This window comes from Rhodoferax ferrireducens (assembly GCF_003347515.1).
In the GTDB taxonomy this organism is placed as follows: Bacteria; Pseudomonadota; Gammaproteobacteria; order Burkholderiales; family Burkholderiaceae_C; genus Rhodoferax.
Genome location: NZ_QEII01000273.1, coordinates 1 through 57671, shown reverse-complemented (window position 1 = coordinate 57671; position 57671 = coordinate 1). Strand labels below are relative to the sequence as shown.

Sequence of the window (57671 nt, the reverse complement as noted above, 5' to 3'; positions counted from 1 at the left end):
CAGTGCAGCCCGTTCGGCCGTCAACCGTGTGAAATCATGCCGTGCAGCCGACAGATTGGCCTGCGCCGCGTTGGCACCGGCCGCGGCCGATGTTTGTTCCTGCAATTTCGCTTCCACAGCGCCGGCGCTGACGAAGCTTTGCTGAGCCAGATCAACATAGCGGCGCGCATTGGTGGCGGCCAGCTCGTGACGCGCCGCCGCATCAGCGCTCTGCGCGTCGGTCGCCGCAACCGTGCTGCGCGCGCGTGCCATCGACGCGTCGAGCGCCAAGAGGCGGTTGTCCAGGTCTACCGGATCCATCTCGGCCAGCAGCTGGCCTGCCTTGACCGCGTCGCCTGCGTCCACCATTACGCGCAACACGCGGCCAGCGGCGGTGGGCCCGATCAGGTAACTGCGGCGCGCCTCCACCGTGCCAATGCCAAACAGGGCCGGTGTCAGCGAGCCCTCAATAGCCTGGACTACCGTCACACGCACAGGGGCCAGTGGCCCGGCGCGCCGGATGACGAACACGATGGCAAGCAGCAGCAGAAGACCCAACAGGCTGAGCAGGAGCACTTTGGAAGAAAGGACTTTCAGTTTCATGGAAGTGGGCGGATACCGCGCAGATAAAGATGAAAGATACGTGGGGCTTCCACCCGCATGGTGGAAATCTGGCCGCCCAACATGGACTGCATGACCAGGCCCTGCACAATCCCGACAAACAGGGTGGCGGCCGCTGGCGCATCGAGATCTGCAGGCACATCGCCACGCTGCACGGCGGCCTGAAGCAGGCGCAGCAGCAATTGGCGGTAGCCCTGTAGAAGGTCGCGCGTCTGCCGCTTGACAGGAGAGTCCAGGGGCTGCTGCAGTTCGTGGAAGATCAGGCGTGGCACACCGGGGAAGGTCACGACAAACTCGACATGCGCATCGAATACGCTACGCAGGGCGTCAAGGGGCGTGGCGGCCTGCTGCGCCGCTTCATCTAGTGATCGGAGCAGGTGTTCTGCGACCCATGCCATGACTGCCAGCCAGACCGCCTCTTTCGAGGGAAAGTGCTTGAACAGCGCTCCCTGACTCAGTCCCACAGCACTGGCCAGATCGGTCGTGGTGATGGCCGCAGGACTGCGCTCTTGAGCCAGCCGCACTGCCGCGGCCACGATCTCTGCACGACGTGCTTCTGTCGGTAAACGGGTGCCTGCAGGTTGCATGAATATCCGGTGAAATTGGTAAGTATTTAATTACTTCCCATGATAACCAAGAGGCCCTGCTGCGTCAAATCTCCGCTTCACCCACGGAACCGAAGAGGTACCCCATCTCACTTGAGATGTCGGAATGGTATTTGATTAAGTTAAGCCGGTGACGTCGCTGCGCAAGGCTGAATACGAGCTGAGGACATGAGGCCAATCAGATATCTAGCAACTGGGAAAAATCGGTATCGCCGGAACTGGACGTCTCGTTGGCAATCACCGCGCCCAACTCAAACGTGTGCTCGATGACGGTCGCATCCGATTCACCGGACAACGGACCACTGAGCAATGCGCGGTCCACCATGCGCATCAGCAACACGCGTGCACTTTCCGGCGATTCGCCATGAAGATCGAAGGTGGCATTGACAATGAGTCGAACCGTAACCAACTCCGGCGTGTGCTGCGGCATGCGCAGAACATTGCCGGTGTCCTGGAGCAAGGTGCCGTTCGTCGCAACAAACAATATCCGGGCAGGCACTTTGGGCGACAGAACATGAGATAGCCCGTCGGCGTTTACCACCAGCATGGAGCCATTGTCGAAATCCCGGGCCCAGGCCGTCTTGCCCTCTGGAAAACCCCGGATGGCAAAGCCGTATTCGCGAGGTGACACGAAGTAGCGCCCCGTGGCATCCATTGAGGGATTGTCGATTTCGATGTCATCGTGTACGAAAGCGTAACGATAGACCCCAGGCGAGACCTGCCGTTTTACAGCGTTGCGTAGCCCCACAAGCTTTTCGCGGGGAGTCAGTTCACTCCAGTTTGTCATGGCTATCTCCAGTTAGATTTCACGGAACCAACATACTAAATTCACACAGCTGGCGCGAGCCAAGGCCCTACCCGACCGGAGCAGCTAGAGAAGCCATTTTTGCAGGAACTGTGCCTGTCCCACGGCCGGATCAAGTTGATAATTGGCAAATCCGACACGGTGATAAAGCTTGATGGCGCCAGCGTTGCCCTGCAGCACCTCAAGAGTGAGCTTGCAGGCCCCACGCTCGCGCGCAATCTCGTCAACCATTACCAGCATTTTTTCGGCGACACGCTGCCCCCGAAAGGCAGGCAACACCGCCACATCGTGAACATTCACCAAAGGTCGACAGGCAAAAGTGGAGAAGCCTTCGATACAGTTCACCAGCCCGACCGGAATCTCTTTGACGACATTGCCCGCGCAACCAAACGCCAACACACTAAAAGCCTGCGGGCGAGCCGCAAGGGCGGGAATCAGATTGGCCAATGCATACTCACTCAGGGGCTGGCCACCGCCCATTGGATCCCTGGCATAAGCGTCCAGCAGGCTCAGCAAGGCGTCCGCATGGTCGGGATTGGCGTAATCGGCACGGCAGATCCGAAAGGCCAGAGCGTTATCCGGGGTCATACTCATTCCCTTTCAGGCAAGTGTGTCGGCAATGCGCTGGGCGCAGGCTTTGGCCTGGTCGGCATCACGCGCTTCAACCATCACACGCACCAGCGGTTCGGTGCCACTTGCACGAATCAGCACGCGGCCTGTATTACCCAACTCGGCCTCCACTGCTCGGGTGGTATCGGTCAAATGCGGACTGGCTTCCCAGTTCTGCCCTGGTTTGAGGCGTACATTGATCAGGATTTGGGGGAAAAGTGTCACATCCGCCAGTAATTCAGCCAGTGTCTGGCCGCTGCGCATGCAGGCTTGTAACACCTGCAAGGCGGAAATCAGGCCGTCTCCCGTGGTGTGCTTGTCCAAAGCCAGCAAGTGACCCGATCCTTCGCCGCCAAGCAGCCAGCCGCGTTGCTCCAGCTCTTCCAGCACGTAACGGTCACCCACTTTGGCGCGTACCAGTTGTACACCCTTGGCCTTCAAGGCAAGCTCCACAGCCATATTGGTCATGAGCGTTCCCACCACCCCTGGCACCACTTCGCTGGCACGCTTGCTGGAAACCTTTCCGCCACGCGACAGCCGCTCTTTGACCATCAGGTAAAGGATCTCGTCGCCATTGAACAAACGGCCCTGCGCATCCACCAGTTGCAGCCGATCGGCGTCACCATCCAGAGCAATGCCGCAGTCCGCACCATGGAACTTGACCGCCGCAACCAGCGCCTGGGGGTGTGTTGCACCTACCTCATGGTTGATGTTCAGACCATCAGGCGAACAACCGATGGATATGACCTCGGCGCCCAGCTCGTGAAACACCTTGGGGGCCACCTGGTAAGCCGCGCCGTGCGCGCCATCGACCACAATCTTCACGCCCTTGAGCGTGAGGTCGTTGGCAAAGGTACTTTTGCAGAACTCGATATAGCGGCCAGCCGCGTCGTCAAGGCGACGCGTCTTGCCCAAACTAGCAGAGTCAGCCCATACGGGAGCCTCGTCCAATGCGGACTCTACGTCACGCTCCCAGGAGTCAGATAGCTTGGTGCCCTGGGCACTAAAAAACTTGATGCCGTTGTCGGCGAAGGGGTTGTGACTGGCGCTGATGACCACACCCAGCGAAGCCCGCTGAGTCCGGGTCAGGTAAGCCACGCCAGGCGTCGGCAAGGGGCCCAGCAGCACCACATCCACACCGGCAGAGTTGAAACCGCTCTCCAGCGCACTCTCCAGCATATAGCCAGAGATTCGGGTGTCTTTGCCAATTAACACTGTCGGTCGCGCTTCAGATTTCTTGAGTACACGGCCCACAGCGTGTGCCAGACGCAGCACAAAATCAGGCGTGATGGGTGCTTGCCCCACAGTACCGCGAATGCCGTCTGTTCCGAAATACTTTCTACTCATTTTGTACCCTTGCCCTTTGATTTATTCAACTAATTGCTATTTGTTTTATGGCATTCAGCACCTTGACTGCCTGCACGGTTTCCCGCACATCATGCACACGAACCACCGAGGCACCGCGTTCGATCGCCAGCACGGCAGCGACCACGCTGGGAACCATACGTCCATGAAGGCCGTCCGTGGCCGTCGGGGTTGTTGCCATGCCGATGACCGCAGCCAATGAAGATTTTCGCGACCAACCTGCCAACAGTGGATAACCAGCATTCAGCAATTCACTTTGCCGTGCCAGCAGTGCAAAGTTCTGCGCTACGGTTTTGCCAAACCCGATTCCCGGGTCGATGACAATCCGACTCTTTTCGACACCTAGCCCCTGCAGATGTTCGGCTGAAAGCTCCAAAAACGATAGCACCTGCGGAACAATATCTCCTTCCATGGGAGTCATCTGCATGGTCATTGGCTCCCGATGCATGTGCATCAGGCAAACACCACAGCCGGCGTGTCGTGACACAACTTGCATGCCATCCAACGGAGCGGTCACAGGGTCAGTCCAGCGCAAGGCCCATATGTCGTTGATGATGTCGACCCCGAGGTCCAGTACGGCTTGCATGACTTTCGGCTTATACGTATCGACAGATACCGGCACACCCAGCTTGACAGCGTCACGTATGACCGGCAGCAGGCGAGCCAGCTCGTCTCTCAGTGATACGGGTGAGGCGCCTGGACGAGTGGACTCACCGCCAATGTCCAGAATATCTGCCCCGTCCTTGAGCAACCTTTCGCAATGCTGCAAAGCCATCGAAGTGGAGGCATGCTGCCCACCGTCCGAGAATGAGTCGGGCGTGACATTGACAATCCCCATCACTTTGGGTGTCGTCAAATCAACAAGGAATCGAGTGGTGTTCCATTTCATGGAGAAGCGAGTATTTTGGGTGGAACGGAAATTGTGCATTACCGCGAGACCGATACCGGCATTGACTAAAACAAAAACGGGGCTGTCTCCAGCCCCGTTTTGTCAAAGAACACCGATTTTAGGCTGCAGTAGGCGCCGCGTCGGGCTTAACTACCGGCGGTGCACCACCACTGCTGCTGTCGCCGCCTGAGGACGGGATGCGTGGTGTCCAGTCTTTCGGAGGACGGGGCTCTTTTCCAGCCATGATGTCATCAAGCTGGTCGCTGTCAATGGTCTCCCACTCCAGCAAAGCCTTCGCCATGGCATGCATCTTGTCTTGATTGTCTTCGATGAGCTTGCGCGCCAGACTGTATTGCTGGTCAATGATGCGGCGAACCTCGGCATCCACCTTCTGCATGGTTTGCTCGCTCATATTGGTCGTCTTGGTTACAGAGCGACCAAGGAATACCTCACCCTCGTTTTCAGCATAAACCATGGGGCCCAAGGCATCGGTCATGCCGTAACGGGTCACCATGTCACGCGCAATGTGAGTCGCACGTTCGAAGTCATTGCTGGCGCCAGTCGTCATCTGGTTCATGAACACCTCTTCAGCAATACGGCCTCCAAACAACATGCTGATCTGGTGGAGCATGTATTCGCTGTCATAGCTGTAACGGTCCTGAGCTGGCAGGCTCATGGTGACACCCAAAGCGCGACCACGCGGAATAATGGTCACTTTGTGAACCGGATCGCACTTGGACAATAACTTGCCAATCAAGGCGTGCCCAGACTCGTGGTACGCCGTGTTCTTGCGCTCGCTTTCCGGCATGACCATGCTCTTGCGCTCAGGTCCCATCAGAATTTTGTCCTTGGCTTTCTCAAAGTCCTGCATTTCCACCGTGCGTGCGTTACGGCGTGCAGCCATCAGCGCAGCTTCGTTGCACAGATTGGCAAGGTCGGCACCCGACATGCCGGGCGTGCCACGTGCGATAACACCCGCATTGACGTCCTGGCCCAAAGGCACCTTGCGCATATGCACATTGAGAATCTGTTCGCGGCCACGAATATCTGGCAAAGTGACATACACCTGCCGGTCAAAACGCCCCGGGCGCAACAGCGCGGCATCAAGAATATCGGGACGGTTGGTGGCAGCCACCACGATCACGCCGACGTTGGTCTCAAAGCCATCCATCTCCACCAGCATCTGGTTCAGCGTTTGCTCGCGCTCGTCATTGCCGCCGCCGAGACCGGCGCCACGTTGGCGACCGACTGCATCAATTTCATCAATGAAGATGATGCAGGGGGCATTTTTCTTGGCGTTGTCGAACATGTCGCGTACCCGGGCAGCACCCACACCCACAAACATTTCGACAAAGTCGGAGCCAGAAATCGAAAAGAAAGGCACTTTGGCCTCGCCAGCAATACCTTTGGCCAACAGTGTCTTACCGGTTCCAGGTGGGCCGACCAGCAGCAAACCACGGGGAATCCGACCGCCAAGCTTCTGAAATTTGGCTGGATCTTTCAGGAAATCCACCACCTCCTTGACTTCTTCCTTGGCCTCATCGCAACCCGCCACATCAGCAAAGGTAACCAGGTTGGTGCTTTCGTCAAGCATTCGTGCCTTGCTTTTGCCAAAGCTGAACGCCCCACCTTTGCCGCCACCCTGCATTTGTCGCATGAAGTAGACCCAAACACCGATCAGCAACAACATTGGGCCCCAGCTGACCAGCAACGTCATCAGCAGGGAACCTTCCTCACGGGCCTTCACATCAAACTTGACGTCATTGGCAATCAAGTCGCCCACCAGACCGCGGTCGAGGTAGGTAGCCGTTGTTCTTACTTTGCGGTCATCGTTGGTTACGGCAACAATCTCAGTACCGCCCTGACCTTCCTGGATGATGGCGCTCTTGATGCGCTTGCCCCGAACCTCTTCCAGGAAATCGGAGTACCCCAGCGAACTTGCACCCGCCGTACCCCGCGTGTCAAACTGTTTAAATACAGTAAAAAGCACGAGGGCAATCACAAGCCAGACGGCAATTTTCGAGAACCACTGATTATTCAAGCGAGGCTCCAATACGGACGCAAATTAGAAGACTGAACATAACTGGGAGCTATTTTAGGCGTTTCAAGACGCACCAGATGGGCTTTTCATATATTCAGCCACAGGTAAAGTATGGAATTCAGCTCGACTTCAAACCCAAGCCGACCAGAAAAGTTTCTGATGACTTGTCACGGGAGGCTTTGGGTTTGATCGGCTTGACCACCAAGAATGTCTCCTTGAATCGCTTCACAAGCTGGTCGTAGCCACCGCCATGAAAAACTTTGGCAACCAACGCACCTTGCGGCTTCATGTGGTTCTGGGCGAATTCAAGCGCCAGCTCGACCAGGTTTTCAATGCGTGCAGTATCGGCCGATGCAATTCCAGACAAATTGGGCGCCATGTCTGACACCACAATATCCGCCTGACGCCCCCTCATCTCATCGGTCAATCGCTGCAAAACTTCCGGCTCACGAAAATCCCCCAGCAAGAACAGCACGCCCTCCACTGGCTCCATGGGCAGGATATCCAATGCGATGATGGTACCGTTCAACGCCCCCACGGCTGCACCACCGCTGGTTGCCGTTTTGGGTGACATCTTGCGTCGCACGTATTGACTCCAGGCACCGGGGGTTGAGCCCAAATCAACCACCAGTTGCCCCGGCTTGATCAAATGAAGCGTTTCATCGATTTCCTTGAGCTTATAGGCGGCACGGGCGCGGTAGCCCTCCAGTTTCGCCAGTTTGACGTAAGGGTCATTGACGTGGTCGTTGATCCACGCCCGGTTGACCTTGCTGCCTTTAGTTTTGACTTTCATTTTTACCTTCGTGACCGATAATACCGGCATGCCCCAAATTCAATTGACCCCTGCCCAACGCAAAGAACAGCGCTCCGAAGCCCATCACCTCGACCCTGTCGTGATGGTCGGCGGTGATGGGCTCACCGCCGCCGTCAAAAAGGAAGCGGACGCTGCCTTGAACGCCCATGGACTGATCAAGATTCGCGTCTTTTCCGACGACCGCGCAGCGCGGGAAGCCATGTTTCAAACCCTGGCCGACGAACTCAACGCCGCACCCATTCAGCACATCGGCAAACTCCTGGTGCTCTGGCGACCCATGCCTGACAAGGAAAAAACGGTCGATGAAGACCGTATGCCTGGTCCACGCGACTTCAAAGTACTCAAGTACAGCAAACGAGGTGGCCAGCGTCCGGAAGTGAAAACTTTGCGCGTTCTTGGCAATCAGCGCCTCACCGCCGGTGGCTCGGTCAAACGGGCCAAACCAAAGCAGATCAGCATCAAGAAACAAAGCCAGACTTAGTCCGTCTGACGCGGTGGCATCAACTTGCCAAATGTCACCGCAGCGCACACCCACTGCAGCAAATACAGCATGCTGCCAACACTGTGCCACAAACGCAAATTGTCCCGGGCCACAATTCTGGGCGCCACCGCGAACTCGGACAACAGCGCCAAAATCATCCCAGCCACTATGAATAGCATAGCTGCTTGCGCTCTACGGATAAGGGCTAGAGGTTGATTTGACCGCTTATTTAACAGCAGCAGCAAAACCAGGCCACAAATACTCGACACCCAGGTTTGAGACGTGAACAGCTTGGCGGCCATGCCACCCGCCATTGCCGGTGTTGGCAGATGCACAAACAGCATCGGCACCACCAAAAACCCGATCGTGGTCAGGCTGGCCCACCACAGAGCCGCTACCCAGATCTGCAGCCGCGGCATCAAATTAGACGTAGCTGACCGCCACCACTTCATAGCGCCTGACGCCACCCGGCGCCTGGACTTCTGCGGTGTCGCCCTGCTCCTTGCCGATCAAGGCGCGGGCAATCGGGCTGCCAATGTTGACCAGCCCCAGTTTGATGTCGGCTTCGTCTTCCCCGACGATCTGATACGTCACCACGTCGCCCGAATCCTCATCTTCGAGCTTCACGGTGGCACCAAACACCACGCGGCCTTCGGCATCCAGATCGGCGGGATCAATGATCTGGCACGCAGACAACTTGCCTTCGACCTCTTGAATGCGCCCTTCGATAAAGCCCTGACGGTCTTTGGCGACTTCATATTCAGCGTTTTCACTCAGGTCGCCCTGGGCGCGCGCCTCGGCAATGGCGTTAATGACCCAAGGGCGATCAACGGTCTTGAGTTTGTGCAGCTCGGCCTTGAGCTTTTCAGCGCCGCGCTTGGTAATGGGAATGGTCGCCACGTACTGCTCCGTTGGTGTGTCTATAAAAAAAGATACCGCCGAGCGTTGCCGTTCGGCGGTATCTAGAGGGACTGATTATGCCGCGATAGTCAACCCACAATCAAGCAGCAGCCAACTGCGCATGCATTTCCTGCACAGAAATCACGTCCAGTTGATCCATATGTGCCATGCCCTGCACCGCGGCCTCGGCCCCGGCAATCGTGGTAAAGGTCGTGACCCGGGCCAGCAAAGCCGATGTGCGAATCTGACGTGAGTCGGCAATGGCATTGCGCCGCTCTTCCACTGTGTTAATGACCAGCGCAATTTCATTGTTCTTGATCATGTCCACAATGTGTGGCCGACCTTCGGTGACCTTATTGACCACGCCACACGTTACACCGGCGGCGCTCATGGCCGCCGCTGTGCCCTTGGTCGCCAGCACGGAGAAACCCATGGTAGTCAACGCACGGGCCACCTCGATCGCACGGGGTTTGTCGTTGTTCTTGACCGAAATAAAGACTTTGCCCGAGGGTTCACCCGCTGCCGTGAACGGCCTGGGCAGTTTGGTACCGGCGCCCATTTGCGATTTCACAAAGGCCTCGCCAAACGTTTTACCCACGCCCATCACTTCGCCGGTAGATTTCATCTCGGGGCCGAGAATCGTGTCCACACCGGGGAACTTGACGAAGGGGAAAACCGCTTCTTTCACACTGAAGTACGGCGGTGTCACCTCGTTCCTGATACCCTGCGATGCCAGCGACTGGCCCACCATGCAGCGCGCTGCCACTTTGGCCAGTTGAATGCCGGTAGCCTTGGACACAAATGGCACGGTGCGCGAAGCTCGCGGATTGACCTCCAGCACGAAGATCACGTCTTTGCCATCGATATTCTGGATGGCAAACTGCACATTCATCAGGCCCACCACATTCAAAGCTTTGGCCATGGCTGCCGTCTGGCGCTTGATCTCAGTCACCGTCTCGGCACTAAGGCTGTAGGGCGGCAGCGAGCAGGCCGAGTCGCCACTGTGCACGCCAGCCTGTTCGATGTGTTCCATCACACCACCGATAAAGGTCGCGCCTTCAGAGCCGTTAGAGCCAGCGTCCCGAATGCAATCCACATCGCACTCGATGGCGTCATTCAAAAAGCGGTCGAGCAGCACCGGCGAGTCATGGCTGACCTTGACGGCCTCGCGCATGTAACGCTCCAGGTCGCGCTGCTCATGCACGATTTCCATGGCACGGCCACCCAGCACATAGCTGGGACGCACCACCAGCGGGTAACCCAGGGCGGCCGCTTTTTCCAGCGCCTCGGGTTCGGTACGGGCCGTGGCATTGGGCGGCTGGCGCAGGCCCAGCTCGTGCAACAGCTTTTGGAAGCGCTCACGGTCTTCAGCGGCGTCAATCATATCGGGCGAGGTGCCGATGATGGGCACGCCGTTGGCTTCCAGATCCAACGCCAGCTTGAGTGGCGTCTGGCCACCGTACTGCACGATCACGCCGTACGGCTTTTCCTTGTCGACAATTTCGAGCACGTCTTCGAGCGTGAGTGGCTCGAAATACAGGCGGTCCGAGGTGTCATAGTCGGTCGAGACCGTCTCGGGGTTGCAGTTGACCATGATGGTCTCGTAACCATCTTCGCGCATGGCAAGGGCCGCGTGCACGCAGCAGTAGTCAAACTCGATGCCCTGACCGATCCGGTTCGGACCACCGCCGAGCACCATGATTTTTTTCTTGTCCGTGGGCGCGGCTTCACATTCCGAGCCTTCCGACTCATAGGTCGAATACATGTAGGCGGTGTTGCTGGCAAACTCGGCTGCACAGGTATCCACGCGCTTGTACACCGGGCGCACGCCCAGGGCGAGGCGCTTCTCACGAATGGCGGTGTCGGTGGTTTTCAACTGACGTGCCAAGCGGCGGTCAGAGAAACCTTTCTGCTTGAGCGCACGCAGAGTGGGCGCATCAATGGCCTCCAGCGTGGTCGTTTCCAGCTCCAGTTCGATCTTGACGATTTGCTCGATCTGCACCAGAAACCAGCGGTCAATCTTGGTCAGCGCAAAAACTTCTTCCACGCTCATGCCTTGCGCAAATGCGTCGCCCACGTACCAGATGCGCTCGGGACCGGGTTCGCCCAGTTCCTTCTCCAGCACTTCGCGGTCTTGGGTTTTTTCATTCATGCCGTCCACCCCGACTTCCAGTCCGCGCAGGGCTTTCTGGAATGACTCCTGGAAAGTGCGGCCGATGGCCATCACTTCGCCCACCGATTTCATTTGCGTCGTCAGGCGACTGTCGGCAGCCGGGAATTTCTCAAACGCAAAACGCGGAATCTTTGTGACCACGTAGTCAATGCTGGGTTCAAAACTTGCTGGCGTGGTGCCACCCGTGATGTCGTTGCGCAGTTCGTCCAGCGTATACCCAACGGCCAGCTTGGCTGCCACTTTGGCAATCGGGAAACCCGTAGCTTTGGAGGCCAGGGCCGAGGAGCGTGACACACGCGGGTTCATCTCGATCACCACCATGCGCCCGTCGTCGGGGTTGATGGAGAACTGCACGTTGGAGCCGCCGGTGTCCACCCCAATTTCGCGCAGCACGGCCAGCGAGGCGTTGCGCAGAATCTGGTATTCCTTGTCGGTCAGTGTTTGCGCCGGGGCCACGGTGATGGAGTCGCCGGTGTGCACGCCCATGGGGTCCAGGTTTTCGATCGAGCAGATGATGATGCAGTTATCCGCCTTGTCGCGCACCACTTCCATCTCATACTCTTTCCAGCCCAGCAGCGACTCTTCAATCAGCAGCTCATTCGTGGGCGAGGCTTCCAGGCCGCGCTTGCAAATCACCTCAAACTCTTCCGAGTTGTAGGCGATGCCGCCGCCGGTGCCACCGAGTGTGAAACTGGGGCGAATGACGGTGGGGAAACCCAGTGTTTTTTGCACCGTCCAGGCTTCTTCCATGGAGTGCGCAATGCCCGAGCGGGCCGAGCCCAGACCAATCTTGGTCATGGCGTCCTTGAACTTCAGGCGGTCTTCCGCCTTGTCGATGGCCTCGGGGCTGGCGCCAATCAGTTCGACATTGTATTTTTCCAGCACGCCGTGGTGCCACAGGTCGAGCGCGCAATTCAGCGCCGTCTGGCCGCCCATGGTAGGCAGTATCGCGTCGGGGCGCTCCTTGGCGATGATCTTCTCGACCGTCTGCCAGGTAATGGGTTCGATGTAGGTGACGTCAGCCGTGGCCGGGTCGGTCATGATCGTGGCGGGGTTGCTGTTGATCAGGATGACTTTATAGCCCTCTTCCCGCAGCGCCTTACAGGCCTGCACGCCAGAGTAGTCGAACTCGCAGGCCTGGCCGATGATGATCGGGCCCGCGCCAATGATGAGGATGGATTTAAGGTCTGTGCGCTTAGGCATTTTTGCGGGTCTCCATCAGCGCGGTGAAGCGGTCAAACAAATAGGCAATATCGTGCGGTCCGGGTGAGGCTTCGGGATGACCCTGGAAGCAAAACGCTGGCTTGTCGGTGCGGGCCAGACCCTGCAGCGTGCCATCAAACAGGCTGATGTGGGTGGCGCGCAGATTGGCGGGCAACGTCTTGTCATCGACCGCAAAACCGTGGTTCTGGCTGGTGATGCTGACGCGACCGGTATCCAGGTCTTTCACCGGGTGGTTGGCGCCGTGGTGGCCAAACTTCATCTTGAACGACTTGGCACCGGACGCCAGCGCCATGATCTGGTGGCCCAGACAGATGCCGAAAGTGGGTATGCCCGACTCGATCAACTCGGCCACGGCCGCGATAGCGTAGTCACACGGCTGGGGATCGCCCGGGCCGTTGCTCAGGAAAATCCCGTCGGGCTTGTGGCTGAGCGCCTCGGCCGCGCTGGTTTGCGCAGGCACCACGGTAATCTTGCAACCACGCTCGGCGAGCATACGCAAGATGTTGAACTTGACACCAAAATCGTAAGCGACAACGTGGAACATTGGACGAGTCTGCTCACCATAGCCGGGCTTGCCATCCAGTTGCGGATGCGCCAACTGCCATTCAGTCTGCGTCCACTCGTAGGCCGTCTCGGACGACACCACTTTGGCCAGGTCGGCACCAGCCATGCTGGGCGCGCCCTGCGCCAGCGTCAACGCACGATCAATGGCAGCCTGGGTGATGGCTTCGCCCGCAGCCAGAGCCAGAATACAGCCGTTTTGCGCACCCTGAGTGCGCAGGTGGCGCGTCAACTGGCGAGTGTCAAGGTTGGCGATGGCAACGGTTTTCTGCTGCGCCAGATACTGCGGCAAGGTCATGTTGGCGCGGAAATTGGACACCACCAGCGGCACGTCCCGGACGATCAGGCCGGCGGCATGCACCTTGGCGGCTTCAATATCTTGCGTGTTGACGCCATAGTTGCCGATGTGTGGATAAGTGAGTGTGACGAGTTGCTGGCAGTAGCTCGGGTCTGTGAGGATTTCCTGGTAGCCGGTCATGGCGGTGTTAAACACCACCTCGCCGACGGTGGAGCCAGCGGCCCCGATGGAATTTCCAACAAACACCGTGCCGTCTGCGAGCGCCAAAATGGCGGGGGGAAATGTTCCCTGTAAAGACAAAAGCACTGGGTTCTCCGGATGGGGTTTTCGGGTACGCCCAAACGCGCTCAAGAGACAACTCTTGGCTTGCTTTTCGAAGGGATTTGGCTTGAGACAGCTCTAGGCGTACGGGGTGCGGTGAAGCCTCTTATTATAGCCGAGCAAGTATTGCCCCCACGCTTGTCACTGCGTGTACTGCGCTGCCCCCCAAGGGGGCTGGCCTTGCTTGGGGCGGCCCGGCGCGGCGGCCGCTGCTCGCTGCCTCCGAGGGGTTTTAACGTAGTGGGTCGGCCCGGCGGCGCTCAGCCCGCGTGGAATGCCGTCGCGCTGGCGTGCAGACAGATGGCGGCGGCGGCGGCGACGTTCAGTGATTCTTCCCCACCGGGCTGGGCAATGCGTACATGCAGGCGGGCGAGCGCTTCCAGCTCCGCGCTGACGCCCTGCCCTTCGTGTCCGAGCGCCCATGCACACGACGTGGGGAGCTCATTATTTTGTAGCGCCAGGTGCAGGAAAGAACCGCGATGCGAGCTGGTGACCACGATGGGAATGGCCAACGCGGCCAACGCGGACAAGGCCACGCCTTCGATCAGCTGCAAACCCCAATGGGCGCCCATGCCTGCGCGCAAGACCTTGGGGCTCCACAGCGCGGCAGTGCCTTTGAGGCTGATGACCTGCTTGAAACCAAAGGCCGACGCACTGCGCAGAATGGAGCCGACATTGCCGGCGTCTTGCACGCGATCCAGAATGACCGAAGCCATCTGGGGTTGCAAAGCTGCGTTTGGCGGCAGATCGAACACGAAACCCATGCTGGCAGGCGACTCCAGGCCGCTGATGTCGTGAAAGAAGGCATCGGGAATTACTACGTTTTTTATAGCTGCTTGCGCCCATTCTGCGGGGGCTAGAGGCCAAAAAGATTCTGAAAAAATGCCCACAGCTGGCTTTGCACCCCTCACCAGTGCGGACCGGCACAAGTGGTCGCCTTCGACCCAAAAGCGGCCCTGTTTGCGGTAAGCCGTGTTGTCCTGCGACAAGCGACGCAGGTCTTTGAGTAAAGCATTGTCTTTTGACGTGATGTGCTGGACCTGCGGCGCGGTCATGGCGACGCCTCACGCAAGACTTCAGTGACCGGGCGAAACGTCTTGCGATGTTGCGGACACGCCCCATGCGCCTGCAAGGCCGCTAGGTGCTCGGCGGTGCCATAGCCTTTGTGCCTGGCAAAACCGTATTGCGGGAACTGCCTGTCGTACTCGGTACACCAGCGGTCGCGATACACCTTGGCCAGAATGGAGGCCGCTGAAATGGCGGGCACGGTGGCATCACCTTTGACGATGGCTTCAGCCAGCATGTCCAGGACCGGCAGGCGGTTACCATCCACCAGCACCTTTTTCGGCTTGAGTCGCAAGCCCTCGACCGCCCGACGCATGGCCAGCAGCGTGGCCTGCAGAATGTTGAGCTGCTCAATTTCTTCAACGCTGGCTTCGGCAATGGAGCAGCACAAGGCCTTGGCGCGGATCTCATCAAACAACTTTTCACGCCGCAGCGCGGTGAGTATTTTGGAATCTGCCAGACCTTTGATGGGGTTCAGGTCATCCAGAATGACGGCAGCAGCGACCACAGGCCCGGCCAGCGGACCGCGCCCGGCCTCATCCACGCCGGCGACCAAGCCGGGTACGTGCCAAATCAACTCGGCTTGTTGGCTGGCGGCTTGATCAGCCTTGGAGTAATTGCTGGATCGCATGAGCGGCTATTCGAGGGGTGTCGCGCTGCAGTTGCACATGCAACGCAGCGAATTTGTGTTGAAGAGCGGCGATTTTCTCAGGCGCTGTGACCTTGGCGCCCAGCCAGGCCAGCACCGAATCGGCCAGGGCCCGCGGCGTGGCGGCGTCTTGCAGCAATTCGGGCACCACGAATTCGCGGCAAAGAATGTTGGGCAAACCGACCCACGGCTGGAGCTGTTTGCGCCGCATGAGTTGCCATGACAGCCAGCCCATGTGGTAAGCAATCACCATGGGGCGCTTGAACAAGGCGGCTTCCAGCGTGGCGGTACCACTGGCAATCAAGGTGACATCGCATGCGGCCAAAACCGTGTGGGACTGGCCTTCAACGATCTGCAGGTGCTCCGACAGCCCACTGGCGCGGGCGGCCTGCTCTATTTCCGCCTTCAGGGCCGGCACCGCAGGAACTATGAATTTAATAGCTGGCTGCGTTTGTCTCATAAGGGCTGCTGCCTGAAAGAACCTTAAAGCCAAGTGTTTGATTTCGGATTTTCGACTGCCGGGCAAAATGGCGACCACGTGGTCTTCATCCGCCAGTCCCAGTGCCGCCCGCGCAGCCGAGCGGTCCGGCACCATGGGGATGACATTGGCCAGCGGATGACCAACATAGGTCGCCTCAATGCCGTGCTGCGCCAGCAAGGCAGGCTCAAACGGGAAGATGCACAGCACATGATCCACGCTCAGACGGATCTTCTCAACGCGCTCCGGGCGCCAGGCCCAAACCGACGGCGACACGAAATGCACAGTCTTGATCCCTTGCGCCTTCAGTGCGGCCTCAAGGTCAAGATTGAAATCCGGTGCGTCTACGCCGATGAACACGTCCGGGCGCTGCAGTATTAACCGCTCTCTAAGCTGATTGCGAATGCCCACAATCTCGCGGTAACGACGTAGCACCTCCCAGCCGTAGCCGTGTACCGACAATTTGTCATGGGGCCACCAAGCCTCAAAGCGGCGCCGGGCCATCTGGGGGCCACCAATACCCGCTGCATTCATCGCGGGCCAGCGCTCGCGCAAACCGTCCAACAGCAAACCCGCCAGCAAGTCACCTGACGCTTCCCCTGCCACCATGGCAACCTTCATTTCAGCGCACAATGCCGCGCTGGGGTGATGACTGCTCTAAAAATGAAAGCATCATCTCAACGTCCGGGGCCGACTCGGGGCTTGTTTTTGCCAACTCCGCAATGCGTTCACAGGCTGCCTGCAAGGTCAGGCCATCGCGGTACAAGGCTTTGTGCATGGTTTTGACGACAGCAATCCGTTCCGGCGAAAAACCACGACGGCGCAGCCCTTCGTAGTTCATGGAACGGGCTTGCGCCGGCTGGCCCTGACACATGACGAAAGGCGGCAGATCGGCCAACATCATCGTGCACATAGCGGTCATGCTGTGGGCGCCGACTTTCAAAAACTGCCGAATTGCCGTAAAGCCGCCCAGGACCACCCAGTCCCCCACATGCACATGGCCCGCTAACGACGCATTATTGGCAAAAATGGTGTTACTCCCCACAACACAATCGTGCGCCAGATGCACGTATGCCATGAACCAGTTGTCATCGCCCACCCGAGTGACGCCCGAGTCCCCCGGCGACCCGATATTGAAGGTGCAAAATTCGCGAATAGTATTGCGATCACCAATAACAAGCTCACAGGGCTCGCCCGCATATTTTTTATCCTGTGGAATGGCGCCCAGCGAATTGAACTGGAATATGCGGTTATCGCGCCCGATGGTGGTATGCCCTTCCAGCACACAATGCGGACCAATGGTGGTGCCGGCCCCCACCTTGACGTGAGGACCAATAACGGTGTACGGCCCGACCGTTACCGAGCCATCAAGCTCGGCCCCCGGATCAACAATGGCTGTGGCATGAATCGCAGTCACCCGGTACTCCTTAAGCGACGGCGCGCATGGCGCAGGTCAGCTCGGCTTCCACGGCGAGCTCGTCGGCCACCAGGGCACGCCCCTTGAACTTGAAAATGCCGGCTTTCATGCGCAACAACTCCACTTCGAGAATCAACTGGTCACCAGGCTCCACCGGACGCTTGAAGCGGGCGCCGTCAATGCCCGCAAAGTAGTAAATCATGTCATCGGTCGGGGAAGACCCGACCGCATCAAAAGCCAGCAGCGCTGCGGCTTGCGCCAGGGCTTCAAGCATCAGCACACCCGGCATCACGGGTCGATGCGGGAAATGTCCCTCAAAAAACGGCTCATTGATGGTGACGTTCTTCAAGGCCCTAATGCTTTTCCCCTTGTCAATCGCCAGCACCCGGTCAACCAAGAGGAATGGATAACGGTGCGGCAATTGCTTGAGAATCTTGTGAATGTCCATCATGGGTGTTCCAGTATTTTTAGTTTATCTTCCAACGACCGAATTCGATCGCGCAGGCTATGCAGCTGCTTGAGTGATGCGGCGTTTTTTTCCCAGGCGGCATTGTCGTCAAGGGGAAACATGCCGGTGTAATGCCCCGGCTTGCGAATCGACCGGGTCACCACGGTTGCCGCAGAAATATTGACCCCATCGGCCAGCGCGAGGTGCCCCAGCACAATCGCGCCGCCACCGATGGTGCAATGCGCCCCAATGGTGGCGCTGCCCGCCACGCCCACACAACCCGCCAGTGCCGAGTGTTTTCCAATGTGCACGTTGTGGCCGATCTGTATCAGGTTGTCGAGCTTGACACCCTCCTCAATGACCGTGTCCTGCAGGGCACCGCGATCAATACAGGTATTGGCCCCAACTTCAACATCGTTGCCAATGCGAACGGCCCCCAATTGTTCTATTTTTTCCCAGGTGCCCGCGTTGGGGGCAAAACCAAAACCATCTGCGCCGATGACAACCCCGGAATGCAATAAGCACCTGTCGCCAACAATACAGTTCTCACCCACAGTCACCCGTGCCTTGAGTTCGGTGTCGGCGCCAATGTGCGCCCCCCGTTCAATCACGCACAAGGCCCCAATACGGGCCAGGGGATGGATAAAGGCCTCGGGGTCAATCACCGCACTGGGGTGCACCCATGGCCGCACGGCTTGTGACAGGTTTTTCTTCCACAACTGTGTAACGCGGGCGAAATACAGATAGGGTTGGTCTGACACAATGCATGCGCCGCGCAACAACGCAGTGGCGCGCATCTGGGGACTCACGATCACGCAGGCGGCTTTTGACAGCGCCAATTGGCTCTGGTACTTGGGATGACTGAGAAAACTTAAGTGCTGAGGGCTCGCCGTCTCAAGCGGGGCCAGGCCCTCAATCGCGAGGCCAGCGTCGCCATGAAGCTCCCCCCCAAGTGCATTGACAATCGACCCTAGACTTAAGCTCACACGTCACTTGCCTTGGGCGCGCTTATTTGGCGTTACCCGAGTTCAACGCTTTGATGACTTTGTCGGTGATGTCGTGCTTTGGATTGACATAGACCGCCTCTTGCAGAACAAGGTCATACTTTTCAGTCTCAGCCACCTGCTTCACGACCTTGTTGGCGCGCTCGAGTACTTGCTGCAATTCCTCATTCTTCCGGGCATTCAGGTCTTCCTGAAATTCGCGACGCTTGCGCTGAAACTCACGATCCTGATCCACCAACTGCCTCTGGCGGGTCGCACGCTGCCCTTCGGGCAAAGTCGGCGCTTCACGCTCAAATTTGTCGGCCATCGATTTCAACGAAGCGCCCAGATCAACGAGCTCTTTCTCGCGTTTCGAGAATTCCTGCTCAAGCTTGGCCTGTGCAGCCTTGGCTGTACTCGCTTCCTTGAAAATCCGGTCGGTACTGACAAAGCCAATACGGAACTCTTGTGCCTGAACCTGCGCGGTGACCAGCAGCCCCAATAGCAGAGCAGTGGCATTGCATCGACGTAATAAATAGTTCATTAGAAAGTCGTTCCGATCTGAAATTGCAGGGTCTGTATTTTATCGCCATCATACTTTTTAATGGGTTTGGCGAATGCCAGACGCAAAGGCCCTACCGGCGATATCCAGCTGATACCCACACCGACGGATGAGCGCAGACTGTTTGCGTTTTCGTTAATGGCCAAGCCACCGTCCGGGCCGGACACACTACCCACATCAAGGAAAGCGTACATCCTCAAAGTCCGGTCGTTGCCGGCGCCTGGGAACGGCGTCAGAAGTTCAGCGTTCAGATTCACCTTTCTGGTCCCCCCCACCGAGGTTCCGCTCACATCCCGTGGCCCCAGACTGCCTTGCTCAAATCCACGCACCGAACCCAGTCCACCGCCATAGAAGTTCTTGAATACCGGGTAGGAGCGGTCTCCAACAGCCGCACCCCAACCCAACTCGCCATTGAACGCCGCCGTGAATTGCTTGTTGATCGGAATGAATTCCTGGTATTGGTACGTCGCCCGCAGGTAACGGGCGTCGCCCGCTGGCGACCACTCGGCATTTGCACGTTGGTAGCGGCCAGAGTTGGGCGCCAATGCGCTGTCACGGCGATCACGCGACCAGCCAATTGTCAAAGGAACCGCCAAACTGGTGGGACCAAATTCATCGATGTGCGCCTGGTATGACGTTGGCAGCAACGTGCCCGGCACGATGGTCGTTTGCTCAAGTCCCGCACCAAAATAGACCGTATCGGTCTCGGTGAAGGGCACGCCAAAGCGCAAGCTGCCGCCAGACGTGACAAGTTGGTAGTAGCTCTGATCCTGATAGGGGCTGGTTGTCCTGTGATAGACGTCAATGCTGCGGGACACGCCATCTTCCGTGAAATAGGGATCCGTCGTGCTGAAGACGATGGCGCGATTAACCTTGCTGGTATTGATCTGGACGCCAAGCGAGTTGCCCGAACCAAATGCATTTTCCTGCTTCAGCCCGAATGAAAGCCCAAGCCCGTCGCCGCTTGAGAAGCCGGCGCCCAGACTCAGGCTACCGGTCGGCTTTTCGACAACATTGACCGTCAGGTCCACTTGATCCGGCGAACCTGGCACCTCCTGCGTCTCGATACCGACCTGGCTGAAGTAGCCCAGGCGATCGACGCGATCGCGCGACAGTTTAATTTTGTCGCCGTCATACCACGACGCCTCGAACTGCCGGAACTCCCGGCGCACGACCACGTCACGCGTACGATTGTTACCTGCCACATTGATTTTCCGGACATAGGCCCTGCGGGACGGATCTGCCTGCAAAACCAGTGCAACACGATTGTTGGCACGATCAATTTCAGGGCGAGCTTCCACCCGCGCAAAGGCAAAGCCGAAATTACTGAAATAATCGGTAAAAGCCTTGGTGGTTTTAGCCACTTCGTCCGCGTTATAGGCTTGCCCCGGTCGAATCGTCACGAGCGACTTGAACTCATCGTCTTTGCCGAGGAAGTTTCCCTCCAGCTTGACGCCACTCACGACAAAACGCTCGCCTTCCGTGATGTTGATCGTGATGCCAATGTCAGTTTTATTGGGCAGAATCGCAACTTGGGTCGAATCCACTTTGAACTCCAGATAGCCCCGAGTCAAATAGTACGATCGCAGAGTCTCAATATCTGCATTGAGTTTGGCACGTGAATAGCGATCTGATTTGGTATACCAGCTCAGCCAGCCGCCCGTATCAAGATCGAACAATCCACGCAGCGTCGACTCGCCAAACACCTTGTTACCGACGATCCGTATTTCACTGATTTTTGCCGGATCGCCTTCAACCACCGTGAATGTCAGGTTGACCCGATTGCGCTCAATCGGAGTGACCGTCGTCACCACGTCCGCCGCGTACAGGCTGCGGTTGATGTACTGCCGCTTGAGCTCCTGCTCAGCCCGGTCAAGTTGCGCCTTGTCAAAGGGGCGGCCATCGGCCAGCCCCACATCACGCAGGGCTTTCTTGAGAACGTCCTTGTCAAACTCTTTAGTGCCGACGAACTCAACATCGGCGACTGTGGGGCGCTCCTCAACAACAATCACCAACACGTCACCGCTGACTTCAATGCGCACATCCTTGAACAAGCCTAACCCAAAAAGAGTCCGGATCGCAGAAGAACCTTTTTCATCGTTATAGATATCCCCGACTCGAACCGGCAATGACACGAAAACGGTTCCCGGCTCCACACGTTGCAGGCCTTCAATCCGAATATCGCGCACGGTGAACGGGTTAACGGCCCAAGCCGTACTGGCCGCAAAAAGCAGGGACGCCACGGCAGACACGGAGCGCAGAGGAAAACGATTGAATTGCATTTTTAATACTGAAAAGATCAAGCCGGTGCCGATTGCCAGCACCAGACATTTAGCCAAATAAGCGGGTGATATCGTTGAAGAGGGCGATCGACATCATAAGCAACAGGATTGCGACACCGCCTCGCTGCAAGCGCTCCATCCAAGCGTCGGAGACGGGTTTCCCCGTGAGACCTTCCCAAAGATAATACATCAGGTGGCCACCGTCCAGAACGGGCAACGGGAGCAAGTTCAAAACGCCGAGGCTGACGCTGATCAAGGCAAGAAACAACAGGTACTGCGTGAGACCCATGCCAGCCGACTTGCCCGCATAGTCGGCTATCGTCAAGGGGCCACTGAGATTCTTCAGCGAAGCTTCTCCGACCACCATCTTCCCCATCATTCTGAGCGTCAGTGCTGAGACATCCCAGGTGCGAACCACGCCCCGCCACAAGCCATCCATAGCGCCGTATCGCACCATCACCAGTTCCGGCATCGCCCCAACATAGGCACCAATTTTTCCGACCATAAGCTCGCCTTCCTGCTTGACTTCAGGCGTCACGGTGACTTCGAGTTCCGCTCCGCCGCGGTTGATTTTCCAGGCGGCAGATACCGACTTACCATTCAAGACCGACGACCGAATAAGCTGGCGCAGTTGCTGCCCATCCACCACAGACACCGACCCCACCTGTCGCACCACATCGCCATTGCGCAAACCCGCTTTATCGGCCGCAGAACCAACGACCACTTCACCCATCACGGGACGGGTGAAAGGACCGACCACCCCGATCTTGCGAAACAATTCAGCGTTGGCCTCGCTGGCGTCCATGGCGCTGAGTTTCAGCAGCACATCCCCGCTGCTCCCGCGTTCAGGCCGAGTCACCAGCAAGCGCACATCCTGTCCCTCCAGCGCACCCCGGGTCAGAAACCAGCGAAAGTCTTCAAACGACTCAATATCCTTAAGTTCGCTGCCGTCAAATCCGGCACGCTGAACCCTTTCACCACCGCTCAATCCGGCGCGTTCCGCGATGGACCCGGCCTCGGGGCTGGCCAGTATCGCGGCGGGATGCTGCACGCCACTCCAGTTCACCACCGCATACAGCAATACAGCCAACAGCAGATTGGCAACCGGGCCGGCCGCCACGATGGCGACGCGTGAACGCAAAGGCTGGGTGTTGAACGCCAGATGTCGCTCTCCGTCAGCCACGGGTGCCTCCCGCTCGTCAAGCATCTTTACGTAGCCACCCAACGGAAAAGCGGCAAGGATGAACTCGGTCGATGAACCCTTGGGCTGCCAGCGAAATAGAGTTTTGCCAAAACCAATGGAAAAGCGCAACACTTTGACACCGCAGGCCACTGCCATGCGGTAGTGCCCATATTCATGCACAGCGATCAAAAGGCCCAGCGCGAGAACAAATGCGGCAAGGGTTAGCATGGTCGCACCGCGGTCACTTTGTTAGACGCCAATGTGACGAACCACCTGATGGGCCACGTCCCGGGACAGCGCATCCAAAGCCAGCAGGTCCTCCAGTGACTGTGGACCAGCCGTGGTGACAGTTTCAAGCGTTTCCAGATTGACCCCATGAATCTGATCGAAGCGAATATGTCCGTCAAGAAAAGCCGCTACTGCGACTTCATTGGCGGCATTCAACACCGCAGTCGACCCCGCCGGAGCCTGCAAAACCGACCACGCCAACTTCAAGCCAGGAAAGCGCAATTCATGCCCATTTGAGTCCAGTGATTCAAATGTCATGTCAGCCATGGCCCTGAAATCCAGGGCCGCGGCGCCGGACGCCATGCGATCCGGCCAGGACAACCCGTAGGCAATGGGGACCTTCATGTCCGGCGTGCCGAGTTGCGCGACAACGGAATTGTCTTTGTACTGCACCATCGAATGAATGACACTCTGCGGATGAATCACAACCTCGATCTGATCGGGGTTGACTCCGAAAAGGTAGCGTGCCTCAATGACTTCCAGCGCCTTGTTCATCATCGTGGCGGAATCAACGGAAATTTTGCGCCCCATCACCCAATTGGGATGGGCACAGGCCTGCTCCGGTGTCACATCACGCAGCGTGTGCGGATCGCGCTGCCGAAACGGCCCCCCCGAGGCCGTGAGAATAATTTTGTCAATCTGTTGGGACCAGACGGCGGCGTCATCGGGCAGTGACTGAAAAACAGCTGAATGCTCGCTATCAATCGGCAGCAGTTTGGCGCCACCCCTGACGACGGCCTGCATGAAGTAATCGCCACCCACCACAAGGGCTTCCTTATTGGCCAACAGCAAACGCTTGCCGGCCCGTGCCGCGCCCAAGCAGGACGCTAAGCCGGCAGCGCCGACGATCGCCGCCATCACCGTATCGACCTGTTCATGGGAGGCGACCTCGGTAATGGCCGACGCACCCCAAAGAACCCGCGTCGTTAAGCCAAGATCACGACACTTCTGCTCCAGCACGTGGCCATGCGGTTCGCTGGCCATCACCGCAAACAGGGGTTTGAACTGCACACATTGCTGCAGGATCAAGTCAATCTGTGTTGAAGCACTGAGTGCAAACACTTCGAACCGGTCAGGATGGCGCGCGATCACGTCCAGGGTGCTGACGCCGATCGATCCGGTCGAGCCAAGGATGGCGATGCGCTGTTTCACGTTATTGGCCAATATCATTCATCAAGTCTTGCACACGGAGTAGAGCATCATCGCCAAAGGCAGTGTCGGCAATAAAGCATCCACGCGGTCCAGCACGCCGCCATGACCGGGCAACAGGCCGCTGCTGTCCTTGACGCCGGCACTGCGTTTGACCAGCGACTCGAACAAATCGCCCACCACGCTCATCGCCGCCAGGAACACGACCGCGATCAAGAGCAGCCCCCCACCTTTGATGCCAACCTGACTGTACAAACTGGGAACAGTGACCACCCATGCGGTGTCAGCCCAACGCCACCCGAACGCAAGTACAAGCACGCCAACCATGCCGCCCCAAACACCCTCCCAGCTTTTGCCGGGACTGATACTTGGTGCGAGTTTGCTATGGCTAAAACGGCCGCCGAATGCCCGGCCCGCAAAATAGGCAAAGATATCTGCCACCCATACCAACACCAGAATGGACAGTAAAAAATTGACACCAATGACCCTGGCCTGCGCCACCGCCAGCCAAGCCAGCCAAAGAGCGACAAGGCCTGAAGCCAGGCGGATCGCCCGTGGGTGGCCCGACCATGCCAACACACCGCGATGCAGCACCCAGGCACCACCAAGCACCCATGCAGCGCCAGCCAGGGTCCAGAGCAAAGCGAGGGGTTGCTCAAGCGCGCCCAGCCACCAGGTTGCCGCGCAGGCGATAGCGCTGGCCAAGCCCGCGAGAAGCGAGGCCGCCGGACCATAGCCGTTAAGACGGGCCCACTCCCATGCAGCGGCGGCAATCAGCAGCAAGACAATCGCGCAAAACGGTGCCGGCGAGTGATAGAACAAGGCCGGCAGCAAGATAAGCAGCAGGACAAGCGCCGTGATAACGCGCTGTTTTAGCATCTGATTTCCTCACGCACCCGCAAGGGAGTCCGTCTGCACGGCCAATTGACCGGATGTCTTGCCAAAGCGTCTTTCACGTTGACTGAAGGCTGTAATAGCCAGATCCAGTGCCGCTTCATCGAACTCCGGCCACAGCTTGTCGCTGAAGTAGAACTCGGAGTAGGCTGATTGCCACAGCAGGAAATTGCTGATACGTTGCTCACCACCGGTACGGATGACCAAATCGGGGTCAGGAACATGTGCCAGGGCCATGGCCCCGCTCATATCATGTTCGGTCACCGCTCCGCCCTGCGCTGCCAATTTGGCGGCCGCCTGAACGATATCCCAGCGACCACCGTAGTTGAAGCAAACGTTCAAAATCAGGCGCGAATTGGAAGCCGTTGCAAACTCGGCCTGCTCTATGCCGGCGGCCACTTTTGTCGACAAACCTGCGCGTTCCCCGACAAAATGCAACTGCACCCCGTCGGCTTTGAGTTGTGGCACTTCTCTGGTCAGCGCGATGGCAAAAAGGTCCATCAGACCGGACACCTCTTCCGCGGGACGGTTCCAGTTTTCCGATGAAAAGGCAAAAACGGTCAATACTCTTACACCCCGGTCCGCGCAGGCCTTTACGCAACGGCGAAGCGAATCAACGCCTTGCTTGTGTCCGACAATGCGCGGAAGAAATCGTTTGGATGCCCAACGCCCATTGCCATCCATCACGATGGCGATGTGGTGGGGAACCGTGTCAGGCGAAGTCATGCAGAGGTATGAAGCATCGAATTGACATCAGACCGCCATCAGGTCCAACTCTTTGGCCGCCACGAGTTGGTCAATCGCGATGATGTGCCGGTCCGTGACCTTCTGGATTTCAGCCTCGGTCCGTTTTTGATCATCCTCAGAGGCCAGCTTGTCTTTGACCGCTTTCTTCACGGCTTCATTGGCATCACGACGCAGATTGCGCACAGCAATCTTGGCTGTTTCACCTTCGTTCCTGACCACTTTGGTCAGTTCCTTGCGCCGCTCTTCCGACATCGCCGGCATGGGGACGCGAATTAAATCACCCATGGACGAGGGATTGAGCCCCAAATCGCTGTCGCGGATCGCCTTTTCAATCTTGGCGCCCATTCCTTTTTCCCAAGGCTGGACGCTGATGGTGCGGGCGTCAAGCAAAGACACATTGGCCACTTGGCTGATCGGCAGCATGGAACCGTAATAGTCAACGTGGACCGAATCCAGCAGCGCGGGGTTGGCCCGGCCGGTGCGGATCTTGGTCAGGTTGTGCTTGAACGCTGCGATGGATTGGTCCATCTTGACTTCAATCGTATTTTTGATCTCGGCGATAGGCATATTTTTCTCCTCACTCAACTATTCAGATGACGCATTTTGCAGGCTTCAATTTTGACATGATCAGTCAGGCATAGACCAGCGTGCCTTCATCGTCCCCCATCACGACGCGCTTGAGGGCACCGTGCTTGAAGATGGAGAACACCTTGACTGGCAGCTTTTGATCGCGGCACAAGGCAAACGCGGTGGCGTCCATGATGCCCAGGTTCTGCGACATCGCTTCGTCAAAGGAAATCTTGCTGTATCGGGTGGCGAGTGGGTCTTTCTTGGGATCGGCCGTGTAAACGCCATCGACCTTGGTGGCCTTCAATACAATTTGGGCGCCTATTTCGGCGCCACGCAAAGCTGCCGCAGTATCGGTGGTGAAAAATGGGTTGCCGGTACCCGCAGCAAAAATGACAACCTTGCCCTCTTCGAGGTACTGCAATGCCTTGGGTCTGACATAGGGCTCAACCACTTGGTCAATAGCGATGGCCGACATGACGCGCGCTGTCAGCCCTGCTTTGTTCATGGCGTCGCCCAGGGCCAGCGCGTTCATGACGGTGGCCAGCATACCCATGTAATCTGCAGTGGCCCGATCCATACCGACCGAGCCGCCGGCTACACCGCGAAATATATTACCGCCGCCAATCACCACAGCCACTTCCACGCCCAGGCGGGTGACCTCGGCCACCTCTTCCACCATGCGAACAATGGTGTCGCGGTTGATGCCGAACTGGTCATCCCCCATCAAAGCCTCGCCGGACAGCTTGAGCAAAATACGCTTGTAGGCTGGTTTGGCGATGGTCATGATGGATTCCTTAAATGATGATGATTGTTGGGCGGGATAAATCCAAACTCACTCCGGGGATCTGAATTTGGACATGGGCAAGACCCGATTTTTGCTGGCTGGATATTGATCAGCTTGCCTGCTTGGCGGCAGCCACCTGGGCCGCTACTTCGGCGGCGAAGTCGTCAACTTTCTTCTCAATGCCTTCGCCAACCACGTACAGGGTAAAACCCTTCACGGTGGTACCAGCGGCTTTGAGCATCTGCTCGACAGTCTGCTTGTCATTCTTCACGAAAGACTGGTTGAACAGAGACACTTCCTTGAGGTATTTCTGCACACCACCCTCGATGCGCTTCGTGACGATTTCGGCTGACTGAACCGGCTTGCCTGCAGCGGTTGCCACGGCCGCATCTTCAGCGGCCTTGGCGGCTGCCACGGAACGCTCCCGGGCCACCAGTTCGGCGGGCACATCGGCGCTGGACAGAGCCACCGGTTTCATGGCGGCCACGTGCATGGCAACATCCTTGGCTGCGGTTTCGTCACCGTCAAACTCAACCACAACGCCAATACGCGTGCCGTGCAAATAGGCGGCAAGCTTGTCGCCTGCTGCAAAGCGCTTGAACCGACGAAAGCTCATGTTCTCGCCGATCTTGCCGATCAGGCCTTTGCGCACGTCTTCCAGGGTCGGGCCAAAGCCGTCTTGGGTATAAGGCAAAACACCCAAGGCTGCTACGTCGGCCGGGTTGTTCTTGGCAATCAGCTCGGCAGCTGCATTGGCGATGGCCAGAAAGCTGTCGTTCTTTGTGACGAAGTCGGTTTCGCAGTTGACTTCCAGCAAGGCACCGACGTTGCCGTCGATATAGCTGGTGACCACGCCTTCAGCGGTGATGCGCCCTGCTGCCTTGCCGGCCTTGCTACCCAGCTTGACACGCAGCAACTCTTCCGCTTTGGCCATATCGCCTTCGGCCTCGGTCAAGGCGCGCTTGCATTCCATCATGGGTGCGTCGGTTTTTCCACGCAGTTCAGCCACCATGCTTGCGGTAATTGCAGCCATATTAATTCTCCGTACTCAGTTCAGTAATATAAAAAGGGACTAAAAAAAAGGGGCTCAGTAGCCCCCTTCTTTGGGGTCGCAGACAACTCAGGCGGATGCCTCGTCCACTTCCACGAATTCGTCAGCACTCTCAGCCACCATGGCCTTGACCACGTCGTCAACCATATTGGCACGACCTTCAATGATCGCGTCGGCGATGCCGCGGGCGTACAGGATCACAGCCTTGGAGGAATCGTCATTGCCGGGGATAACGTAGTCGATGCCTTCGGGTGAGTGATTGGTGTCAACGACTGCAATCAGGGGAATGCCGAGTTTTTTGGCTTCAGCAATAGCGATTTTGTGGAAACCCACGTCAATCACGAAAATGGCATCCGGCAGAACCGTCATATCCTGAATACCACCAATGTCGCGTTCCAGCTTCGCGATTTCGCGGGCAAACATCAGCTGCTCTTTCTTGCTCAAGCTGTCCAGACCGGCTTCTTGCTGAATCTTCATGTCCTTGAGACGTTTGATCGATGTCTTGACCGTCTTGAAGTTAGTCAGCATGCCGCCGAGCCAACGCTGGTCAACATAAGGAACGCCAGCACGCTGGGCTTCCTCGGCCACGGTATCGCGCGCCTGGCGTTTTGTGCCAACCATCAACACCGTGCCGCGCTTGGCGGAGATCTGGCGTGCGAATTTGGCAGCCTCCTGGAACATCGGCAACGATTTTTCCAGGTTGATAATGTGAATTTTGTTGCGATGGCCGAAAATAAACGGGGCCATCTTGGGGTTCCAGAAGCGGGTTTGGTGGCCGAAATGGACACCGGCTTCCAGCATTTCGCGCATGGTTACTGACATGTTTAACTCCAAAGGTTAGGTCTAAAATCCAGTTCGTTTTTGCAACCCCGAAGGCACTGTTAAATTTGCCTGCAAAAGCTGCAACACCTTGATGAAACTGGTTTGCTGATTTCTTCACCCAATAGCCATTTGGCTACCCAGTAAAGCCGAAAAGTATAACACCTCCCCTTGACCCCATGCGCCCAGACCTCCTCACAACGCGGCACATGCTGCGCACCGGCCAGACTCACCCCGTGGCGGAAATTGAACAGGCCATTGATACAGCGCAATCTGAGCGTTGTCAGCATGTATTTCTTCAAACCACGTTTGACGAGGCCCGCGCCCGCGCCAGCACCCCGGGCATATTGGCGTCGCCGTTGGTGGGTCTGGCGGTTTCCATCAAGGACTTGTTCGACGTTGCAGGACAAACCACTCGCGCGGGCTCCATCGCACGCAGTGACGCCGCACCGGCGATACAAGACAGTCCGGCTGTCGCTCAGCTGCGGCGCGCAGGTGCCGCCTTTGTCGGACGGACCAACATGGTTGAATTCGCCTTCTCCGGCGTGGGCGTCAATCCGCACTTTGGCACCCCGGCCAACGCGTGTGCAAGCGATGCCCCCCGCATTCCCGGCGGGTCGTCATCGGGCGCGGCGGTTTCGGTGGCAACAGGCGCCGCGTTCATCGGACTCGGCTCCGACACCGGTGGTTCAATCCGCATTCCGGCGGCACTCAATGGCATCGTCGGCTTCAAGAACACCGCCCGCCTGGTTCCAACCCTTGGCGCGCTGCCCCTGTCCAGCACCCTGGACACCGTTTGCGCCCTCACCCGCTCGGTACCCGATGCGATTCTGGCCCACGAACTTTTGGCCCAGCGACAGGTGACGCGCAGTCCCGCGCCCCTGTCAGCCTATCGACTGGGCGTCGTCAACACCCTGATGCTGGACGAACTGGACGCCACGGTATCGCGCGCCTGGCAGCGCACCCTGAAAACCCTGCGTGAAGCCGGGGCCCGCATCGACGACATCGCGCTGTCCGGGATCAATGATCTTCCCCAAATTCAGGCCAGCGGCGGCTTTTCGGCGGCGGAGAGCTACGCCTGGCACCGCGATTTGCTGCACCGCCGTGGCCAGGACTATGACCCTCGCGTCGCTGCCCGCATCCAGCGCGGCGCGGCCATGAGCGCTTGCGACTACATCGAGCTTCAGGGTGCCCGGCGCCGCTGGATCTCCCACATGGAAGCTGCCATGCAGGGCTTTGATGCTTTTTTGTCGCCCACCGTGCCCATGGTGGCGCCACCCATTGCAGAGGTCGCCCCCGGGCCCGAGCGCGACGAGGCCTTTTTCCGCGTCAATGCCCTGCTGCTGCGCAACACCAGCGTGATCAACATGCTCGATGGCTGCGCGATATCCCTGCCCTGCCAGGCACCCGACGAATTACCCGTGGGCTTGATGGTCTGGGCGGGTGCTCTGCGTGACGACCCGGTGCTCAATATCGCGCTTCAAATCGAAAACATACTACAAAAATAATAGCTTCATGCGCTTATTGGACGAGGGCTAGAGGCTAATTCATTACTAAATAAATTGGGTACAGAGCGCCGCTTCGGTCTGCCTGGCAAGATACAAAAATACAAGAGAAAAAGGGATTCATGAAGATAGCAGTTATTGGTGCCGGCATCATCGGCGTCACCACGGCCTACGAGTTGGCCTGTGACGGACACGAAGTCACCGTGCTGGAACGACGCGGTGCCGCCGCCGAAGAAGGCAGTTTTGCCAATGCCGGCATCGTGGCCGTTGGCGACATCACCGCCTGGACGGCACCCGGCATGCCGGGCAAGCTGATGCAACACCTGTTCAGCCGCTATGCGCCAATGAACGTCAGGCTACCGCTGTCGGGTCGCGAGTTGGCCTGGATGTGGAGATGGCACCGCGCGTGCAAGCTCGATGCCTATCTTGTGAGCCGCGGCCACTTGCTGGGCCTGGCGTCATACAGCCGCGAACGGCTGCACCACATCACGGCTGAATTGAAGCTGGAATACGAGCGCAGCGACGGCCACATGGTGCTGCTGCGGTCCGAGCAAGACAGCAAACGTGTGCAAACAAGTCTGCAGGTACTGCGTGATGCGGGCGTGGCTTTTAAAGAACTCAACCCGGCGGACGCCCGCAAAATCGAGTCTGGCCTCAATCCGGACACGGCATTGTTTTCTGCCGTCCATTTACCAGACGATGAAGTTGGCAACTGCCGCCAGTTTGCCCTGTTGCTGAAGAATGAGGCACAACGAATGGGGGTCAAGTTCTTATTCAACGCCAGCGTCACGCAAGTTGTGCCATCGGCCGGGATCACGCTTGGCATCGCAGGCGATCACACACCGCATCACTATGACGCCGCCGTCATGTGCGCCGGTCTGGACTCAACCCGCCTGCTTGACGCTTTGGGTCTGAAGATTCCGCTGATCGCCGTCCACGGCTATTCGGTCAGCGCCGCCATTCGCGAGCCGCTCAACGCCCCCCGCAGTGCCGTGATGGACGAGCGCTATAAAGTGGCCATTTCACGCTTCGGTAACCGCGTGCGGGTGGCGGGCTGTGCCGAAATCGGCGGACCGGCCGGCAAAAAGCGCGCCAGCGCTCTGCAAACCCTCTACAAAGTCTTGCACGACTGGTTTCCCGGCGCGGCCAATCTGTCCAGCGGTGTACAGGAATGGAAAGGCGCGCGCCCGATACTGCCGGACGGACCACCGGTTCTGGGACCCAGCGGCCTGCCTGGGCTGTGGCTGAACCTGGGGCATGGCGCGAGTGGCTGGGGCTTGAGTTGCGGCTCGGCCAGAGTCCTGGCGGATCTGATCGGCGGCCGCGCACCGGACCTGGATGTCAACGGTCTTGGGGTCGGACGACTCCGGATTTAAGTCCTGCGTTCATGTTGATACGAGGGGATGTTGACAGACAATGCACGCCATGAGCCCTGAACTCTCCCAAAAACTGGCCGCCGCGGTTGACGGCATGCCGGCCTTTCCCAAAAGCGTCCAGAAAATCCTGGAACTGACCCGTGACGTCAATTGTTCACCCAAGGACCTGGTGCAGGTCATCGACAAAGACCCGGTGGTCACGGTCAAAGTGCTGCGGGTCGTCAACTCCGCTTACTACAGCCTGCCCAAGCAGATCACCTCGATCAACCACGCCGTGGTGTATCTGGGCTTCAACACCATCAAGAACCTGGCCTTGAGCATTGCAGCCATCGGCATCCTGCCGGCGCACAATGCGGCCGGCTTCGATGGTCAGCAGTACCTGATTCACTCGCTGGCCACCGCCGGCATCGCCAAGCAACTGGCGCTGCGGGTGGATGGCGCCGACCCGATGGACTGCTTTATTGCCGGCCTGCTGCACGACTTTGGCAAAGTGGTGTTTGCGCAATTCATGCCGCAGGAGTTCCGCAAGGCACTGGAAGCCAGCCAATGGAACGAGACCTCGCTGCATCTGGCGCTGCGCGAAATCATCGGTGTGGACCACGCCGTGGTGGGCGCGATGCTGGTGGAAAAATGGCGTTTCCCGGCGGACCTGGTTGAAACCATTGGTTGCCAGTATGGACCGGAAGTCAAGGACACCCCCATGATTGCGTGTGTCTTTGCCGCCAACCAGATTAGCAAGAAGCTGGAATTCGGCTTTGGCGGCAACCCCTGGGTTGAAGAACTCCCTGCCCCCCTTGCCAAGCGGCTGGGTGGCACACTGGATGAGATCATTGCGTCATTGGGTGACTTGGCGCCCATGGTCGAAGAAGCCAGAATATTTTCGAGAATTTGAGGACGAGGCATGAAAGTCAGATTTTGGGGTGTGCGCGGTTCCATTGCGTCACCCGGCCCGAACACCGTGCGCTATGGCGGCAACACCACCTGCATCGAGATTCGCACCGACAACAACGAACTCATCATCATCGATGCTGGCACCGGCATCTTTCCGCTGTCGCAGACCTTGCTGGCCGAGTTGCCGGTGACGGCCAATGTGCTCATCACGCACTCCCATTGGGATCACATCCAGGGCTTGCCTTTTTTCATCCCCAACTTCATTCCTGGCAATCTCTTGCGCCTGCACGGTGCGTTTGATCCGGTGACCGGCAAGGGCGTGGAGCATGTCATGTCGGTGCAACTGCAATACAGCTATTTCCCGGTGCGCGAAGCCGAGATGAAAGCGCGCATGGAATACGTCACGCTCGCGCCCGAACAAAGCATACAGATCGGTTCCGCCACGGTCACGCCTTACCTGATGAACCATCCCGTGATTGACTTCGGCTACCGGATTGAAGCCAACGGCAAATCCGTGTTCTTCACCGGCGACCACGAGCCGCCCACCAACATTTATGAACCGGGCGAGGATGGCTATGCCGAATACCAGAATTTCGTCGATGAGAAAGCCGACAGCATTCGGGACGCCATGCGCGGCGTCGATGTCTTGATCGCGGATTGCTCCTACACCGAACAGGAGTACCCGGCCAAGAAGGGCTGGGGCCACGGCACTTTCAACTCCAGCATCCAGTACGCCAGGGAGGCCGGCGCCAAGGTGCTGTTTTGCACCCACCACGAACCCACCCGCAGCGACGACGCGCTGGATGCGGTGTTCCGGCAGGTGCTTAGCGATCACCCACGGCAAATCGGCGACCCCGAGTACCGGCTGGCGCGCGAAGGCGAAACCTACGATTTTTAGGATCCGGGAAGGGCCTTATGCTGAAAATTGACTCCCGCTCGTGCCGGGCCTTGCACAACATTGACGCCACACGCCGCATTGAAGACGCGGCCCAGGTGGCACTGCCGCCGCACACCCTGATGCAACGTGCCGGGCTGGCCGTGGCGCAGCTGGCACTGGCGATCGCGCCCCATGCCCAGCGCATCTGGATCGCCTGTGGCCCGGGTAACAATGGCGGCGACGGGCTGGAAGCCGCCATGCACCTGCAGCGCTGGGGCAAACAGCCCATCGTGAGCTGGCTGGGTGGCGCGGACCTCGCACCGCCGGACGCGGCCGCCTCACACCGGCGGGCCATCGAGGCAGGCGTCACCTTCGCGGAGATTCCGCCTGACAGCTGGGATTTGTGCATTGATGCCCTGCTGGGCATTGGCGCCCACGTTCGCGCGCCAGCCGGCCGCATGGCGGACTGGATCGAACGGATCAACGCCGGTACATCCCCGGTGCTGGCCGTGGACTTGCCCACGGGTCTGCACGCCAACACAGGCCATGCGGTGACACCCTCGGTCATTGCCAGCCATACCTTGAGCCTGCTCACGCTCAAGCCCGGCTTGTTCACCGCCGACGGGCGCGATGTGGCGGGCACCGTGTGGCTGGATGACCTGGGTGTTCATCCCAAGTCCACCAGCCGGGAGGGCACATCCCCCACCGCTTGGCTGGCGGGCGCACCGCTAACCGCAGCGCGACGCCATGCCTCGCACAAAGGCAGTTATGGCGATGTGGCTGTGGTCGGCGGCGCGCCGGGCATGACCGGCGCCGCCTTGCTGGCCGCCTCCGCAGCCCTGCACGCGGGCGCCGGAAGGGTCTTCGTCGGACTGCTCGACGGGGGCTCCCTAACGGTTGACACCCACCAGCCCGAACTCATGTTCAGACCGGTGCATTTGCTGGACTTCAAGACCATGACGGTGGTCTGTGGTTGCGGCGGCGGGGATGCCATCCGCACTCCACTCCCCAAGGTATTATCGACCTCTTCCCTCGTCGTTATTGACGCAGACGCTCTCAATGCAATAGCAAGTGATGCGCAACTTCAAACCTTGCTGATCGCCCGGGGGCAACGTCATGCCGCTACCGTGCTCACGCCCCATCCCCTGGAAGCTGCTCGCCTGCTGGGCACCACGGCCGCCAAGGTGCAGCACGACCGACTGGCCGCCGCGCAGCAACTGGCACAACGTTTTGACTGCACCGTGGTGCTCAAGGGCTCGGGCACGGTCATTGCCGCGCCCGGGCAAACACCGGTCATCAACCCCACCGGCAATGCCAGATTGGCCACCGCAGGCACGGGCGATGTATTGGCCGGCATGGTCGGGGCACACCTGGCTGGCGGATTGAACGCCTTCGAAGCGGCATGCCAATCGGTCTACCAACATGGTCTTGCCGCCGATCACTGGCCCATCGGGGTCACGCTGGTGGCCGAGTCCCTGGCCCGGCATGCGCCATCAGGCCCTTGATTCAGCAGATTCGCAGACAAAGCATGGCACGTCGATCGCTTCAAAATAGATAGCTGCCTACGCTTGTTCCATAAGGGCCAAGCGGTAATTTTGTCACTAAAAATTCTAAAAACAAACGACGAACCCGCGCGACCCAACGCTGCGCAAGATGACCATGCGGACAAGCAGTACCTGCACCTTGTTGCGAGATGTCAACAACGGGCGATAAAAACGCTTAAGCGAGGTATATTGATCTTTTGCCTTTTTCCATCCGCCAATTGAAGTCAGCATGCCAAAAACAGCGAAAAGCCAGTCCAGAAATCTGATTCAGTTGCTCGGTGCTGCGACCCTTTTTGCGCTTCTGGGCGCTATCGCATATCAGTTTCTGGGTCTGGATGAACGAGTTGGTAATTGGCGCCCCCTGATCGTGCTGGCATTTGCGGGCATAGCCTTGGCCAGCTACACCGCGGGTCGTCGTCGTGAAGCCAACGCGTTGATAAAGCACACCGTCATGCTGCGAGACCGCGCACTGGACAAGGTACAAGAAGGCGTCGTGCTGGGCAACATCAAAGGAGAGCTGGCCTACGTCAACGATGCCTTTGTGGAATTGACAGGCTACAGCCGCGAGGAACTTCTGGGCAAATCTTTCAAAAACACGCTGCTGGGCCCGGATGTCCAACCAGCCATCGCCGAGCTGACGCATGCAAGCCTTGACGCGGGCCAACCATTTCAAGCTCAAATCCTGAGTTACAGGAAGAATGGCGCACCGTACTGGAACGAGCTCTCAATCACGCCCGTCGTTGACGAGCGGGGCGTGTTGGTCGAATACTTCGGCGTACAGCGCGATATCACGGCCCAAAAGGATTTAGCGCAGGCGCTCAAGAAGTCACAAGAACAACTCGGCCTGCTACTCAAGGGCTCGAACGATGGCCTGTGGGACTGGAACATCGCCGACGACACCATCGAGCGGTCGCTGAGTTGGTACCAGATGCTGGGCTATGACAAGCCAGGCATCCCCTCGAATCGCGCGGTCTGGCCCCAGATTGTCCATCCAGACGATCTGGTACGCATCAACCACGAAATGGACAGCCTGCTGGCGGGCGAGCACGATTGCTATTGCATGGAGTTGCGCCTCAGGCACAAGGATGGCCACTACGTCCCAGTACTCTCGCGCGGCTATATCCAGCGCGACGGCAATGACCGCGCCACCCGTATTTGTGGCACCACGAGCAACCTCTCCGATCAAAAAAAGCGAGAAGGCAAGCTCAGTCTGGCGGCGGCGGTGCTTCAGCAAAGCCGCGAGGGCATCACCATGACCGATGCCAAGCGCAATATCATCATGGTGAACAAGGCCTTTAGCGAGATCACCGGCTACGCCGAGGCCGAGGTGCTGGGCAAAAATCCACGTGTTCTGGCCTCCGGGCGGCATGGTCCGGAGTTCTACCGCGCCATGTGGGAGACCATCAACACGAATGGCTATTGGGCCGGCGAAATCTGGGACCGTCGCAAGGACGGTACGGTATACCCCGAATGGTTGGCGATCTCGGCCATGCATGACGAGCAAGGACAGGTCACGAACTACATCGGCAACTTCAGTGACCTGAGCGATACCAAAGCAGCGGAAAGTCGTATCCAGTGGCTCTCCCACTTTGACGCCCTCACGGGTCTGCCCAATCACACACTGTTACGCGACCGCACCGCGCACTCCATCAGTGTCGTCAGGCGCGCCAGCGAACCCCTGACCATGATGCTGGTGGGCATTGACCACTTCAAGACCGTCAACGACACCCTGGGTCACCGTACCGGTGATGAGCTGCTGGTGGAAATTGCCAAACGGCTCAGCGATTCGGTGCGCGCCCAAGACACCGTGGCACGCTTGGGCGGCAAGGAGTTTGTCCTGGTGCTACCCGGCACACCGGCTGACGGGGCCGCACACCTGGCCACCGAACTGCTGCGAAAATTGGCCCAACCCTATCGACTGGATGATCAGGAACTGACCCTGACCGCCTCCATCGGCATCGCAAGCTACCCCGACAATGGAAGCAACTTCGACTCACTGTTCAAGGCCGTCGAATTTGCCATGCACCGTGCCCAGGCCAATGGGCGCGACACCTTTCAGTTCTACAGCGACGACATGTACCGGCAGGTACTCGCGCGCGACTACATGGTCAAGGCCTTGCGCAATGCGGCCGCTCTTGATCAGCTGCAATTGCTGTACCAGCCTTTGGTGGATTTGCAGACGGGACAGATCAGCGGTGTGGAAGCGCTGCTCCGCTGGCATCACCCCGAGTTGGGTTCGGTTATGCCTGTCCAGTTCATTCCACTGGCCGAAGAATCGGGCTTGATCAAGAGCATGGGCGAGTGGGTTATACGGCAAGCCTGTCGTGACATACGCGCATGGCTGGATAAAGGCATTCAAGTGCCACACGTGGCGATCAATGTTTCGCCGCTGCAGTTTCGTGATCCGGATTTGATTGCACAAGTAAAAAGCGCCCTCTCCGACTACCAGGTCGATCCTCATTTGGTATATCTGGAGGTGACCGAGTCTGCACTGATGGACGATGTACCGCGCAGCGAAGCCATGCTCAAAGAGTTCAAGAGCCTGGGGCTCAGGCTCTCGCTGGATGATTTCGGCACCGGCTACTCATCGCTGAGTTATCTCAAGCGCTTCCCTTTTGACAAGGTCAAGATCGACCAATCCTTTGTGCGCGACATCACCACCAGCCAGAGTGACAATGTGCTGGTGAAGGTGATCATCGCCATGGCGCATGGTCTGGGCCTGAGAGTCATCGCCGAAGGCGTTGAAACCGAGGCCCAATGCGAGATCATGCGCACCAGCGTCTGTGACGAAATCCAGGGCTATTTCTTTTCCAGACCGATTTCAGCCCAGGCGATTGAAGACCTGTTCACCGAAGGCCGACAGTTGCCACCCCACCTGTTGCGCATGCAGAAGCCACCGCGCACCTTGCTGCTGGTCGATGATGAGCCCAACGTCCTGGCCTCGCTCAAGCGCCTGTTCAGACGAGATGGCCATGTCATTCTGACCGCCAACAGCGGGCCCGAGGGCCTGGACATGCTGTCCAGGCACAGAGTCGACATCATCATCTCCGACCAGCGCATGCCTGGCATGACGGGCGTGGAGTTTCTGCGTGCCGCCAAAGTCAACCACCCCGACACCATTCGCATCGTGCTGTCGGGTTACACCGAATTGCAATCCGTCACCGATGCCATTAACGAGGGGGCTGTCTATCGTTTTCTTACCAAGCCCTGGGACGACGATCAGCTTCGTGAACAAGTCCACAAGGCTTTTGAGTACCGCGAACTACTGGAAGAAAATCGGCAGCTCGACATCAAGATCCGTACGACTAACCAGGAACTGGTCGCAGCCAACCGGCAACTTGGCGATGTCCTGCAAAAAACACGGCATCAGATTGAACGTGACGAAACCAGTCTGGCCATCGTGCGTGAAGCCCTGCAACACATGCCACTACCCGTCATTGGCGTGGACGACGAGGGCTTGATGGCCTTTGTCAATACAGCCGCCGAACAACTGTTCGCAAGCAATGCGCCGCTACTGGGCGTAGAGCTGGCCTATGCCCTGCCCGCAGTTGATACCGCTATAACGGGCGCCGCTGAAGGGAGCCCGTGCGAACTGCTGATCGATCACACCCGCTACTTCGTCACGTGGAACACCATGGGCACCCATTCGCGATCACGAGGCAGGCTGGTGACTTTGACCGATACCGGACGCAACGCATGAGTGACCAGAGCCCTCTGCCACAGGAACAAGCCAAGGCAGAAGTGCTGCCGGCGCGTGCGCCACTTGACGCCAGCGCCCAGGCAGCTACGCTGCGCCAGCATCAGCACGAACGACTGGCCAGATTATTCCGGCGTGCCGGCGACGGAGCCGATGATCGCTATTTGCTGGATCTGATGACCCGCTACCGGGGGATTGAGCCGTCATGAATACCGTCGAGCCGGAAGACATCCTGCGGAAAATTCATAATTTGCCGTCCCTGCCGACTGTCGTGATCGAGTTGCTGGCGAGCATGGATGAGGACGACGTGAACATTGATGCGCTGTCAAAAAAAATCGCACAAGACCAGGCGCTGACGGCGAAGACACTGCGTTTGGCCAACTCCTCCTTTTACGGCATGGCAAACCAGGTCACGTCCATTCACGAGGCCATTGCCATCCTGGGTTTCAGAACCGTGCGCAGCGTGGCCACGACCGCCGCCCTGATAGGCGCATTTGCCGGACACGGCAGCGTCAACGCCAACCCATTCTGGCGTCATGCGATGGCAGCGGCCATTTGCGCGAGAGAGCTGGCGCCCCACCTCAATCTCAATCCGGAACACGCGTATACCGCCGGCTTGTTGCACGACATTGGCCGCTTGGTACTGGTCACCCAGTTCCAGCCCCATTACGAGGCCACGATGCTTTACCGAGCCCAGCACGATTGCCATCTGCTCGAGGCCGAGCGCGCGGTGATGGGTGTTGACCATACCGTCGCAGGACATGTGCTCACCCGGCACTGGAAGTTTCCTGAGTCCGTACAGCAGGCTGTGGCCTGCCACCATGCGCCACTTGTCCAGGGACTGCAAACGCTTTCACTGAGCATCCTGGCGGCCAACACCATTGCGCACGCATTGGACATGTCGCAGGACCGGGACGACCTCGTGCCGCCGGTTCCCGCAGGCTTGTGGAAGCAACTCGGGCTGGATGAAAAAGCACTGCACAAGGTGTTCAAGAATGCCGAAAAACAGTTTGAGGGTGCCAATCTCCTCTTGAACAACTGAGGGAGCAGAATCCTTGACCAACGCGAAACCAGCCAGCGCAACGGCCGCCCCTCACCTTGAGGGCGTGAGCCTGACCGGGTTTTTTGATGCCAGCCCGGTGGCCACCTTTGTGATCAACACCGAACACGTGGTGACATATTTCAACAAAGCGTGTGAGAAGCTGCTGGGGGTCAATGCTGCGGACATGATTGGCGAGCGCAAACTCGGACTGGTGTTCTATAACAACGACAGGCCAGTGCTGGCCGATCTGATTGTGGATGGAACCTCCTCCGTCGGGGTGGCGAGCCTGTACACAAACCAGGCCCATCGATCGAAACTCATTGCTGACGCCTACGAAAGCGAAGGATTTTTTCCGCACCTTGGCGATGGTGGACGCTGGCTCTTTTTCACGGCCACACCTTTGCGAAATGCCGACGGATCGATGGCTGGTGCAGTGGAAACGCTGCAGGACATTACCGACCGGAAACGCGCAGAAGAGGACTTGCTCAAGCACCAGAGCAAGCTCGAAGAACTGATAGAGAAGCGCACCACCGAGCTGGCGCAGGCCAACCGTACACTGCTTGAAGATGTCGCGCGACGCGAGGCGGCCGAAACGGCCCTTTTGAGCCGCAATACTGAACTGAACGAACTCAATGCCAAGCTTTCCATGGCGCAACAGCATCTGGTCCAGTCCGAAAAGCTGGCCTCGATCGGGCAGCTCGCCGCAGGCGTCGCCCATGAAATCAATAACCCCATTGGCTACATCTTCTCGAACTTCGGCACACTCGAAAAATATCTCACAGACCTTTTTCAGATGTTGGTGGCCTACGAAAAGGCTGAACCCTTTCACGGCAATGCCCAAACCGTATTGGCGCTAGCAACCTTGAGAAACAGCATTGAACTCGACTTCCTCAAAGAAGACATACCCACCCTGATGCGCGAATCCAGGGAAGGCATTGTCCGTGTGCGCAAAATCGTGCAGGATCTGAAGGACTTTTCACATGTGGACGCCAACCTTGATTGGCAATTTGCCAACCTGAACCAGGGCATTGACTCCACGCTCAATGTCGTCAACAACGAGGTGAAGTACAAAGCAGATCTGGTGAAGGACTACGGTGACCTTCCCGATATACAGTGCATGCCCTCGCAAATCAACCAGGTGGTGATGAATCTGGTGGTCAATGCGGCACATGCCATGGGTGCTCAGCGCGGCAAAATCACTGTTCGCACCGGGGTCGCGGGGGACAAGGTCTGGTTTGAAGTAGCCGACACAGGCAGTGGCATTCCGAAGGAGGTCCTGCCACGGATTTTTGACCCCTTCTACACCACCAAGCCCGTGGGCCACGGGACAGGCCTGGGGTTATCACTGTCCTATGGCATCGTGCAAAAGCATCATGGCACCATTGACGTGCAGACCGAAATGACCAAGGGCAGCACGTTCCGTGTCATGCTACCCGTCAAACAACCCAACCCACCCGTAGCAGATGGAGCACTTCCGACATGATTGACGCCAGCGTAGCGCCGGACACCGCCGACACCAAAATGCCCACGATTCTGTGCGTGGACGACGAACCCAATATCTTGTCCTCACTGCGCCGCCTGTTTCGTACCAAAGGTTTCCAGGTACGCGTCGCGGAAAGCGGTCAAGCCGGATTGGTGCTATTGGAGGCAGAACCCATCGATCTCGTGATTTCCGACATGCGGATGCCAGAGATGGATGGTGCACAGTTTCTGGCCCAGGTTCGTGAGCGCTGGCCCGACACCATGCGTCTCCTGCTCACCGGTTACTCAGATGTCACCTCCATCATCGATGCCATCAATCGTGGCGAGATCTACCGCTACATCACCAAGCCCTGGGACGACAACGACATCGTGTTGATCGTGCGCCACGCGCTTGAGCGCCGAGCCCTGGAACACGAAAAGCAGCGACTTGAAGCCCTGACCGTTCGCCAAAATGAAGAACTCAAGGCCCTCAACGCCAGCCTGGAGGCCAAGGTTGAAGCACGTACCACCGAACTCAGGACGGCCAATGATTCGCTGCAAGGGGCCAATGAAAAGCTCAAGACCAACTTCGTCACCTCAATCAAGGTGTTCTCGACCTTGATCGAAATGCGTGGCGGCAACCTGGCCGGACACTCGCGTCGCGTAGCCGACCTGTCACGCCGAATCGCGCTGAAACTTCAGCTCGACAACAAGCTCGTACAGGAGATTTTTGTCGCCGGCCTGCTGCATGAAATCGGAAAAGTGGGCTTTGCCGACGAATTACTCAGCACGCCGGTGGCGACGATGAAGCCGCCCCAGCTGGAGGCCTACCGCAAACACGCGGTGCAGGCAGAGCAACTGTTGCTTCCACTGCAGGATTTACGGGGCGCATCCGAGATCATCAGCGCGCAATTTGAACGATTCGATGGCACCGGCTTCCCTGAACGGCGTTCAGAGGAGAACATCCCCATTGGCACACGGATTTTGACGCTGGCCAGCGATTACGACAACATGCAAATTGGAACGTTGACGCAAAGTCGCCTATCCCCTGAAGAAGCCAGGATCATCATCGTTCATGGCAGCGGTACGCGCTATGACCCCAAGGTGGTGACTGCGTTGATGGACGTGTTGGGAGGCACTCCACGCGAAGAAACTGAGCGAGAGCGCACTGAAGAAATGCGGGTGATGTCGCGTGACCTGAAAGCCGGCATGGTGCTATCGCGTGACCTCATCGCGCCCAGTGGTCTGTTGATGCTGTCCGTGGACCATGTGCTCGATGCGCGCCTGATCCGCAAAATCATGGACTTTGAAAGATCAGGCGGTCTGCAATTGACGGCCCATATTCGAGTAGACCGAAAAACCTGAATGCGCGGCATCGGTTGCCCGGAGCTGCTCCGGCTCGGTCAACTCCAGCCTCATAGCCAAGGCAAAAGCCATATTCGCTACCAAAATAATAGCTGTTACCGCTTATTGCATAAGGGCTAGAGGCCAAAATGGTTAAATTAATTCTTAACCACGGCCGGCAAATGGCATTTTGGTCGCCATCACAGTGTGGAACATCACATTCGCCTCCAGCGGCAGGCTGGCCATGTACAGCACCGATTGGCCAACGATGTTGACGTCCATCAGAGGCTCAATCGCGATCTCGCCGTTCGCCTGCAAAACCCCGGTGGCCATGCGCTGTGCCATTTCAGTAGCGGCATTGCCAATGTCGATCTGGCCCACTGCGATATCGTATTTGCGGCCATCGAGAGATGCCGCTTTGGTCAGCCCCTTTACCGCGTGTTTGGTCGAGGTATAGGCAATGGAGTTGGGACGCGGTGTGGTGGCGGAGATAGAGCCGTTGTTGATGATGCGCCCGCCGCGCGGCGTCTGCGCCTTCATCACCCGGAACGCCTGCTGAAGGCACAGAAACATGCCCGTGAGATTGATGTCCACCACGCTTTTCCACTGCGCCAGCGTCAGGTCTTCCAGGGGAATGCCCGGCGCGCTGACGCCCGCGTTGTTGAACAGTACATCCACCCGGCCAAACGTACTGACAGCGGCATCGAACAGCGCCTTCACCGATTCCGGATTGGAGACGTCGGTCGGCATTGCCAATGCGCGATCAGGCGCACCGCTGAGCGCAATCACATCGGCCAGCGGCCCGGGGCGCCGACCTGCGAGTACAACCCTGTAGCCATCCTTGAGCAGCGCCAACACGGCGGCTTTGCCAATACCTGTGCCTGCCCCGGTCACGATGGCAACTTTTGATGTTGAGGTCATATTTGTTAAGTCATTTTGATAAAAGAACCCGATTACGTCAGGAGCGGCGGCGTGGTTTTTTTCCTTTTTCCTTGTTCTTGGCTGCGGCCTGTCTGGCGGTCATTTTTACTGATTGAACCGCAGACTTTGGCATTCTGGCCAAAGGTTCCGATATTTTTCGTGTTGCACGCTTGACGGAAGTACGGTCCGACGCACTGCCCAAGCCAGCGTAATCGCCACCCTCACGCGGCGACCCTTTGTCTTTCATAGCACGTGAAACCAGCCCCTCACCTTCTTGAACCAGCCGGAAATCAATCCTTCGACCATCCAGGTCAACCCTGCTGACCTGCACCCGCACACGAGAGCCAATGGCATAACGCATACCCGAGCGCTCGCCACGCAACTCCTGGCGCGCTTCGTCAAAGCGGTAATACTCGCCGCCCAGCTCGGTAATGTGCACCAGTCCTTCAACGTACATGGCATCCAGCGTCACGAAAATTCCGAAACTCGTCACGGAACTGACGACACCGCCGTACTCCTCCCCAAGGTGCTCATGCATGTATTTGCATTTGAGCCAGGCTTCCACATCGCGACTGGCCTCGTCGGCACGGCGTTCGTTGGCGCTGCAATGCATGCCGGCGGCTTGCCAGGCCTGCGTTTCAGGGCTCAATTTCTTGGGCTTTTGCCCCGGTTCGGCAACGCGCGCGGCCAGTCCTTTTTCAAGTCGACGCGACAGCTTGGCATGGGCTTCGCCGGGCGTGGGCAAGACCGGCAGCTGGTATTTGGTCTTGGCCAGAATCGCCTTGATGACACGGTGCACCAGCAGATCCGGGTAACGCCGGATCGGACTGGTGAAATGGGTGTAGGCATCAAACGCCAAGCCAAAGTGCCCGTTGTTGACGGGTGTGTAAATCGCCTGCTGCATGGAGCGCAACAACATGGAATGAATCTGCTGCGCGTCCGGCCGATCTTTGGTTGCCGCAGCAATGGTTTGAAACTCGCCTGGCGCGGGATCATCGCTGATCGTCAGCCCCAAGCCAGTAACTTTGAGGTAGTTGCGAAGAATTTCTATTTTCTCGGGTGTGGGGCCCTCATGCACCCGAAACAAACCGGCGTGCTTGCTCTGGGAAATGTAGTCCGCACTGCACACATTGGCCGCCAGCATGGCCTCTTCAATCAGCTTGTGTGCATCATTGCGGGTACGCGGCACGATTTTCTCGATACGTCCGCTCTCATCACAAACGATCTGCGTCTCTACGGTTTCAAAATCCACAGCGCCGCGGCGTACGCGCGCCTTCAGCAAGGCTTGATAGACATCGTGCAGGTTCAACAAATCCGTTACCCGATCTTTGCGTTTCAAGGCTTCGGGGCCACGCGTGTTCGCCAGAATCGCTGCCACCTCGTTGTAAGTGAATCGGGCATGACTCCACATCACTGCCGGATAAAACTGATAGGCCGACACCTCGCCGTCTTCGGTCACCATCATGTCGCACACCATGCACAGGCGCTCCACTTCCGGGTTGAGCGAGCACAGCCCATTCGACAACTTCTCGGGCAGCATCGGAATGACGCGACGCGGGAAGTACACACTGGTGGCGCGCTCATAGGCATCTATATCTATGGCAGAACCCGTTTCCACATAATGACTCACATCGGCAATAGCCACCAGCAAGCGCCAGCCCCGCGCGGCGGATTTACCCTTTCCAATTTTTGTCGGTTCGCAATACACCGCATCGTCAAAATCCCGGGCATCCTCGCCATCGATCGTCACCAGTGACACGTCCGTCAAGTCGACGCGATGCTTCTTGTCATGTGGGAGCACTTTGTCCGGCAGGGTGCGAGCCAAGGCAATGCAAGCGTCCGAGAATTCATATGGCACGCTGTATTTGCGTACGGCAATTTCAATCTCCATGCCTGGATCGTCGACCTCGCCAAGAATTTCCTTGACGCGGCCGACAGGCTGGCCATACAAAGCCGGTACCTCGGTCAATTCAACAACAACAACCTGGCCTGGCTTGGCAGACCCCGTCGCAGTCTTGGGAATCAGTACATCCTGGCCGTAGCGTTTATCTTCAGGGACGACAATCCAGATGCCACTTTCCTGCAACAGCCGCCCAATAATGGGTTGCTTAGGCCGCTCGATGATTTCAACCACCCGACCTTCGGGCCGGCCTTTACGGTCACTGCGCACGATGCGCACCATGACGCGGTCTTTGTGCAGCACAGCGCGCATTTCGTTGGGCGGCAAATAGATATCGGACTCACCGTCATCACGGGTCACAAATCCATGACCATCACGGTGCCCCTGAACTGTTCCTTCAACTTCATCCAGCAAGCCGCTGGTTGGACTAATATTTTTGATAAAACTACTCTCTTTCCTGATGTGTACAGGCGACAGAATTGGTATTAATAGATGCACGGGCTAATAAACCGGCGGCGGATGAAAATCCTAGCATCTCACAATCGATAAAACTTTTGAAAATCAAAGGGTTGAATAGGTGCAGCGCATCTCGCAATACTAAGTGAAGTATGCCGTCTCGCCTAGTGACTCATCATCGAGTTTGGCAAGGAGGTTCAAGAAGCTATGGTATACTAGCATCCATGCCCGGATGGCGGAATTGGTAGACGCGCACGGTTCAGGTCCGTGTGCCGCAAGGTGTGGAGGTTCGAGTCCTCTTCCGGGCACCAAAAATAGAAAAGCCTCTTGCAATTGCAAGAGGCTTTTTCTTTGGTGGAGCCTCTTTGCCGACTCTACAAATCGGCAGTTCAATTGCGGTCACATTCTTGGTTTCGGTGTTGAGCTTTGGGTAGTACTTCTTGATTCCTACCAACACTTGAATGGAGAAGAGGCTGTTCAATAAAAGTTGCCTCAAAAATATGGCGCATCCTCCAAACCAAGACAAAAATGACCGTCGACGTTATGACTTCAATTGGTGTCACTGCGACCGCTATGCGCTACGCAGATCGCCAAGTCTTTTTGTAACCCAGCAGTCAAATGATTGGATTTAAAACGGCTGCGCGACGAGATCATGCCCCTGTGTACCCACAATGCGGGCCTTCGTGAATTCACCGACCTTCAGCGTCTTGCTGATCTTTTCAGGCGGCAGCAGCTTCACCACACCATCAATCTCTGGCGCGTCGGCATACGATCGACCCACTGCGCCCTTTTTCCCCAATGCTGGGGCAGAATCCACGAGGACCTGCATGGTCGCACCGATACGCTGCTGCAGCTTGGCCGCTGAAATGGCCTCGGCAACGGCCATGAAACGCGCACGCCGCTCCTCCCGCAACTCTATTGGCAACATACCCGGAATATCGTTGGCAGCAGCACCTTGCACAGAACTGTAAGCAAAACAACCGGCACGGTCGATTTTGGCTTCCCGCATGAAATCCAGCAAGTGAGAAAACTCTTCCTCAGTTTCACCAGGAAAACCGGCAATAAACGTACTGCGTACGACAATGTCAGGACATGCCTCACGCCAGCGCTGGATGCGCTCGAGATTTTTCTCGCCACTGGCCGGTCTCTTCATGCGCCTGAGCACATCTGGGTGACTATGCTGCAGCGGCACATCAAGATAAGGAAGCACTTTGCCGGTGGCCATCAAGGGAATCACTTCATCCACACTGGGATACGGATACACGTAATGCAGGCGCACCCATGCCCCATAGGGGCCCGCCATGTCACCCAGTGCCTGCACGAGCTCGAGCATGCGTGTCTTGATCGGCTTGCCGTCCCAGAAACCGGTGCGGTACTTGACATCGACGCCATAAGCAGAAGTATCCTGACTGATCACCAGCAACTCCTTGACGCCACCTTCAAACAGAGCACGCGCCTCGTTGAGCACGTCACCAATAGGCCGCGACACCAAGTCGCCACGCATGGACGGAATAATGCAAAAGGTGCAGCGGTGGTTGCAGCCCTCGCTGATCTTGATATATGCGTAATGACGGGGCGTAAGCTTTATGCCAGCCACCCCGAATGCATTGGGCACTAGGTCGATAAAGGGGTCGTGTGGCTTGGGCAAATTGGCATGCACGGCATCCATCACCTCCTGAGTTGCCTGCGGCCCGGTAACGGCCAAGACGCTTGGATGCATTTTTCTGACTAAATTGCCACCCCCTTCTGCCGCTTTGGCACCCAGGCATCCGGTAACGATTACCTTGCCGTTTTCTGCCAGTGCCTCGCCGATAGTGTCCAGGCTTTCCTTGACCGCATCGTCAATGAAGCCGCAGGTGTTGACAATGACCAAGTCGGCACCCTGGAATGTCTTTGAGGTTTGATAACCTTCCGCACTCAGTTGCGTAAGGATCAATTCGGAATCGGTCAGGGCCTTGGCGCATCCTAGCGATACCATACCTATACGCGGGATTTTTTCTTTTATTTCGTTCATGGGGTGTAGTTTGACAGGTCTTGTATATAGCTATATGCGGTTCAGCGATCCGCGCCAGGCTTCGGGCCACAGCAGCGAGCGCCAAATGGCTTACGCCGCCCAGTGGGCCGCTGAACACGGCCTCCTTCTGGACGAAACGCTCTCGCTGCGGGATGAGGGTCTATCGGCCTACCACCAGCGGCACATCAAGTCCGGGGCACTCGGCGTCTTCCTGGTCGCTGTCGAACAGGGCCGGATACCCACGGGGTCCGTGCTGGTGGTGGAAGGCCTCGACCGGCTTTCGAGGGCAGAGCCGATCCAGGCCCAGGCCCAACTGGCTCAGATTGTAAATGCCGGCATCACGGTGGTGACGGCCAGCGACGGAAAGAAGTACAGCCGCGAGCACCTCAAGGCCAACCCGATGGACCTTGTGTATTCGCTCCTGGTCATGATTCGCGCCCATGAAGAAAGCGACACCAAGAGCAAACGAGTGCTGGCCAGCATCAGAAAACAGTGCGAGGGCTGGATCGCTGGCACAAACCGTGCGCTGATTCGAAATGGTAAAGACCCGGTCTGGCTGCGGCTGGTGGATGGCCAGTGGCAGGAAATACCAGAACGCGTGGTGGCCGTGCGCGAAGGCCTGCGGCTTTACCTGATCGGGTATGGAGCCACCAAGATCATCGAGCGACTGACCGAGCAGGGGCTATCCCTTACAGGACGCGGCCCCCAATCGCTGCAAATCTACCGGCTGGTGAAACAGCGGGCATTGATCGGCGAAAAAGAAATGGCCCTGGGCACCGATACCTACCGAATACCCGGCTACTACCCTGCCCTACTTACCAAGGCCGAGTGGGACGGCCTGCAGATAGCCAACAGCGGGCGTGGCAGGCGCAAGGCCAAGGGGCCAGTGCCTCACATACTCACCGGCATCGGAATCACTGTATGCGGCTATTGCGGCCGCGCGCTGGTTGGGCAGAACATTGGCACCCGCAACCGGGACGAACTCGGCCGCATCCAGCCAGGCCACAGACGCCTGCACTGCACCAGCTACTCGCACGGCGGCTGCTCGGTCGGCGGGTCCGTATCCGTCTACCCGTTCGAGCGCGCGCTGATGGAGTACTGCTCGGACATCGTCAACCTACAGGCGCTATATGGAGCTGATCGGTCGGCCGGACCTATGGCCAAGCTGACCAAAGCCCGGCAGGACCTGGTGGACGTGGCCTGCAAGCTGGAAAAGCTCACCGACGCCATGCTGGCCAGCGCTGAGGATGGCATTCCGCTGACCTTTGCCAAGCGTGCCCGCGAGCTGGAGGCAGAGCAACAGCGGCTAGAGGCCACCATCCAGGAGGCAGAGCGCGATTTGGCCGCAACGGCACGCACCGACATTCAGGGCACTGACGAAGCGTGGAAGCGCCTTGCTGCCGGTGTGGAGGCGCAGGAATACGAAGCACGCCTGCAAACCCGCCAGCTGGTAGCCGATACCTTCGAGCGCATCGTGATTTATCAGCGTGGTGTGCGACCGACACCTACCGAAGACAAAGGCCCGATGGACATGATGCTGATGGCGAAAGGCGGAACAGCACGCATGTTGCGTATAGACCGCAAAGGTCAGTTGATCATGGCCGAGAGTCTGTCTGAACCTGTGGTCACAAACGGAAAAATGCCCACCACCCCGTGACAAGTGATGACTGTAAGTCCGCAGAATTTAAAATGGACGGAAACAACTAAAAAATCGAACAAGCCTGTCGGTTGCACGCATCCACATCATGCCTGCCGATCAGTAGCTCATTGCGGCCCATGTAGTTCTGACGTAGTTCAATGGTAGAAGCCCATCTATCAGTGAAAATATGCGTCCTATACCAAAAACCTACGCCAAAACCTACGCCGAACATAAGACCACTTTGGACATTTTTCGTCGAAAGAAAGTGTCGATGCATTCACAATCAGCTTCAATCCAGCCTGACCTCTCAAGGACGTAGACCACGCCACAACCGCCGATCAAGCTCAAGATAAGGCTAAAAGGAAACAGCAAGACCGCCCAGCCCACTTTCAACGAAGTCACGAATGGGCAAGTGCAGCGCGCAGGCCAGGAACGAAGTAGAGGCCGGAGGCGTCAGGGATCAAAACCGCATGGCCGCGACTCGGTACGAGGCGCGGGGCAACGCCCGCGAGCCCGACGGCGGCAACGCCGGGATGCCCAGCGAGGGTCAGCAATATTCACTGCGCAGTAAATATTGCTGCTTTGTCGAATATCGATGTAAACAAACCAGACCGGAGAGCATCTGGCGCAGCCTGCCAACACCGCCGCCCTCGCTGGCGGACGCTCGGGGCCAGCCGGGCACGTTATGCAATGTGCCGCCAGCATGACCCGCCTGAATTCGGCACCAGATCCCCACACACCTTCACAGTCGCTTCAAAACGTGAGACAATTAGTCTATTCCATTTTTAAGTTTTATTTTTTCTTTTAAAATCAATTAGTTACATAAATGTTGGACGAAATGAATGAAGCTCAATCAGATTTAGCCCAAGTCATTAGACTGGCTCTTGCCGAGCAGAGCGAGGATGTACGCCTGTTCGTAGCCCGGCTCGTCCGAAAGTACCGCAACACCGACCCAGAGCTGGCTGAACAGTTAGACCTCTATCTGCGCACGAAGACGCATCGAGCAAGCGCCCCCATGCGCAAGGCCATGCAGCCTGCTCTACCGACCCAAACATTGCCGGTCGATGACGAGTCACGGCTTTCACTTCTGAAAGTCTTCAAGGACACACCAGATCGAGAGCAGCCGTTGTTGTCAATCAGCCTGGAAGAGACGTTGAGTCAACTCATTCAGGAGCGTCGACAGACTGAACGCCTCGCCTCAATGGGATTAAGCCCGACGCGCTCGGCAATCTTTGTCGGACCGCCAGGCGTTGGCAAAACATTGACAGCGCGCTGGCTTGCTGCGCAATTGGAGGTCCCGCTGTATGTATTGGACCTGACCGCCGTCATGAGCAGCCTGCTCGGACGAAGTGGGAGCAACCTGCGCACTGCACTTGATTTCGCAAAACGCAGTCCCTGCGTGCTCTTGCTGGATGAAATCGATGCCGTTGCCAAACGTCGTAGCGACGAGACCGACATCGGCGAGTTGAAGCGCCTCGTCACTGTCATTCTGCAAGAGGTCGATGAGTGGCCTGCCACAGGCCTACTGCTGGCAGCCACCAACCATCCGGAACTGATCGATCCGGCGCTGTGGCGCCGATTTGATCTGGTCATCGATTTCAAGATACCGGAAACACCGGCCGTCAAAGCAGCCATCAAACGATTTCTCGGTCCGGACTTTGCATTGTTTGGTCGCTGGATTGACATCCTGACTTTCGCTTTCAATGGCGAGTCGTTCAGCGACATTGAGCGCGACATCCAGCGATTCCGACGCGCGGTGGCGCTTGGAACGGCATCAGATGCCGACCTGATTGAAGAATTCGTCAAATCGCGCGCTCTTGTGATGGATCGTCAGGCGCGCATTGATCTGGCCGTACTGCTGGCTAAACAGACCCGTCTGTCACAGCACACGATCTCCGATCTCACAGGTGTAAGCCGCGACACCATCCGTAAGTACACCGCCGACCAGCCGTCAACCACAAAGAAAATATCAAAAAGGGAACTTGAAGCATGAGTCAAACCAATTTTCTGATCGGACGCGGCGAGCTGCTCACACACGATATCAAGGGGCCAAAGCGCATGCCGGGCAAGGCTGAGGTCTATACCTTGCAGCAGGCCAGAGAGCGGCTAACCCCCCAGTTTTCAGATGCAGCTGCGGCGCTGGACGCTTTGCCAGCGCAAGCATGCCCCGGTGACTTTGGCGTTGCACGCCTGACGATGAATCCCAGCTACATCGCCCGATCGTTCTTTCCAGTGGCGATGCTACGTACCGTCGGCCTGGAATCAGTAGGCAGCAGAACCGTCAAGTTAACCCCGGACGGCTGGACAAAGAAAGGCCCCACCAGGGAATGCACAACAACCGAGTTGTTTGTCGCCGGCAAGCGTCAAGCATTTCGCCATCTCAAAGCCTGGACCAAAGACATCGAACCCGAATCAGACGAAGCCGGTGATCTCGCGCATATTGAGAACTTCTCTGCATTCGCACCCGAGGAGCGGATCGTCAGCCACGGGCACAAGAAGGATCGCTTCTTTGAAGTGGGCCTTCACCTGTTGCCCGACGAGAACCATTTGTTTGTCCAGCGAGCGTTTGCCAAATACGCGAAAGATGTAGACGTCAAAATCCACAGTGACCTCGGCTTCACGGCAGGCAACATGTGGTTCGTTCCGGTCGAAGGCAAGCATGACAGCATTGATCGGCTGGCGGAGTTTGTATTCGTGCGTGTGATCCGGCCAATGCCCAGGCTGCGTGGCATGCGCCCCGTGCATCGCACGGGCAGCGTGACGGTCAGTTGCAGCCTTCCGACCGAACAGCCGTTTTCGTCCGAGCCCAAGGTGGCCATCCTGGACGGCGGCTTGCCGAAAGAGCATGCGATCGGTCCCTGGCTGCGGTCATACCGGGTTCTTGATGAAAATGCCGACGACGATCCACACGGCTTGGAACACGGTCTCGGGGTGACCTCTGCATTTCTGTTCGGCCCCATCCAGCCAAACGGCACCGCGCAACGCCCGTTTGCCTATGTTGATCACTTACGGGTACTCGACAAGGATGCCGATGCGGAAGACCCCCTGGAGCTGTATCGCACGTTGGGCTTTGTCGAACAGGTTCTGCTGTCGCGCCAATACCAGTTTGTTAATCTCAGCCTTGGGCCTGACCTGCCCATCGAAGACACCGACGTTCACGCCTGGACCTCGGTAATTGATGATCTGTTGGCCGACGGTGATACCTTGATGACTGTCGCGGTCGGTAACAACGGGGAAATGGACCGCTCTGTAGGCAATGCCCGAGTGCAGGTGCCATCGGACTGCGTGAACGCACTGGCCGTTGGTGCCACCAACGGTACCGAAGCGGGCTGGGCAAGAGCACCCTACAGCGCCATCGGCCCGGGCCGCAGCCCCGGTGTAGTCAAACCGGATTTGATGGCCTTTGGCGGGGATGCGGCCAAGTATTTTCATGTGCTGTCCCCGGGAAAGAAACCGCTGCTGGCCCCACAACTCGGCACCAGTTTCGCATCTCCTTACCTGCTGCGTAATGCAGTGGGAGTCCGCGCCATTCTGGGTGCCGAATTGACACCACTAGCAATCAAAGCTTTGCTGGTCCATGCGGCCGATGCGTCAACCCACGACAAAGTTGAGGTAGGTTGGGGCAAAGTGCCAGAAGACCTGATGGAGATCATCACCTGCCCTGCGGGCGTAGCGCGTGTGGTTTACCAGGGCGAGTTGAAACCCGGCAAGTACCTTCGTGCCACGCTACCACTGCCCGCTGGGGGTTTGAACGGTAAAGTTCACCTCAAGGCAACATTCTGCTACGCGTCGCCAACTGACCCGCAGGATGCGGCGGCCTATACGCGCGCAGGGCTGGAGATTGTGTTCCGGCCCAGTGACAAGAAAATCAAGGACGGCAAGGCCAATGCCAACACCAAGGGATTTTTCGACATGAAGAAGTACGCCACCGAGGAGGAGCGCCGCTCAGACCTCGGCAAATGGGAAACCGTCCTCCACGGTGCCAAAGGCATGCTCGGTAGCAGTCTTGACAACCCCGTCTTCGATATCCACTACAACGCTCGCGAGTCCGGTGGCCGCGCCACAGGTGCCGAGAAAATCCGCTACGCGCTGATCATCACTGTGGAAGCCCCGAAACATGCCGACCTCTACAACGACATCCTGCGCGCCTACGCCAAAACGTTGGTGCCGATCCAGCCGCAAGTGTCGCTGCCGATTCGTATTCGATAGCGTAACCCGCCAAGCCCTACTCACCACCCCCAACCAACAGCACTGGAGAAGGAATGCCGGAAGCGCTTAAACGCAAGCAAAAGGACGGAACGCTTTACCAGCGACCTCCCGCAATTGAGGCCTGGATCCAAAAACTGGAGTCTGTTGACGCGGCTTCACGAGCTCTACAGTTCGCTGGTGTATCAAGAACGGCCGCAGAGTATGTGCCAACGGAGGTCCTGCTTTATTTTCTACGGCGAGCCTGGGCAGATGGCGAACATAGCCAGTTCGAGAAGATATATCGCATCCTTATGAAACGCGTAGACCAATCACTACGCTCGAAAATCTGGAGCTCTCGTATCGGCAGCGCAACCGATATTCGTGACGAAATCATTAACCGATTTGTCGTATTGGTCACAAAAGATTGCGCTTCACAAGCTGATATGCTGGATTTTTACGAAGTTCATTTCGATCAAGCAATGGTCGCGCTTCGAACGTCCGTTTTGCGTAAATTCAAAGCGGTAGTCGGTGACGTAACAACTGTCCCCCTAGGATCCCAGGACACGGATGGCCCTGAGGTTTCGCCCGAGGTCGAAGTTGCTCTGGAGAACTTTTTGAGCGGCGACCCTCAAAAAATTGATGATCCCGCTTTCCGGTCGGTGCTTTTTGCTGCGATTGACCGTTTACCCCAGGATCAAAAGCAAGTCATCGGTCTTCTTTTGAAAGGAATTCCGATTGACGCCAAGGAAAAAGATGTCATGACAATTGCACGTATTCTGCAGTGTGACGAAAGGACGGTTCGCAACCGTCGTGATCGTGCCTGCAAAGCTCTCAAGGTCATTCTTGAAGAGGAGGCTGAACTATGAGCGCCGAACATTCGAAACTGAACGAAGAAGAGGTTCTTCTTGCGTTCTCTGTTGAACCCTCACATGACCGCACAACATTGGAGCAATATCTAAGCCTGTATCCAGAACATGCAAATGCACTGGTGGACTGCTCGATTGAATTGATGATTGATGCCTCCCGCCGCGACGATGAACTGCAGGTTTCGTCTGAACAGGTCGTCGATCAGGCTTGGGAGCAATTTCAGACAGCTATTGGCTCGGCACAGAACGCTGCGGTCGCGGATCCATTTATTCAATTGACTCGCTCAGCGTTTAAATCTGTAGCTCAAAGACTGAACATCAGCAATTTATTTTTGATGCGTTTTCGTGACCGAGCAGTGGACGCAAGTACCATTCCGAGGCAACTCGTTCAACGGCTCGCTGGCGAACTAGGTGCGACTGTCGATGCCGTGTCTGCCTATTTAAACAATCCACCGACCATCGTGTCTGGTCTGAGTTTCAGATCGAGCGTGAAGCCTGCGGTGACCGAGCAGATATCGTTCGAGCAGGCCGTTGAGACTTCCCAACTCACGCCAGACCAACAAGAAGCGCTGAAGGCATTGCGGGACTAGCAATGGATGCGACCGAAGCCGCACGGCGCGAGGCAGAACGCATCCATCAAGCGGCGGTCGCAGCGGGCGACGATCCATGGAACCTGCTTGAACTCGTTAGCCGCGAAGCGGCTCGACGAGACCTTGATGTGTATGCTTTGCCACAAGGCGACTCCGCGCTGAAAAGCGGGCGTGCGGTATTCGACAGCCAAGCCGGCAGCATTTTGTATGAAGATACTGGTTCGCTGTTCGACCGCGCTTTTCTGATCGCTCATGAACTAGGGCATGTCGTCTTGGAAGGTGGCGTTCAGGACGTGGTAACGGAGGAAGTCGGTATGCGTCCGGCCAACACATATTGAAGGAGAGCTGAAATCCGGAGATAGTGTGCGCGATGAACATCATGCACACCATGGCGAGCGAGGCTCGCACCACCCAAGCCCCCAAGAGACGGTTCTACAGCCCTGAGTTCAAGCTGCAAGTTGTCGGCGCCTGCGCCCAGCCCGGTGCGTCCATTGCCGGGTTGGCCCTGGAGCACGGCATTAACGCCAACATCGTGCACCGCTGGTTGCGCGAACATAGCCAGGGCATACTGATCCGGCGACAACCGACCTTTGTGCCGGTTACCTTGAGCGCGGCCACAGAACCGGCAACTGCCCAACCCACTGCGGACATCCGCATTGAGGTCAAGCGAGTCAACACCACTATCGTCGTGCATTGGCCTCTTGCCGGTGGCGCCGCTTGCGCGCAGTGGCTGCGCGAGTGCTTGCAATGATCCGCATCGACGCGGTATGGTTGTCCACCGCTCCCTTGGACATGCGCGCCGGAACAGACACGGCACTGGCCCGCGTGGTGGCTGTATTCGGTTGCGCCCACCCGCACACCGCCTACCTGTTTGCCAACCGGCGCGCCAACCGCATGAAAGTGCTGGTGCATGACGGTATCGGCATCTGGCTGGCCGCCAGAAGACTGCACCAGGGCCACTTTGTATGGCCCGCTCAAGCGGCCCAAACTCAGATCAGCTTGAGTCGAGCCCAACTTGACGCACTGGTGCTGGGCCTGCCCTGGAGCCGCATTGGCGAAGGTGGGATTATCAGCATTGTTTGAGAAAGAAAAGGCTTCAAATGCAGACTTGGCAATGTTGGCTCACTATTGTTTTTGAGTCAATTGGGGAATGTCAGAATGGCCAAAAACAGTGCTGTGTGGGACACTTTGCACCATGGTCCAAGCCCAAGAATCACTGTCGAATTTGAACGCAGAACAACTGCGTGAACTCGCCCTTGATTTGATCGCACAAATCGCCAGCCGTGACAAACAGATCATCGGCTTGGACCAATCTATCATCATTAAAGACCGCGAGATCCTGTACCGCCAGGCCAAGATCGATCAACTCACGCATGAGATGGCGGTCTTGAAGCGCTGGAAGTTTGGCCGTAGCCGCGAACAACTTGATGCTGGCCAGGCCAGCTTGCTCGATGAAACCATCGACGCCGACATCGCCGCCATTGAGCAAGAGCTCCTGGACCTCGCACCAGCGGACAAAACAGCCAAAGAGCCTCGCCAGCAACCTAAGCGCACAGCCCTGCCACCCGAACTGCCACGTGTTGAACTGCGCCACGAGCCCGACAGCACCACCTGCAGTTGCGGTTGCCAGCTCAAGCGCATCGGCGAAGATGTCAGCGAGAAGCTGGACTACACACCGGGCGTGCTCACGGTGCAGCGCCATGTCCGTGGCAAATGGGCTTGCTCCGAGTGCCAGACCCTGACGCAAGCGCCGGTGCCCGCCCAAGTCATCGACAAGGGTCTGCCCACCTCGGGTTTGCTGGCACAGGTGCTGGTGGCCAAGTATTCTGACCATTTGCCCCTGTATCGCCAGGAGGCCATCTTTGGGCGTTCGGGCTATCCAATAGCCCGCTCCACCCTGGCGCAGTGGGTGGGCGTGTGCGGGGTGCAATTGCAGCCACTGGTCGATGCGCTCAAGAAGTCCATGTTCCAGTCTGCGGTGCTGCATGCCGACGAAACCCCGGTGGCCATGCTCAAGCCGGGCAACAAGAAGACGCATCGGGCTTACCTTTGGGCCTATGCGCCGGGGGCCTTTGAGAATTTAAAAGGTGTGGTCTACGACTTCTGTGAATCCCGCGCCGGTGAGCACGCAAGAACATTCCTGGGAGACTGGCGTGGTGGATTGGTTTGTGACGACTTCAGTGGCTATGTTGCTGCCAAAGATATGTTGCGTCGACCCGTTCTCCGACGGGCGATCCACTCGTCCGTCGGAGAACCTGTGCGCACATAAGTTCCGGGTGCTTGGCGGCTACAGCTGCTTCATGAA

50 protein-coding genes, 1 tRNA gene and 1 pseudogene (1 of these 52 running past the window's edge) are annotated in these 57671 nt (G+C 57.7%); 21 read left to right on the top strand and 31 right to left on the bottom strand.

Annotation, left to right across the window (positions count from 1 at the left end; translation table 11 throughout):
- The 8 genes from C5P05_RS14035 to C5P05_RS14000 all read right to left on the bottom strand — a co-directional run.
- Window positions 1–582, bottom strand: partial view of an efflux RND transporter periplasmic adaptor subunit gene (locus tag C5P05_RS14035; RefSeq protein ID WP_114970468.1) — the 5' portion only. It extends 609 nt beyond the left edge of the window; 582 of the gene's 1191 nt are visible here — the first part of the coding sequence; it begins with the start codon at window positions 580–582; its stop codon lies off the left edge, out of view.
- The gene (locus C5P05_RS14030) at window positions 579–1187 is read right to left on the bottom strand and encodes a TetR/AcrR family transcriptional regulator (RefSeq protein WP_114970467.1); all 609 of its coding nucleotides are present in this window, start codon (window positions 1185–1187) and stop codon (window positions 579–581) included. The genes C5P05_RS14035 and C5P05_RS14030 overlap by 4 nt, the downstream gene beginning before the upstream one ends.
- A gap of 196 nt (window positions 1188–1383) precedes the next feature.
- On the bottom strand, window positions 1384–1992 hold the full coding sequence (locus C5P05_RS14025) for a hypothetical protein (protein WP_114970466.1): 609 nt from the start codon (window positions 1990–1992) through the stop codon (window positions 1384–1386).
- A gap of 84 nt (window positions 1993–2076) precedes the next feature.
- Window positions 2077–2598, bottom strand: a complete 522-nt coding sequence (locus C5P05_RS14020; protein WP_420130752.1) for a GNAT family N-acetyltransferase — start codon at window positions 2596–2598, stop codon at window positions 2077–2079.
- A 12-nt stretch (window positions 2599–2610) separates the two neighbouring features.
- Window positions 2611–3966 carry a phosphoglucosamine mutase gene (gene glmM / locus C5P05_RS14015; protein WP_114970464.1) on the bottom strand — a complete coding sequence of 452 codons (1356 nt, stop codon included), beginning with the start codon at window positions 3964–3966 and terminating at the stop codon, window positions 2611–2613.
- Between the two features lie 25 nt (window positions 3967–3991).
- Entirely contained in the window at window positions 3992–4873 is an 882-nt protein-coding gene (gene folP, locus C5P05_RS14010; protein WP_114970463.1) for a dihydropteroate synthase, read from the bottom strand.
- Between the two features lie 118 nt (window positions 4874–4991).
- Complete coding sequence (gene ftsH, locus C5P05_RS14005; protein WP_114970462.1) at window positions 4992–6914, bottom strand: ATP-dependent zinc metalloprotease FtsH; 1923 nt, start codon at window positions 6912–6914, stop codon at window positions 4992–4994.
- A 118-nt stretch (window positions 6915–7032) separates the two neighbouring features.
- The gene (locus tag C5P05_RS14000) at window positions 7033–7707 is read right to left on the bottom strand and encodes an RlmE family RNA methyltransferase (protein WP_114970527.1); all 675 of its coding nucleotides are present in this window, start codon (window positions 7705–7707) and stop codon (window positions 7033–7035) included.
- Between the two features lie 28 nt (window positions 7708–7735).
- Here C5P05_RS14000 and C5P05_RS13995 point away from each other — a divergent pair, with 28 nt between their 5' ends.
- Window positions 7736–8209: a YhbY family RNA-binding protein gene (locus tag C5P05_RS13995; RefSeq protein WP_114970461.1), complete on the top strand. Its 474-nt coding sequence runs from the start codon at window positions 7736–7738 to the stop codon at window positions 8207–8209.
- Here C5P05_RS13995 and C5P05_RS13990 read toward each other — a convergent pair.
- From C5P05_RS13990 to rpsB, 20 genes are all read right to left on the bottom strand, one after another.
- Window positions 8206–8628, bottom strand: a complete 423-nt coding sequence (locus tag C5P05_RS13990; RefSeq protein WP_114970526.1) for a DUF4149 domain-containing protein — start codon at window positions 8626–8628, stop codon at window positions 8206–8208. The genes C5P05_RS13995 and C5P05_RS13990 overlap by 4 nt on opposite strands.
- 4 nt (window positions 8629–8632) lie before the next feature.
- Window positions 8633–9109 carry a transcription elongation factor GreA gene (gene greA / locus C5P05_RS13985; RefSeq protein WP_114970460.1) on the bottom strand — a complete coding sequence of 159 codons (477 nt, stop codon included), beginning with the start codon at window positions 9107–9109 and terminating at the stop codon, window positions 8633–8635.
- Window positions 9110–9209: 100 nt separating this feature from the next.
- Window positions 9210–12485, bottom strand: a complete 3276-nt coding sequence (gene carB, locus C5P05_RS13980; protein WP_114970459.1) for a carbamoyl-phosphate synthase large subunit — start codon at window positions 12483–12485, stop codon at window positions 9210–9212.
- Complete coding sequence (gene carA / locus C5P05_RS13975; protein WP_114970458.1) at window positions 12478–13671, bottom strand: glutamine-hydrolyzing carbamoyl-phosphate synthase small subunit; 1194 nt, start codon at window positions 13669–13671, stop codon at window positions 12478–12480. The genes carB and carA overlap by 8 nt, the downstream gene beginning before the upstream one ends.
- A gap of 275 nt (window positions 13672–13946) precedes the next feature.
- Window positions 13947–14741: a TrmH family RNA methyltransferase gene (locus tag C5P05_RS13965; protein ID WP_114970457.1), complete on the bottom strand. Its 795-nt coding sequence runs from the start codon at window positions 14739–14741 to the stop codon at window positions 13947–13949.
- Window positions 14738–15382: a ribonuclease HII gene (rnhB, locus tag C5P05_RS13960; protein WP_114970456.1), complete on the bottom strand. Its 645-nt coding sequence runs from the start codon at window positions 15380–15382 to the stop codon at window positions 14738–14740. Before rnhB ends, C5P05_RS13965 begins: the two co-directional genes overlap by 4 nt.
- Window positions 15354–16487 (bottom strand): lipid-A-disaccharide synthase, encoded by a 1134-nt coding sequence (gene lpxB, locus C5P05_RS13955; RefSeq protein WP_114970525.1) that lies wholly within the window; start codon window positions 16485–16487, stop codon window positions 15354–15356. Before lpxB ends, rnhB begins: the two co-directional genes overlap by 29 nt.
- A 13-nt stretch (window positions 16488–16500) precedes the next feature.
- Window positions 16501–17295, bottom strand: coding sequence for an acyl-ACP--UDP-N-acetylglucosamine O-acyltransferase (gene lpxA / locus C5P05_RS13950; RefSeq protein WP_114970455.1), 795 nt, complete (start codon window positions 17293–17295; stop codon window positions 16501–16503).
- A 10-nt stretch (window positions 17296–17305) separates the two neighbouring features.
- Entirely contained in the window at window positions 17306–17746 is a 441-nt protein-coding gene (fabZ, locus tag C5P05_RS13945) for a 3-hydroxyacyl-ACP dehydratase FabZ (RefSeq protein ID WP_114970454.1), read from the bottom strand.
- Window positions 17743–18729 carry a UDP-3-O-(3-hydroxymyristoyl)glucosamine N-acyltransferase gene (gene lpxD, locus C5P05_RS13940; protein WP_114970453.1) on the bottom strand — a complete coding sequence of 329 codons (987 nt, stop codon included), beginning with the start codon at window positions 18727–18729 and terminating at the stop codon, window positions 17743–17745. The genes fabZ and lpxD overlap by 4 nt, the downstream gene beginning before the upstream one ends.
- A gap of 22 nt (window positions 18730–18751) precedes the next feature.
- Window positions 18752–19270: an OmpH family outer membrane protein gene (locus C5P05_RS13935; protein WP_114970452.1), complete on the bottom strand. Its 519-nt coding sequence runs from the start codon at window positions 19268–19270 to the stop codon at window positions 18752–18754.
- Window positions 19270–21570 carry an outer membrane protein assembly factor BamA gene (gene bamA / locus C5P05_RS13930; RefSeq protein ID WP_114970524.1) on the bottom strand — a complete coding sequence of 767 codons (2301 nt, stop codon included), beginning with the start codon at window positions 21568–21570 and terminating at the stop codon, window positions 19270–19272. The genes C5P05_RS13935 and bamA overlap by 1 nt, the downstream gene beginning before the upstream one ends.
- Window positions 21571–21619: 49 nt before the next feature.
- Entirely contained in the window at window positions 21620–22981 is a 1362-nt protein-coding gene (gene rseP, locus C5P05_RS13925) for an RIP metalloprotease RseP (RefSeq protein ID WP_114970451.1), read from the bottom strand.
- A gap of 21 nt (window positions 22982–23002) precedes the next feature.
- Window positions 23003–24211, bottom strand: coding sequence for a 1-deoxy-D-xylulose-5-phosphate reductoisomerase (ispC, locus tag C5P05_RS13920; protein WP_114970450.1), 1209 nt, complete (start codon window positions 24209–24211; stop codon window positions 23003–23005).
- 3 nt (window positions 24212–24214) lie between these two features.
- Window positions 24215–25069: a phosphatidate cytidylyltransferase gene (locus tag C5P05_RS13915; RefSeq protein WP_114970449.1), complete on the bottom strand. Its 855-nt coding sequence runs from the start codon at window positions 25067–25069 to the stop codon at window positions 24215–24217.
- Between the two features lie 9 nt (window positions 25070–25078).
- Complete coding sequence (gene uppS / locus C5P05_RS13910) at window positions 25079–25810, bottom strand: polyprenyl diphosphate synthase (RefSeq protein WP_114970448.1); 732 nt, start codon at window positions 25808–25810, stop codon at window positions 25079–25081.
- A gap of 27 nt (window positions 25811–25837) precedes the next feature.
- The gene (gene frr, locus C5P05_RS13905) at window positions 25838–26398 is read right to left on the bottom strand and encodes a ribosome recycling factor (RefSeq protein ID WP_114970447.1); all 561 of its coding nucleotides are present in this window, start codon (window positions 26396–26398) and stop codon (window positions 25838–25840) included.
- A 64-nt stretch (window positions 26399–26462) separates the two neighbouring features.
- Complete coding sequence (pyrH, locus tag C5P05_RS13900) at window positions 26463–27185, bottom strand: UMP kinase (RefSeq protein ID WP_114970446.1); 723 nt, start codon at window positions 27183–27185, stop codon at window positions 26463–26465.
- 109 nt (window positions 27186–27294) lie between these two features.
- Window positions 27295–28218 carry a translation elongation factor Ts gene (tsf, locus tag C5P05_RS13895; RefSeq protein WP_114970445.1) on the bottom strand — a complete coding sequence of 308 codons (924 nt, stop codon included), beginning with the start codon at window positions 28216–28218 and terminating at the stop codon, window positions 27295–27297.
- An 87-nt stretch (window positions 28219–28305) separates the two neighbouring features.
- A complete protein-coding gene (gene rpsB / locus C5P05_RS13890; RefSeq protein ID WP_114970444.1) occupies window positions 28306–29058 on the bottom strand; it encodes a 30S ribosomal protein S2 in 753 nt (250 codons plus the stop codon).
- A gap of 176 nt (window positions 29059–29234) precedes the next feature.
- Here rpsB and C5P05_RS13885 point away from each other — a divergent pair, with 176 nt between their 5' ends.
- The 10 genes from C5P05_RS13885 (at window position 29235) to C5P05_RS13840 (ending at window position 42813) form a co-directional block, all read left to right on the top strand.
- A complete protein-coding gene (locus C5P05_RS13885) occupies window positions 29235–30563 on the top strand; it encodes an amidase (protein WP_114970443.1) in 1329 nt (442 codons plus the stop codon).
- Window positions 30564–30682: 119 nt separating this feature from the next.
- Window positions 30683–31936 carry a D-amino acid dehydrogenase gene (locus C5P05_RS13880; RefSeq protein ID WP_114970442.1) on the top strand — a complete coding sequence of 418 codons (1254 nt, stop codon included), beginning with the start codon at window positions 30683–30685 and terminating at the stop codon, window positions 31934–31936.
- Between the two features lie 49 nt (window positions 31937–31985).
- Window positions 31986–32828, top strand: coding sequence for an HDOD domain-containing protein (locus C5P05_RS13875; protein WP_114970523.1), 843 nt, complete (start codon window positions 31986–31988; stop codon window positions 32826–32828).
- Between the two features lie 9 nt (window positions 32829–32837).
- Window positions 32838–33725: an MBL fold metallo-hydrolase gene (locus C5P05_RS13870; RefSeq protein WP_114970441.1), complete on the top strand. Its 888-nt coding sequence runs from the start codon at window positions 32838–32840 to the stop codon at window positions 33723–33725.
- Window positions 33726–33742: 17 nt separating this feature from the next.
- A complete protein-coding gene (locus C5P05_RS13865) occupies window positions 33743–35209 on the top strand; it encodes an NAD(P)H-hydrate dehydratase (protein WP_114970440.1) in 1467 nt (488 codons plus the stop codon).
- A 268-nt stretch (window positions 35210–35477) separates the two neighbouring features.
- Window positions 35478–38948, top strand: a complete 3471-nt coding sequence (locus C5P05_RS13860; protein WP_114970439.1) for an EAL domain-containing protein — start codon at window positions 35478–35480, stop codon at window positions 38946–38948.
- Window positions 38945–39154 (top strand): hypothetical protein, encoded by a 210-nt coding sequence (locus C5P05_RS13855; protein ID WP_114970438.1) that lies wholly within the window; start codon window positions 38945–38947, stop codon window positions 39152–39154. The genes C5P05_RS13860 and C5P05_RS13855 overlap by 4 nt, the downstream gene beginning before the upstream one ends.
- Entirely contained in the window at window positions 39151–39987 is an 837-nt protein-coding gene (locus tag C5P05_RS13850; protein WP_114970437.1) for an HDOD domain-containing protein, read from the top strand. Before C5P05_RS13855 ends, C5P05_RS13850 begins: the two co-directional genes overlap by 4 nt.
- 64 nt (window positions 39988–40051) lie before the next feature.
- Window positions 40052–41470 carry an ATP-binding protein gene (locus C5P05_RS13845; RefSeq protein WP_269813933.1) on the top strand — a complete coding sequence of 473 codons (1419 nt, stop codon included), beginning with the start codon at window positions 40052–40054 and terminating at the stop codon, window positions 41468–41470.
- The gene (locus tag C5P05_RS13840; RefSeq protein ID WP_114970435.1) at window positions 41467–42813 is read left to right on the top strand and encodes an HD domain-containing phosphohydrolase; all 1347 of its coding nucleotides are present in this window, start codon (window positions 41467–41469) and stop codon (window positions 42811–42813) included. Before C5P05_RS13845 ends, C5P05_RS13840 begins: the two co-directional genes overlap by 4 nt.
- A gap of 144 nt (window positions 42814–42957) precedes the next feature.
- On the opposite strand, the gene C5P05_RS13835 is transcribed toward C5P05_RS13840, so the two are convergent.
- Complete coding sequence (locus tag C5P05_RS13835) at window positions 42958–43713, bottom strand: SDR family oxidoreductase (protein WP_114970434.1); 756 nt, start codon at window positions 43711–43713, stop codon at window positions 42958–42960.
- Window positions 43714–43750: 37 nt separating this feature from the next.
- On the bottom strand, window positions 43751–46027 hold the full coding sequence (gene rnr / locus C5P05_RS13830) for a ribonuclease R (RefSeq protein WP_114970433.1): 2277 nt from the start codon (window positions 46025–46027) through the stop codon (window positions 43751–43753).
- A gap of 268 nt (window positions 46028–46295) precedes the next feature.
- On the opposite strand from rnr, the gene C5P05_RS13825 reads away from it, so the two are divergent.
- Window positions 46296–46380, top strand: a tRNA-Leu gene (locus tag C5P05_RS13825).
- A gap of 317 nt (window positions 46381–46697) precedes the next feature.
- Here the strand turns inward: C5P05_RS13825 and rimO are convergent.
- On the bottom strand, window positions 46698–48083 hold the full coding sequence (rimO, locus tag C5P05_RS13820; protein WP_114970432.1) for a 30S ribosomal protein S12 methylthiotransferase RimO: 1386 nt from the start codon (window positions 48081–48083) through the stop codon (window positions 46698–46700).
- A gap of 34 nt (window positions 48084–48117) precedes the next feature.
- Here rimO and C5P05_RS13815 point away from each other — a divergent pair, with 34 nt between their 5' ends.
- The 9 genes and pseudogenes from C5P05_RS13815 to tnpC all read left to right on the top strand — a co-directional run.
- Window positions 48118–49740 carry a recombinase family protein gene (locus C5P05_RS13815; protein WP_114970431.1) on the top strand — a complete coding sequence of 541 codons (1623 nt, stop codon included), beginning with the start codon at window positions 48118–48120 and terminating at the stop codon, window positions 49738–49740.
- A gap of 820 nt (window positions 49741–50560) precedes the next feature.
- Window positions 50561–51715 carry an AAA family ATPase gene (locus C5P05_RS13810; protein WP_232834490.1) on the top strand — a complete coding sequence of 385 codons (1155 nt, stop codon included), beginning with the start codon at window positions 50561–50563 and terminating at the stop codon, window positions 51713–51715.
- A complete protein-coding gene (locus C5P05_RS13805; RefSeq protein WP_114970429.1) occupies window positions 51712–53931 on the top strand; it encodes a S8 family peptidase in 2220 nt (739 codons plus the stop codon). Before C5P05_RS13810 ends, C5P05_RS13805 begins: the two co-directional genes overlap by 4 nt.
- A 53-nt stretch (window positions 53932–53984) precedes the next feature.
- Window positions 53985–54776 (top strand): RNA polymerase sigma factor, encoded by a 792-nt coding sequence (locus C5P05_RS13800; protein ID WP_114970428.1) that lies wholly within the window; start codon window positions 53985–53987, stop codon window positions 54774–54776.
- The gene (locus tag C5P05_RS13795) at window positions 54773–55366 is read left to right on the top strand and encodes a hypothetical protein (protein WP_114970427.1); all 594 of its coding nucleotides are present in this window, start codon (window positions 54773–54775) and stop codon (window positions 55364–55366) included. Before C5P05_RS13800 ends, C5P05_RS13795 begins: the two co-directional genes overlap by 4 nt.
- A 2-nt stretch (window positions 55367–55368) precedes the next feature.
- Window positions 55369–55704, top strand: a complete 336-nt coding sequence (locus C5P05_RS13790) for an ImmA/IrrE family metallo-endopeptidase (protein WP_232834489.1) — start codon at window positions 55369–55371, stop codon at window positions 55702–55704.
- Between the two features lie 32 nt (window positions 55705–55736).
- Window positions 55737–56117: an IS66-like element accessory protein TnpA gene (gene tnpA / locus C5P05_RS13785; RefSeq protein WP_198674716.1), complete on the top strand. Its 381-nt coding sequence runs from the start codon at window positions 55737–55739 to the stop codon at window positions 56115–56117.
- Window positions 56114–56449, top strand: a complete 336-nt coding sequence (gene tnpB, locus C5P05_RS13780; protein WP_157979328.1) for an IS66 family insertion sequence element accessory protein TnpB — start codon at window positions 56114–56116, stop codon at window positions 56447–56449. The genes tnpA and tnpB overlap by 4 nt, the downstream gene beginning before the upstream one ends.
- Window positions 56450–56561: 112 nt before the next feature.
- A pseudogene (gene tnpC / locus C5P05_RS13775) lies at window positions 56562–57563 on the top strand (IS66 family transposase); the annotation flags it as partial.
- Between the last annotated feature and the right edge of the window lie 108 nt (window positions 57564–57671).

Coding starts and splice junctions, on each gene's coding strand:
- rnhB (WP_114970456.1), bottom strand. CDS start 15,382: ATGCGATCCAGCAATTACTCCAAGGCTGATCAAGCCGCCAGCCAACAA.
- fabZ (WP_114970454.1), bottom strand. CDS start 17,746: ATGATGGACATTCACAAGATTCTCAAGCAATTGCCGCACCGTTATCCA.
- uppS (WP_114970448.1), bottom strand. CDS start 25,810: ATGACTTCGCCTGACACGGTTCCCCACCACATCGCCATCGTGATGGAT.
- C5P05_RS14020 (WP_420130752.1), bottom strand. CDS start 2,598: ATGACCCCGGATAACGCTCTGGCCTTTCGGATCTGCCGTGCCGATTAC.
- C5P05_RS13860 (WP_114970439.1), top strand. CDS start 35,478: ATGCCAAAAACAGCGAAAAGCCAGTCCAGAAATCTGATTCAGTTGCTC.
- lpxB (WP_114970525.1), bottom strand. CDS start 16,487: ATGGTGGCAGGGGAAGCGTCAGGTGACTTGCTGGCGGGTTTGCTGTTG.
- glmM (WP_114970464.1), bottom strand. CDS start 3,966: ATGAGTAGAAAGTATTTCGGAACAGACGGCATTCGCGGTACTGTGGGG.
- pyrH (WP_114970446.1), bottom strand. CDS start 27,185: ATGACCATCGCCAAACCAGCCTACAAGCGTATTTTGCTCAAGCTGTCC.
- C5P05_RS13810 (WP_232834490.1), top strand. CDS start 50,561: ATGAATGAAGCTCAATCAGATTTAGCCCAAGTCATTAGACTGGCTCTT.
- bamA (WP_114970524.1), bottom strand. CDS start 21,570: ATGCAATTCAATCGTTTTCCTCTGCGCTCCGTGTCTGCCGTGGCGTCC.
- C5P05_RS13835 (WP_114970434.1), bottom strand. CDS start 43,713: ATGACCTCAACATCAAAAGTTGCCATCGTGACCGGGGCAGGCACAGGT.
- C5P05_RS13875 (WP_114970523.1), top strand. CDS start 31,986: ATGAGCCCTGAACTCTCCCAAAAACTGGCCGCCGCGGTTGACGGCATG.
- C5P05_RS13795 (WP_114970427.1), top strand. CDS start 54,773: ATGAGCGCCGAACATTCGAAACTGAACGAAGAAGAGGTTCTTCTTGCG.
- C5P05_RS13915 (WP_114970449.1), bottom strand. CDS start 25,069: ATGCTAAAACAGCGCGTTATCACGGCGCTTGTCCTGCTGCTTATCTTG.
- C5P05_RS13840 (WP_114970435.1), top strand. CDS start 41,467: ATGATTGACGCCAGCGTAGCGCCGGACACCGCCGACACCAAAATGCCC.
- C5P05_RS14025 (WP_114970466.1), bottom strand. CDS start 1,992: ATGACAAACTGGAGTGAACTGACTCCCCGCGAAAAGCTTGTGGGGCTA.
- C5P05_RS13815 (WP_114970431.1), top strand. CDS start 48,118: ATGCGGTTCAGCGATCCGCGCCAGGCTTCGGGCCACAGCAGCGAGCGC.
- rimO (WP_114970432.1), bottom strand. CDS start 48,083: ATGAACGAAATAAAAGAAAAAATCCCGCGTATAGGTATGGTATCGCTA.
- folP (WP_114970463.1), bottom strand. CDS start 4,873: ATGAAATGGAACACCACTCGATTCCTTGTTGATTTGACGACACCCAAA.
- C5P05_RS13965 (WP_114970457.1), bottom strand. CDS start 14,741: ATGACCGCGCCGCAGGTCCAGCACATCACGTCAAAAGACAATGCTTTA.
- frr (WP_114970447.1), bottom strand. CDS start 26,398: ATGCCTATCGCCGAGATCAAAAATACGATTGAAGTCAAGATGGACCAA.
- C5P05_RS13885 (WP_114970443.1), top strand. CDS start 29,235: ATGCGCCCAGACCTCCTCACAACGCGGCACATGCTGCGCACCGGCCAG.
- tnpB (WP_157979328.1), top strand. CDS start 56,114: ATGATCCGCATCGACGCGGTATGGTTGTCCACCGCTCCCTTGGACATG.
- C5P05_RS13790 (WP_232834489.1), top strand. CDS start 55,369: ATGGATGCGACCGAAGCCGCACGGCGCGAGGCAGAACGCATCCATCAA.
- C5P05_RS13865 (WP_114970440.1), top strand. CDS start 33,743: ATGCTGAAAATTGACTCCCGCTCGTGCCGGGCCTTGCACAACATTGAC.
- C5P05_RS13800 (WP_114970428.1), top strand. CDS start 53,985: ATGCCGGAAGCGCTTAAACGCAAGCAAAAGGACGGAACGCTTTACCAG.
- tsf (WP_114970445.1), bottom strand. CDS start 28,218: ATGGCTGCAATTACCGCAAGCATGGTGGCTGAACTGCGTGGAAAAACC.
- C5P05_RS13870 (WP_114970441.1), top strand. CDS start 32,838: ATGAAAGTCAGATTTTGGGGTGTGCGCGGTTCCATTGCGTCACCCGGC.
- rpsB (WP_114970444.1), bottom strand. CDS start 29,058: ATGTCAGTAACCATGCGCGAAATGCTGGAAGCCGGTGTCCATTTCGGC.
- C5P05_RS13880 (WP_114970442.1), top strand. CDS start 30,683: ATGAAGATAGCAGTTATTGGTGCCGGCATCATCGGCGTCACCACGGCC.
- tnpA (WP_198674716.1), top strand. CDS start 55,737: ATGAACATCATGCACACCATGGCGAGCGAGGCTCGCACCACCCAAGCC.
- C5P05_RS13855 (WP_114970438.1), top strand. CDS start 38,945: ATGAGTGACCAGAGCCCTCTGCCACAGGAACAAGCCAAGGCAGAAGTG.
- C5P05_RS14030 (WP_114970467.1), bottom strand. CDS start 1,187: ATGCAACCTGCAGGCACCCGTTTACCGACAGAAGCACGTCGTGCAGAG.
- C5P05_RS13995 (WP_114970461.1), top strand. CDS start 7,736: ATGCCCCAAATTCAATTGACCCCTGCCCAACGCAAAGAACAGCGCTCC.
- C5P05_RS13935 (WP_114970452.1), bottom strand. CDS start 19,270: ATGAACTATTTATTACGTCGATGCAATGCCACTGCTCTGCTATTGGGG.
- C5P05_RS13805 (WP_114970429.1), top strand. CDS start 51,712: ATGAGTCAAACCAATTTTCTGATCGGACGCGGCGAGCTGCTCACACAC.
- C5P05_RS13850 (WP_114970437.1), top strand. CDS start 39,151: ATGAATACCGTCGAGCCGGAAGACATCCTGCGGAAAATTCATAATTTG.
- carB (WP_114970459.1), bottom strand. CDS start 12,485: ATGCCTAAGCGCACAGACCTTAAATCCATCCTCATCATTGGCGCGGGC.
- ispC (WP_114970450.1), bottom strand. CDS start 24,211: ATGATATTGGCCAATAACGTGAAACAGCGCATCGCCATCCTTGGCTCG.
- C5P05_RS13990 (WP_114970526.1), bottom strand. CDS start 8,628: ATGCCGCGGCTGCAGATCTGGGTAGCGGCTCTGTGGTGGGCCAGCCTG.
- C5P05_RS14000 (WP_114970527.1), bottom strand. CDS start 7,707: ATGAAAGTCAAAACTAAAGGCAGCAAGGTCAACCGGGCGTGGATCAAC.
- rseP (WP_114970451.1), bottom strand. CDS start 22,981: ATGCTAACCCTTGCCGCATTTGTTCTCGCGCTGGGCCTTTTGATCGCT.